General features: G+C 61.3%; 39 protein-coding genes, 1 tRNA gene and 2 pseudogenes (1 of these 42 running past the window's edge). 14 read left to right on the top strand and 28 right to left on the bottom strand.

Annotation, left to right across the window (positions count from 1 at the left end; genetic code table 11):
* The 3 genes from hisG to hisS all read right to left on the bottom strand — a co-directional run.
* Nucleotides 1-414: the 5' end (the start) of an ATP phosphoribosyltransferase gene (gene hisG / locus EO156_RS03760; protein WP_005932045.1), read on the bottom strand. It extends 501 nt beyond the left edge of the window; only the first 414 of its 915 coding nucleotides appear in the window; the start codon lies at nucleotides 412-414; its stop codon lies beyond the left edge, outside the window.
* Nucleotides 415-423: 9 nt separating this feature from the next.
* Nucleotides 424-750, bottom strand: a complete 327-nt coding sequence (locus EO156_RS03755) for a YerC/YecD family TrpR-related protein (protein ID WP_016850562.1) — start codon at nucleotides 748-750, stop codon at nucleotides 424-426.
* A 215-nt stretch (nucleotides 751-965) separates the two neighbouring features.
* Nucleotides 966-2,402 (bottom strand): histidine--tRNA ligase, encoded by a 1,437-nt coding sequence (hisS, locus tag EO156_RS03750; RefSeq protein WP_029828920.1) that lies wholly within the window; start codon nucleotides 2,400-2,402, stop codon nucleotides 966-968.
* 203 nt (nucleotides 2,403-2,605) lie between these two features.
* Here hisS and EO156_RS03745 point away from each other — a divergent pair, with 203 nt between their 5' ends.
* Nucleotides 2,606-3,271, top strand: a complete 666-nt coding sequence (locus EO156_RS03745; protein ID WP_029828918.1) for a helix-turn-helix domain-containing protein — start codon at nucleotides 2,606-2,608, stop codon at nucleotides 3,269-3,271.
* Between the two features lie 315 nt (nucleotides 3,272-3,586).
* Here EO156_RS03745 and EO156_RS03740 read toward each other — a convergent pair whose 3' ends face one another.
* A complete protein-coding gene (locus EO156_RS03740; protein ID WP_016850566.1) occupies nucleotides 3,587-4,330 on the bottom strand; it encodes a murein L,D-transpeptidase catalytic domain family protein in 744 nt (247 codons plus the stop codon).
* Nucleotides 4,331-4,430: 100 nt separating this feature from the next.
* The gene (gene thrC, locus EO156_RS03735; RefSeq protein ID WP_029828915.1) at nucleotides 4,431-5,741 is read right to left on the bottom strand and encodes a threonine synthase; all 1,311 of its coding nucleotides are present in this window, start codon (nucleotides 5,739-5,741) and stop codon (nucleotides 4,431-4,433) included.
* A gap of 155 nt (nucleotides 5,742-5,896) precedes the next feature.
* On the opposite strand from thrC, the gene EO156_RS03730 reads away from it, so the two are divergent.
* Nucleotides 5,897-6,211 carry an EthD family reductase gene (locus tag EO156_RS03730; protein WP_015463099.1) on the top strand — a complete coding sequence of 105 codons (315 nt, stop codon included), beginning with the start codon at nucleotides 5,897-5,899 and terminating at the stop codon, nucleotides 6,209-6,211.
* A gap of 74 nt (nucleotides 6,212-6,285) precedes the next feature.
* On the opposite strand, the gene EO156_RS03725 is transcribed toward EO156_RS03730, so the two are convergent.
* The 11 genes and pseudogenes from EO156_RS03725 to EO156_RS03670 all read right to left on the bottom strand — a co-directional run.
* Entirely contained in the window at nucleotides 6,286-7,254 is a 969-nt protein-coding gene (locus EO156_RS03725) for a homoserine kinase (RefSeq protein WP_078585702.1), read from the bottom strand.
* Nucleotides 7,255-7,295: 41 nt separating this feature from the next.
* Complete coding sequence (gene thrA, locus EO156_RS03720; protein WP_016850234.1) at nucleotides 7,296-9,803, bottom strand: bifunctional aspartate kinase/homoserine dehydrogenase I; 2,508 nt, start codon at nucleotides 9,801-9,803, stop codon at nucleotides 7,296-7,298.
* A gap of 589 nt (nucleotides 9,804-10,392) precedes the next feature.
* Nucleotides 10,393-10,893, bottom strand: coding sequence for a TspO/MBR family protein (locus EO156_RS03710; protein WP_016850236.1), 501 nt, complete (start codon nucleotides 10,891-10,893; stop codon nucleotides 10,393-10,395).
* Between the two features lie 179 nt (nucleotides 10,894-11,072).
* A pseudogene (locus tag EO156_RS24590) lies at nucleotides 11,073-11,543 on the bottom strand (S-layer family protein); the annotation flags it as partial.
* Nucleotides 11,544-12,136: 593 nt separating this feature from the next.
* On the bottom strand, nucleotides 12,137-12,451 hold the full coding sequence (locus EO156_RS03700; RefSeq protein WP_124632068.1) for a hypothetical protein: 315 nt from the start codon (nucleotides 12,449-12,451) through the stop codon (nucleotides 12,137-12,139).
* Entirely contained in the window at nucleotides 12,444-12,764 is a 321-nt protein-coding gene (locus EO156_RS03695) for a hypothetical protein (RefSeq protein ID WP_124944751.1), read from the bottom strand. The genes EO156_RS03700 and EO156_RS03695 overlap by 8 nt, the downstream gene beginning before the upstream one ends.
* A 55-nt stretch (nucleotides 12,765-12,819) precedes the next feature.
* Nucleotides 12,820-14,706, bottom strand: coding sequence for a DUF6862 domain-containing protein (locus EO156_RS03690; RefSeq protein WP_050990041.1), 1,887 nt, complete (start codon nucleotides 14,704-14,706; stop codon nucleotides 12,820-12,822).
* Complete coding sequence (locus EO156_RS24115; RefSeq protein WP_029828906.1) at nucleotides 14,663-14,959, bottom strand: hypothetical protein; 297 nt, start codon at nucleotides 14,957-14,959, stop codon at nucleotides 14,663-14,665. Before EO156_RS24115 ends, EO156_RS03690 begins: the two co-directional genes overlap by 44 nt.
* 251 nt (nucleotides 14,960-15,210) lie before the next feature.
* Nucleotides 15,211-15,612 carry a hypothetical protein gene (locus tag EO156_RS03680; RefSeq protein WP_124632066.1) on the bottom strand — a complete coding sequence of 134 codons (402 nt, stop codon included), beginning with the start codon at nucleotides 15,610-15,612 and terminating at the stop codon, nucleotides 15,211-15,213.
* A 2-nt stretch (nucleotides 15,613-15,614) separates the two neighbouring features.
* Nucleotides 15,615-16,499: a ParB/RepB/Spo0J family partition protein gene (locus EO156_RS03675; RefSeq protein ID WP_124632065.1), complete on the bottom strand. Its 885-nt coding sequence runs from the start codon at nucleotides 16,497-16,499 to the stop codon at nucleotides 15,615-15,617.
* Nucleotides 16,397-20,191 (bottom strand): annotated as a pseudogene (locus EO156_RS03670) (hemagglutinin repeat-containing protein); the annotation flags it as partial. The gene EO156_RS03675 and the pseudogene EO156_RS03670, both read right to left, overlap by 103 nt.
* A gap of 270 nt (nucleotides 20,192-20,461) precedes the next feature.
* Between EO156_RS03670 and EO156_RS03660 the strand changes: the two are divergent.
* Nucleotides 20,462-20,812 carry a SymE family type I addiction module toxin gene (locus EO156_RS03660; protein ID WP_078585699.1) on the top strand — a complete coding sequence of 117 codons (351 nt, stop codon included), beginning with the start codon at nucleotides 20,462-20,464 and terminating at the stop codon, nucleotides 20,810-20,812.
* Between the two features lie 746 nt (nucleotides 20,813-21,558).
* On the opposite strand, the gene EO156_RS03650 is transcribed toward EO156_RS03660, so the two are convergent.
* The 4 genes from EO156_RS03650 to EO156_RS03635 all read right to left on the bottom strand — a co-directional run bounded on the left by EO156_RS03650 (nucleotide 21,559) and on the right by EO156_RS03635 (nucleotide 38,278).
* Nucleotides 21,559-21,765: a hypothetical protein gene (locus EO156_RS03650; protein WP_016851507.1), complete on the bottom strand. Its 207-nt coding sequence runs from the start codon at nucleotides 21,763-21,765 to the stop codon at nucleotides 21,559-21,561.
* Between the two features lie 292 nt (nucleotides 21,766-22,057).
* On the bottom strand, nucleotides 22,058-22,312 hold the full coding sequence (locus EO156_RS03645) for a hypothetical protein (protein ID WP_014090036.1): 255 nt from the start codon (nucleotides 22,310-22,312) through the stop codon (nucleotides 22,058-22,060).
* Nucleotides 22,309-36,507, bottom strand: coding sequence for a hemagglutinin repeat-containing protein (locus EO156_RS03640; RefSeq protein ID WP_230577940.1), 14,199 nt, complete (start codon nucleotides 36,505-36,507; stop codon nucleotides 22,309-22,311). The genes EO156_RS03645 and EO156_RS03640 overlap by 4 nt, the downstream gene beginning before the upstream one ends.
* 70 nt (nucleotides 36,508-36,577) lie before the next feature.
* A complete protein-coding gene (locus tag EO156_RS03635; protein ID WP_026006833.1) occupies nucleotides 36,578-38,278 on the bottom strand; it encodes a ShlB/FhaC/HecB family hemolysin secretion/activation protein in 1,701 nt (566 codons plus the stop codon).
* A 732-nt stretch (nucleotides 38,279-39,010) separates the two neighbouring features.
* Here EO156_RS03635 and pgaA point away from each other — a divergent pair.
* The 4 genes from pgaA to pgaD are packed head-to-tail and all read left to right on the top strand — an operon-like array spanning nucleotide 39,011 to nucleotide 44,549.
* Nucleotides 39,011-40,969: a poly-beta-1,6 N-acetyl-D-glucosamine export porin PgaA gene (gene pgaA, locus EO156_RS03630; RefSeq protein WP_016849015.1), complete on the top strand. Its 1,959-nt coding sequence runs from the start codon at nucleotides 39,011-39,013 to the stop codon at nucleotides 40,967-40,969.
* Complete coding sequence (pgaB, locus tag EO156_RS03625; protein WP_026006834.1) at nucleotides 40,951-42,849, top strand: poly-beta-1,6-N-acetyl-D-glucosamine N-deacetylase PgaB; 1,899 nt, start codon at nucleotides 40,951-40,953, stop codon at nucleotides 42,847-42,849. The genes pgaA and pgaB overlap by 19 nt, the downstream gene beginning before the upstream one ends.
* A gap of 3 nt (nucleotides 42,850-42,852) precedes the next feature.
* Nucleotides 42,853-44,106: a poly-beta-1,6-N-acetyl-D-glucosamine synthase gene (gene pgaC / locus EO156_RS03620; RefSeq protein WP_016849017.1), complete on the top strand. Its 1,254-nt coding sequence runs from the start codon at nucleotides 42,853-42,855 to the stop codon at nucleotides 44,104-44,106.
* Nucleotides 44,103-44,549 carry a poly-beta-1,6-N-acetyl-D-glucosamine biosynthesis protein PgaD gene (gene pgaD, locus EO156_RS03615; protein WP_005916814.1) on the top strand — a complete coding sequence of 149 codons (447 nt, stop codon included), beginning with the start codon at nucleotides 44,103-44,105 and terminating at the stop codon, nucleotides 44,547-44,549. The genes pgaC and pgaD overlap by 4 nt, the downstream gene beginning before the upstream one ends.
* 528 nt (nucleotides 44,550-45,077) lie before the next feature.
* Here pgaD and EO156_RS03610 read toward each other — a convergent pair.
* A tRNA-Arg gene (locus tag EO156_RS03610) sits at nucleotides 45,078-45,154 on the bottom strand.
* Nucleotides 45,155-45,183: 29 nt separating this feature from the next.
* Here EO156_RS03610 and EO156_RS03605 point away from each other — a divergent pair.
* Nucleotides 45,184-46,593, top strand: coding sequence for a site-specific integrase (locus tag EO156_RS03605; protein ID WP_016849018.1), 1,410 nt, complete (start codon nucleotides 45,184-45,186; stop codon nucleotides 46,591-46,593).
* A 411-nt stretch (nucleotides 46,594-47,004) separates the two neighbouring features.
* On the opposite strand, the gene EO156_RS03600 is transcribed toward EO156_RS03605, so the two are convergent.
* The 5 genes from EO156_RS03600 to EO156_RS03580 form a co-directional block, all read right to left on the bottom strand.
* The gene (locus EO156_RS03600) at nucleotides 47,005-47,592 is read right to left on the bottom strand and encodes a hypothetical protein (RefSeq protein WP_230577942.1); all 588 of its coding nucleotides are present in this window, start codon (nucleotides 47,590-47,592) and stop codon (nucleotides 47,005-47,007) included.
* A 137-nt stretch (nucleotides 47,593-47,729) separates the two neighbouring features.
* Nucleotides 47,730-48,398, bottom strand: a complete 669-nt coding sequence (locus tag EO156_RS03595) for a hypothetical protein (RefSeq protein ID WP_016849019.1) — start codon at nucleotides 48,396-48,398, stop codon at nucleotides 47,730-47,732.
* Nucleotides 48,395-48,847, bottom strand: coding sequence for a hypothetical protein (locus EO156_RS03590; RefSeq protein ID WP_016849020.1), 453 nt, complete (start codon nucleotides 48,845-48,847; stop codon nucleotides 48,395-48,397). Before EO156_RS03590 ends, EO156_RS03595 begins: the two co-directional genes overlap by 4 nt.
* 114 nt (nucleotides 48,848-48,961) lie before the next feature.
* On the bottom strand, nucleotides 48,962-49,831 hold the full coding sequence (locus EO156_RS03585) for an ImmA/IrrE family metallo-endopeptidase (RefSeq protein ID WP_016849021.1): 870 nt from the start codon (nucleotides 49,829-49,831) through the stop codon (nucleotides 48,962-48,964).
* Nucleotides 49,832-49,833: 2 nt separating this feature from the next.
* Nucleotides 49,834-50,226, bottom strand: a complete 393-nt coding sequence (locus EO156_RS03580) for a helix-turn-helix transcriptional regulator (RefSeq protein WP_005917827.1) — start codon at nucleotides 50,224-50,226, stop codon at nucleotides 49,834-49,836.
* Between the two features lie 271 nt (nucleotides 50,227-50,497).
* On the opposite strand from EO156_RS03580, the gene EO156_RS03575 reads away from it, so the two are divergent.
* The 5 genes from EO156_RS03575 to EO156_RS03555 are packed head-to-tail and all read left to right on the top strand — an operon-like array spanning nucleotide 50,498 to nucleotide 54,953.
* Nucleotides 50,498-50,722, top strand: coding sequence for a DUF2188 domain-containing protein (locus tag EO156_RS03575; RefSeq protein WP_016849023.1), 225 nt, complete (start codon nucleotides 50,498-50,500; stop codon nucleotides 50,720-50,722).
* Between the two features lie 6 nt (nucleotides 50,723-50,728).
* Nucleotides 50,729-51,715 carry a CBASS cGAMP-activated phospholipase gene (locus tag EO156_RS03570; protein WP_016849024.1) on the top strand — a complete coding sequence of 329 codons (987 nt, stop codon included), beginning with the start codon at nucleotides 50,729-50,731 and terminating at the stop codon, nucleotides 51,713-51,715.
* Between the two features lie 9 nt (nucleotides 51,716-51,724).
* Nucleotides 51,725-52,861: a cyclic GMP-AMP synthase DncV-like nucleotidyltransferase gene (locus EO156_RS03565; RefSeq protein WP_016849025.1), complete on the top strand. Its 1,137-nt coding sequence runs from the start codon at nucleotides 51,725-51,727 to the stop codon at nucleotides 52,859-52,861.
* A complete protein-coding gene (locus tag EO156_RS03560; RefSeq protein WP_016849026.1) occupies nucleotides 52,858-54,489 on the top strand; it encodes a ThiF family adenylyltransferase in 1,632 nt (543 codons plus the stop codon). The genes EO156_RS03565 and EO156_RS03560 overlap by 4 nt, the downstream gene beginning before the upstream one ends.
* Nucleotides 54,477-54,953, top strand: coding sequence for a Mov34/MPN/PAD-1 family protein (locus EO156_RS03555; protein ID WP_025997858.1), 477 nt, complete (start codon nucleotides 54,477-54,479; stop codon nucleotides 54,951-54,953). Before EO156_RS03560 ends, EO156_RS03555 begins: the two co-directional genes overlap by 13 nt.
* A 359-nt stretch (nucleotides 54,954-55,312) precedes the next feature.
* Here EO156_RS03555 and EO156_RS03550 read toward each other — a convergent pair.
* A protein-coding gene (locus EO156_RS03550; RefSeq protein WP_087943921.1) for an IS3-like element ISXac3 family transposase occupies nucleotides 55,313-56,457 on the bottom strand; the annotation gives its coding sequence in 2 pieces (ribosomal slippage) (nucleotides 55,313-56,220 and nucleotides 56,220-56,457; 1,146 coding nt in all).
* 48 nt (nucleotides 56,458-56,505) lie between these two features.
* On the opposite strand from EO156_RS03550, the gene xopG reads away from it, so the two are divergent.
* Nucleotides 56,506-56,973 carry a XopG/HopH/AvrPtoH family type III secretion system effector gene (gene xopG / locus EO156_RS24290; protein ID WP_313906037.1) on the top strand — a complete coding sequence of 156 codons (468 nt, stop codon included), beginning with the start codon at nucleotides 56,506-56,508 and terminating at the stop codon, nucleotides 56,971-56,973.
* A gap of 33 nt (nucleotides 56,974-57,006) precedes the next feature.
* Here xopG and EO156_RS03540 read toward each other — a convergent pair whose 3' ends face one another.
* A complete protein-coding gene (locus tag EO156_RS03540; protein WP_026007320.1) occupies nucleotides 57,007-57,321 on the bottom strand; it encodes an NYN domain-containing protein in 315 nt (104 codons plus the stop codon).
* Between the last annotated feature and the right edge of the window lie 350 nt (nucleotides 57,322-57,671).

The raw sequence follows: 57,671 nt of genomic DNA, 5'->3' as shown, positions 1-57,671 counted from the left end.
CGGGTAGCTGGTGGCGATACGCTTGCCCGCCAGTTGCGCCACGCCGTGCCAGTCCCATTCTTCCGGCACGGCGAGCATCAGGCGGCACTGGCCGAAGCCGACCCCACGCACCGCGTGATAGGCGGCCGGCAAGCCATGACGGCGGCGCTCGGCGGCCTGCTCTTCCAGCTCGTTCTGGCCGACAATGCCCAAGTCGCAGACGCCATCGGCGATCAGGCCGGGGATATCGTCGTCGCGCACCAGCAGCAGGTCCACCGGCAACGACTCGCCGTAGCAGAACAGCTTGTCGCGGCTCTGCCGCCAGCTCAGCCCGCAGGCGGCCAGCAGGCTGCGCGCCGGCTCGGCCAGGCGGCCGCTCTTCTGAATGGCGATACGCAACCGGTCACGTGCCGGCGCTGCCGTGGAAGCACTCATCTTGTTCTCTCAGTGGGAGTCGTCGGGGCGCGACGACTGCTCGCGCAGGGCCGCGGCATAGCCGCCGGCACCGTGGTCCAGGGTGCGCGCAACGCGCCCGATGGTGGTCACGCTGACCTGGGTCAGCTCGTGGATTTCGCGATACGGCACGCCCTTGATCAACAAGGGCACCACCCGCCAGCGGTCGGCCATGGCTTCCAGCTCGGCGGGCGTGCAGAGGTCACGCAGAAACGCTTCGACCGCCTCGGGCGCGCGCAGGCATGCCAGTGCGTTGGCCAGCATCGTCAGCGAGGCGGCAACGTCGGTATTTTCGCGGGGGGCAGGTCGTTGTTTCATTGCGTTAATGTAATAGCGTGTTAGTACATTAACGCAAACACCGGCTTTGGGGCAAGTCGACCGCATCGAAGCGTTCATGGAGGAACTGCTCGCGCACCTGCCCATTACGAAAACGCCCACTGACATCCGGATATCAGTGGGCGCGTTCTGCGCGACGGCGCGTAGTTGGCCGGCGAAATAGTCACCAGACCCGTGAAATCTTCAAATTGACAGGATCAGTCGCCCTGGACGCGGCCAGCCACCAGCATCGCCCTGGCCTGCTCCAGTTCCACCTGCAAGGTGCTGGCCAGCTCATCGCGGGCCACATCGAACTGCTGCTCGCGCACCAGGTCTTTCACTGCCACCACGCCGCGTGCCAGTTCGTCGTCGCCGGCCAGCACCACGAAGCGGATGCCGGCACGAGCCGCATACTGGAACTGCTTGCCGATTTTCTTCGGCTCCATCTGCACTTCGGTGTTGATGCCGCCGATGCGCAGCCGGCGCGCGATATCCAGCGCGTCGTCCAGGCGGGTCTCGTCCATCAGCGCCACCATCGCCTGCACGCTGCTTTCGGCGATACCCTGGATCAGGCCGGCCTCGCGCAGCTGCCAGAACAGGCGGGTCAGGCCGATCGAGATGCCCACGCCGGGCAATTTGGACTTGGTGTAGTGGCTGGCCAGGCTGTCGTAACGGCCGCCCGAGCAGATCGAGCCGATCTGCAGGTGGTCGGTCAGCGTGGTTTCGTAGACGGTGCCGGTGTAGTAGTCCAGCCCGCGCGCGATCGAGAAGTTCAGGCAGTAAGCGCTCTCCGGCACGCCCAGCGCCTTGACCAGCTCCAGCACTTCGCGCAACTCGGCGATGCCTTCGCCCAGCGTCGCGCTGGCCCCGACCGAGCCTTCCAGCGCCTGCAACTGCGCCAGCGCATCGGCATGCCCGTTGGAGCGCACCGCCACGAAGGCGAGAATCCTGGCGACCTGCTCGGCAGGAATGCCAAAGCCCTCGCCCACCAGTGTGTCGCGCACGTAATCGGCGCCACGCTTGTCGATCTTGTCGACCTCGCGCAGCACCGCCAGCTGCAACTCGCCTTCGGCCACGCCCAGGCTTTCGAAGAAGCCGCGCAGCAGCTTGCGATTGTTCAACTGCACCTTGAAGTCGCCGATGCCCAGCTCGGCAAACACCGCATGGATCACCGCCAGCACTTCGGCGTCGTAGCGGATGCTCAGCGCATCCTTGCCGATGACGTCGATGTCGCACTGGTAGAACTCGCGGAATCGCCCACGCTGTGCGCGCTCGCCGCGATACACGCGCTGCATCTGGTAGCGCCGGAACGGGAAGCTCAAGTCATGCTCGTGCTCGGCGACGTAGCGTGCCAGCGGCACGGTCAGGTCGAAGCGCAGCGCAAGCTCCGGCAAGCCGCCGTTCTCGGCGCCCTCATCGGCCGCAGCGGCGGCATTGGCCAGCGCGCCGGTGGACTGCACGAAATACACCTGGCGCTCGGTTTCGCCGCCGGATTTGGTCAGCAGTACATCGGACAGCTCGAACACCGGCGTTTGGACCGGCAGGAACCCGAACCGCTCGTAGTTGCGGCGGATGACGTCCAGCATGCGCTGGAACGCGATCTGCTCGCGCGGCAGCAATTCCATGATGCCGGGCGGCGTACGGGGCTTGATCACGAGCGAAACTCCTGCAGGACAATGTGGCGAACGCACAATTCTAACGGCTGGGCGGCCGCGCTGACCGCATGGCGTATCATTCAATGCGTCCCAGCAGTGCGTGGCCCATGTACCGGCAGCTTTCCGACCCCAGCGCGACCTGCCCGGCGCCCAGCGCGGCATCCGCCAGCGGCACGCCCACCTCAGATTGCGCCCTTTGCGCCGTGCGCGGCCGGGCCATTTGTGCGGCGCTCTCGGCGCAGGAAATGGACGCACTGGACCAGGTCACCCATGCAGCGGCCTATGCGCCCGGCAGCACCCTGGTACGTGCGGGCGAGACCCAGCACAACGTCTATACCGTGACCTCCGGCGCGTTGCGCATGGTGCGCACGCTGGCCGACGGACGTCGCCAGATCACCGGCTTCGTGCTGCCCGGCGACTACGTCGGGCTCACCGAAACCGCGCGGCACCGCCACGATATCGAAGCCATCGTCGACAGCCGGGTGTGCCGCACGCCGATGGCGCACATGCGCCAGCTGCGCGAGCGCTACCCGCAGCTGGAACGCAAGCTGCTGCAACGCGCCAGCATGGAACTGGCCGCCGCGCAGGACACCGGCCTGCTGCTGGCGCGCCTGCAACCCAGCGAACGGCTGGCGCATTTCCTGCTCCGGCTTGCAGCCCGCTCCACCCAGCCCGGCGCCAGCGGCGATACCGTGGCGCTGCCGATGAGCCGCAGCGACATCGCCGACCACTTGGGGCTGACCGTGGAAACGGTGAGCCGCACCTTCACCAAGCTGCGGCAGCAGCAGTTGATCGCGCTACCGCAACTGCAGGTGGTGCAGATCCTGGATTACGCCGCCCTGCGCCGTCTCGCCGGCGATACGGTGTGAGGCTGTTGGGATCGCGTGAGCGCCAGTGTGCGCTTACCCGTGCGACTGGTTGACCGATTGACACGGCGGCGCCCAGTGTCCAGGCGGTCGATCCGGAACAGCCCGCCAATATCACGCATGATTGCGCACTCGTCGGCGTCGGTGCCGCTCGGCAGCGCTCGCCTGAGGCGACGCAGTTGCTTGCAGGCAGCCGCTCCAAAATGATGCAAGCCATCCGCATGCTGACAGCCGCGCAGCGACTTACCGACCGATTCGAAAGCGGCGCCGTGCTTCACGCCGAGCGCACACTGGCGTCGGGCACCCGCCTGCGATCACTCAGCGCCCGGCCACTGCACGCGCTGCCGCACCGCCACAGCCACCGCTCAGCAGCCGCGATTGGCGCAGCCAGGCGCGATCCGGGTAGTAGGCGAACACGAACGCACCGTCGCGCAATGTATCGATCAACTGCTTGGCCACCGCTGGCCGCACCGCCGGGCAGCCCAGGCTGCGGCCGAGCCGGCCCTGCGTGCGGATGATGGCTTCGCTGACATAGGGCGCGCCGTGGATCACGATGGCGCGGTCGCGCGCGTGGTCGTTGAACCCCGGCTCCAGACCCTTGAGCCGCAACGAGTAACCGTTGTGCCCGGTGTACGACTCCTGCGCGGTGAATGCGCCCAGGCTGGACTGGAAGCTGCCGTCGTTATTGGAGAACTTCGCCGCCAGGTTCTCGCCGGTATTGCGCCCGTGCGCGACCCATTCGCGAAACAACAGGCGTTGCTTGTCCAGATCGAACACCCAGAGCCGGCGCTCGGTCGAGGGCCGGCTGTAGTCGATGACGCTGAGCACCCGTTCGGCACCCACCTGCTGGTGCTGGCGGGCGCATTGCAGCGCCTCTGTGGCCAGGGCCAGCACCTGACGGTCCAGCGACGGCGCCTGGCGCGCCAGCGCCTCGACCAGACCCACACGCGGGGCGCCCAGTGGCGGGACCGGCGATCCAGCCAATGCATCGGCCGCACTGGCAGCACTGGCCGCTGCCCACCCGCACAAGACGGCGGCAACGGCGATCATTCGATCAGACATGCAACAACCCACAGCGAACGCGGCGCCACAGCGGGGCCGCACCCCCTAGAAATAGCCGCATATGGGCCACTTTCCAACCCCGGTGGCTGAACGCGTTGGGTCAGGTGGCATCGGCAAGCAAGCGCTTCCGAAGGGCGGCGTAGTCCGGCGCCAGTGCTTCGGCATGCGCTGGGCGCTGCAGCAGTGCGGCCAGTGCCGGCGGAACCTCTACGGAACGGCCAATCAGCGGCTCCACCACGCCCTCGAACTTTGCCGGATGCGCGGTGGCCGCTACCGCCCAGTCGCCAGTGCCGCCCTCCGCGCCTTCGGCACGCAGTTGTTCGAGCACATGCACCGCGGTGGCGGTATGCGGGCAATGCACCTCGCCGTAGCGCGCGAAGCGCTGCTGCACGGTGTTGCGAATCGCCGCATCGTCCACCGACAAGGCCCGGAATTCCTCACGCAAGGCGGCATCGTCGCCGTTGTAGAGCCACCGCAGCCGCTCGAAATTGCTCGGCGCGCCCACGTCCATCGCATTGGCCAGGGTGGACACGCTGGGCTGCGGTGCGTAGGCATCGCCCGCGAAATAGTCCGGCAACACGTGATTGGCGTTGGACGCCAGCGCGATGCGGCCCAACGGCACCCCGAGCGCGCGCGCGATGATCGCCGCCAGCGCGTTGCCCAGGTTACCGGTGGGTATCACCAGATTGAGCACGCTGCCCGACGCTGCATGATGCTGCAGGGCGGCATGCGCGTAGTAACTCATCTGCGGCAGCAGCCGGCCCAGACTGATGCTGTTGGCCGAACTCAGCGGCACCTGCGTCTGCAACGCGGCATCGTTCAAGGCCTGCTTGACCATCGCCTGGCAGTCGTCGAACGAGCCGGCCACGCGCAAGGCCTGGATGTTGTCGCCGAAACACCCCAACTGATGCGCCTGCCGCGGCGACACGCGGCCGTCCGGATACAGCACCACCACGCGCAGGCCGGGCTGGCGATAGAACGCGGCGGCCACGGCGGCGCCGGTGTCGCCGGAGGTGGCGACCAGGATGGTGAGCGGGCGGTCTTCAGCGCGGCGCAAGCGGGTCAGGCAGGCCGCCAGGAAGCGCGCACCGAAATCCTTGAACGCCGCCGTGGGGCCATGAAACAGCTCCAGCGCGTAATCGCCCGGCGTACCCAGCGCCACCAACGGCGCCGGGAAATCGAAGGCTTCGGCACAGATGGCAGGCAGTTCGGCCGCCAGTGCGTCGCCCTCGAAAAATGGCTGCAACAGCGCAGTGGCGGTGTCGGCCAGGCCGGCGCCCGCAACCAGCGTACGGGCAGGTGGAAGGGTCTGCGGCACGTAGAGGCCGCCATCGGGCGCCAGCCCGGCGGCAATGGCTTGGCTCAGGCTTGCGGCGGGGGCACCGCCACGGGTGGAGATAAACATCAGCATGACTCCAGATAAAGCGAAGGCTGGGCGGTGCCCGTGACAAGCGGTGCCGCGCGTGACGTCGCCGGGCGTCGCGTTGCGCCGGCGTTCGGCCGCAGGGTTGCGTCCGGTCGATGGCGCGGGGCTATGCTGCGCGCACCCTTCCGTGGAGTCGGCAGATGATCAAGGTCAGTGTGATGTACCCGTACCGCGACGGCGCCCGCTTCGATCACGCCTACTACCGCGACCGGCACATGCCGCTGGTGAGCGCGCGCATGGGCGCGGCCTGTTTGAAATACACCGTGGACAAAGGCATCAGCGGCGGCGACGCCGGCAGCCCGCCGGCGTTCATCGGCATGTGCCACATCTTTTGCGAGTCGGTGGAGACCTTCAACGCCAGCTTCGGGCCGCATGCACAGGAAATCCTCGCCGACATCGCCAACTACACCGACCTGACCCCGGTCATGCAGATCAGCGAAGTCGTCGTCGACTAAATGACGTGTGGCAAGCTGCAGGCCAGACCTGCTACCGGCTGCCTGCGGCGCGTTGTCATTGCGTGCGTCCCGATTCATTCGAGCAACCGCGCCGCAGGACTTGCGATCGGCGAGACCCAGGCCTGGCTATCGAACCCTACGGCCGCAAACCCGGCCTGCACTGCCGGTGCCGCAGCTTCGGCCGCGGCGCGCGATTCGAACCAGGCAAACACGCTCGGCCCGGCGCCGGAAATGCTGGCGCCGAAGGCGTTGTGGTCCAGCGCTGCCTGTTTGGCTTCGGCGAAGCCGGCGATCAATGGGGCGCGACGCGGTTCGATCAGCACATCACGCAAGCCTGCGCGTACCAGGTCTGCATCGCAGCCATGGCAACCGGCCAACACCAACGCCAGATTGGTGCTCTGCGCGACGAATTCGCGCAATTGATAGTTTCCTGCCAAGGCTTCGCGCGCGCGCCGCGTTTCCAGCACTGCATCCGGATGCACCAGCAGGCTATGCCACGCTGGAGGCACCGCGATCGGTACCAGGCGCTCCAGCGTGCACAGCACCAAGCCACCGACAAACAGCGGCCCCAGGTTGTCGCCGTGGCGGCTGCCGCTGGCCACCGCTTCGCCATCGAGCGCGTATTGGTAGAGCTGGTGGTGATCCAACGGCGAGGCCAGCAGCGCGTTTGCCGCCACCAACGCCGCGACGCATGACGCGGCAGACCCGCCCATGCCCGAGCTCAACGCGATGCCTTTGTCGATCTCGATTTCGAATCCATAAGGCAGTTGCAAGGCGGACCGCAGCGAAATGAGTGCAGCGCCTGCAGTGTTGCGCTCGGCATCCAGTGGCAGCGCCACCGTCGTGCCGCGAATCGCAGCGATGCGCACCACTGGCGCGTCGATACGGCGCACGGTCACTGTGTCGCCGATTCCATCGATCGGATAGCCGAGCAGGTCGAATCCCACCGCGACATTCGCAACCGATGCCGGCGCGAAGGCGCGCGCTTCGTGCAAGCCGTGCTTGCCCAGGGAAGCGTGATCGCTGCCCTGCGCCTGCACCACGGCCGCCTGGCTCACGCCGGCCTGGCTGACAACAGCATGCGTCACAGCCGCGCGCCCTCGCCTGCCGCCACGCGCAGCAGATCGGCGAACACGCCTGCCGCGGTCACTTCCGGACCGGCACCCGGGCCCTGCACCACCAACGGGTTCTCGCAGTAGCGCCGCGTGGTGAACTGCACCACGTTATCGGTCAGACGCAGATTGGCGAACGCGTGATCGGCCGGCAGCTCGACCAGGCCCACGCTGGGCGCGCGGTCCGGCGGCAGCTGCGCGACATAGCGCAGCACATTGCCACGCGCATGCGCTTGGGCCAGACGTTGCGCGAAGGACGCATCCACTTCCGGTAAGCGCGCCATGAAATCGTCCACGCTGGCCTGGCGCAGCGCTTCCGGCACCAGGCTTTCAACCTGCACATCTTCCAGGCTGATGGAGCGCCCTGCTTCGCGCGCCAGGATCACCAACTTGCGCGCCACGTCCACGCCGGACAGATCGTCGCGCGGATCCGGTTCGGTATAGCCCATGCCGCGCGCCTGCGTCACCAGTTCGGCGAAGGGCACGCTGCCGTCGTACTTGTTGAACAACCATGCCAACGTGCCGGAGAAGATGCCTTCGATGGACGTGACTGCATCGCCGGTGTCGACCAGGTCGCGCAGTGTGGTGATCACCGGCAAACCGGCGCCCACGGTGGCTTCATAACGGAAGCGCGCACCACTGGCGTCGGCCGCTGCGCGAATCGCCTCATAGCGCGCCAGCGGGCCGGAGCCTGCCTGCTTGTTCGGCGTCACCACGTGGATGCCGGCTGCCAGCCAGCCCGCATAACGGTCTGCGACTTCGGCGCTGCCGCTGCAATCGATGATCACCGTATGCGGCAGATGCGCAGACAGCAGATGCGTGGTGAAGCGTTCCAGATCGGTGGGCGTTGCGGACGATGCAAACGCATCGCGCCAGTCGCCGACCAAGCCGCGTTCGTCCAGCAGCATGCGACCGCGTGAGACCACCGCGCGCAGGCGCAGATCAAGATTGGCCTTGCCTAACAACTGCGGTTGCGCGTTGCGCAGTTGGTCCAGCAATGCCGCGCCCACATTGCCCGGGCCGATCACGCCCACAGAAAACGTCTGCGGCGACAACCAGAAACCGGCATGCGCCGCGCGCAACGCCTTGGTGGCGTGCGCCGCATCGATCGCCACCGAGATATTGCGTTCGGAGGAGCCCTGCGCAATTGCCAGGATATTGACCTGGGCTCGCCCCAACGATTCGAACAAGCGCGCCGCCACACCCGGCTGACCGGCCATACCATCGCCTACTGCTGCGAGCACGCTGATGCCGGTGGTCAGCTGCACGCGCTGCACCTGCCCGACCGTGAGTTCATGCGCGAACGCTTGCAACAATGCGTTGCGTGCACGCTCGGACTCGTGCTGCTTGACCACGCAGCAGATCGAATGTTCCGACGAACCCTGCGAGATCATCACCACCGACACCTGCGCGGTGCGCAGCGCGGCGAACACGCGCTCGGCCGTGCCCGGCACACCGATCAGACCGGTGCCTTCCAGATTCAGCACCGCCAGATCCGGGCTCAACGTCAGACCCTTGATCGGCCCGCTCACCGCGCTACTGGCAGTAATGCGCGTGCCGGGATGCTCGGGCTGGAAGGTGTTGCGGATGATGATCGGCAGGCCGCGCTCGATCGCCGGCGACATCGTTTGCGGGTGCACCACCTTCGCACCGAAATATGCCAGCTCGCAGGCCTCGTCGTAGCTCAGTGTTTCCAGTTGCACCGCTTCGGGCACCACGCGCGGGTCGGCCGACAGCACGCCATCCACATCGGTCCAGATATGCAGTTCGTCTGCATCGAACAATGCAGCGAAGATGGCACCCGAATAATCGCTGCCGTTGCGGCCCAGCGTCGTGACGCGGTCGGCACGGTCGCGCGCCACGAATCCGGTCACCACCACGCGCGTCTGCGGATGCGCTTGCCGCCAGGTTGCGAGGCGCTGCGCACTCGCCTCCCAGTCCACATCCACACCGAGTTCGCCGCGATTGACCACCAGCACATCGCGCGCGTCCAGCACTGCGCAGTCTTCGCCGATCGCGCGAAAGTGATCGCCCAGCAACTGCGCCGAATACACCTCGCCCAGTCCTTGCACGCGGTCGAGCACTTCGCGCGGCAATTCCCCGATGACCGCCAGCGCGCCGAGGATCTGCGACAGATGCGCGAAGCGTTCGTCCAGCCACTCCACCGTTGGCCCGGAATGCTCGCCGAGCAAGGCGACCGCCGCACCGCGATGGCGTGCGCGCGTTTCGTGCCACCGCTCGCGCCATTCGGGGCGATTCTTCGCCGCCAGTTCGGCCAGTTCGATCAAGGCATCGGTGACGCCCTTCATCGCCGAGACCACGGTGACCTGCACCGTCTCGTCGCGTGCAAGCAGCAGCTGCGCCACATGCCGATAACGCTCGGCATCTGCCACCGAGGTGCCGCCGAATTTGTGCACGACAGTGCGCGCAGAGGACGCAAGAACAGCAGCGGGTTCGAACGAAACAGCATGCGATGACATCGACAGACCTCGTTGGGGAGGCCCCGTCCGCATCGGATGAGAGAGGGAAGCCCCCGCATCCTGATCCGGGTGCGGGGCCGTTGTTTTCGGAAGTTACGCGAAGACGACGGACCGCACCGGGCGAATGGTGGCGGTAGTAATGATGGTGGTAATGCCGGTCACGCATGCACCGACCCGCAGCAGCGGCTGGCAGAGAAGCGAAGCGATGGCGGAGGCGTTACCCATGCATGCAAAAGACATCACCGGGACGAGGCCTGTCAAGCGTTGCGTGAATGGGCAGGTGCACGCGCCCGGCACATGGAACAGAAAACCTTGCCGCTCAGGGATTTAAGCACTGAGCGCGCAAGCAATTGATTGCTATGGAAACTTTTGGATCGGCCTTGCAGAGCCGTGCTGCGCAGGTTTCTGACCTTCATTGGTCGAGTCATGTGCTTGGCTGAAGCCATATAGCTAGCTGGATCGGTTGCGCCCGAGGCATCACATCGCCGCAGGCATCAGGTTGCTTCGAGCAACAGGCCACTTCGCATCAAGCAACAGACCGTCGCTATCGGAAACCCGAATCGGTGCGAGCCAAGGTCAGCAGCGAAGATCAGCCAAGCATCTGAGGGTTGAGTTGCCAGACCGAAAAATTGAGCGCCCCCGCAAAGCTCACCCATGCCAGATACGGCACCAACAACCACGCCGCCAGAGCTTGCCTCTTCGCAAACACACCGATGGTCGCCGCCAGCACCAGCCACAGCGCCACGATGTCCGTAAACGCCCACGCCCCCAGATGCCATGCAAAGAACAACCAACTCCACAGCCCATTGAGCGCCAGCTGCACCAAGAAAAGAGTCAGCGCCACACGCGCGCCAGCCCATCCCCCACGGCGCCACACCGACCACACCGACACCGCCATCATCCCGTACAGCACCGTCCACACCGGCCCGAACAACCAACCCGGCGGCGCCCATGCCGGCCGCTGCAGCTGCGCATAAAAGCTGGCCGCCTGGATTGATGCCATTGCGCCCAGCGCGGCGACTGCGTAGCACAGCACCAGCCAGCCGAGAAGACCGAACCATTGCGATGTGTTTAAACGATGTTGCGTCATGACGGTCGAGGTGAGTTGTCAACGTTCGCCAGCCTGCCAGAGCATGTGTGCAAGCCATGACGACGCAACTGAGCAAGTCAAAGCTCTACTAAGGCCGTACGGATTGGTAACGTCATGTCCAAATCTCCGGGCGAGTTGGACTCCAAAACTGAGGTGCTACTTAAAATCGGGGTACGTCGGGCCACCAGTGCGACATCGCGGCCCTGGATCTGGCCCTGGTTGAGCAGGTTGCCGGCGGTGATGCTGACGTCGGCGCCTGCGATGACGCCCTGGTTGCTCATGGTGTTGGTGGCATTGAGCTCGACGTTGCCGCCGGCAATCAAGGCGCCGTTGCCACGCAACTGCAGCGAGTTGGAGGCCAGGTACACCACCGGCACCAGCACGGTCTGGCCCTGGTACTCCTGCTCCACCATCCACACGATGTCCTGCGTGAGCGCAGCGGCCTGTTCGGCGGTCAGGCCAACGCCCATGCTCAGTTGCAGCTGGCCAGCAGCGGCCACGCCCGATTCCAGCAAGGCGCGGTACTGCGCCACGCCATCGGCGTAGTTGCCCAGGTAGCGGCGGCCGGTGAGCTGAGTGATCTGGTCCAGCACCAGGCGCTGCTCATAGAAGCCATCGCCCAGGCGGGTCTGGGTCCACTCCGGGTCCACGCCCAGCTTGTCCAGCAGGAAGTCGCTACTGATGAAGTTGTCGTAGTTGACGAAGCGCGGATCGGTCTCGATCAGGTAGCGACGGCCCGGGCCGTTGCTGCGCCAGGCGTTGATGCCGCCCAGACCGGTTGCCGCGCGGCCCATTTGCGGTGAAATCGGTTCCAAGTGGTCAATGCACGCGCCGCAAACGGAGGCTGCAATTTACAGACTCCGGCCTCAGCGATCAGATTGATGGCTAGAGCCGTACCGATCATAACCACACCCACCGAGCATAATTTTGAGCTGGCTATTACTAAATTTTCAAAGAGAAAATTCCGGAGGAACTTTACTTGCTGGGTCCAGCACTATGAGTGCCATATCTAACCAATATCGAATCCACCACCGTCCCACTATCAAGGGCGAAATGGCTCGCTCCAATCGCTGAAGTCAAATTGACCCGGTTTGCGGCGCAATACATGTGCGCAATAACGATCTATCGCATACTCCGGATTACGCAGCACGCGTAAATTTTCAACATCCCCTTCATGGACAGTGCGACCGACATCTTGACGATGCCGACGGATGCCGCAAGCGACGCATCCTGCGTACTCACATCAACCTGCGCACCCGCGTTGCCGGTGGTGTTTCTCGCCACGCTGATGCTGACCGCCCCCACTACTAGCCCGACTAATGGCGGCCTGACCACCTACATTTGCCGCGGCTTGCCGCGTGCGGCCGCTCAATCCACCTTGTGCGCTAACGTCATTGAGCGAGGCGCCGCTGACGATGCGGCCATCGCTGCCGACGGCGCCGTGGCTGATGTTGGCGCCGTTGATGCTGGCTCCTTGGCCGCCGGTCATGCTGGCAACCAGGGCGGAGTCCCGCTTAACTACCTCCGCCCCTTTTTTCATTTTTTTCGGCTTACTCATTTCTCCTCATGAAGTGGTCTGACATTTTCAATAAATAGTCTTGGAGCTTATCCTCGTCAGATGAAAGATCCTGGACCATTGCGAAACGCCCTTTTTTACTTACAGCGTAAGCCCATTTCAAACCAAGCATTCTATCGGGAGGTATATTTATATCCCCCCTTAAAAAAAACATCCAGCAAAATTCTGCTTCCAGATGCCTCTCACTAAATATCGGAAATTCATTTTCCACTACATCCCCCAAAATCACCCAAACTTCCTTTTCAGCAATTTTTAATGCTTCCACAACAGATATATCTTGCGCTTCATGTTTCATAGCGGGGGTCTCCCGAGCTGAACGGTCACATCAGGATTTAGCTGAACTATCTTACCTAATTGGGCGTCGATAAAAAAATCTTTCCGTCTTTATTTACAACATTAATAACATGACTAACCTTTCCCGGCTGTTCAATAATAAGCGGTCGCGCAGCACCGCTACCTTCCTTAAGCATTTCCTCTATAACTGCCGCAGGCTTACTCGGAGAATTAAATCCGAAGGGCGATGATGGAAGCAGCGCATTCATATCAGCATATTTTGTTGCATCAGCAACCGCATCCAAATTTTTCCCAGAAAGTCGTTCCTGCGCCGCATTCACACAAGATACGCAGTTAGTGTTAACGCCTGGCCCAGCGCCCTCGACATAATGTGGATTCACTCCAATCAAATTTGGAAATTCATCTGCAAGCGGCCTTGTTTCCGTATAAATGGTGCCGGAAGCGCTGCCGAGCCTAGCATTTGACGCCACTGAAGGAGCATCCTTCGGTCGCAAAGAATTTATATAATCAATTACATCATCAGCCTTAAACGCATCACCCACGCCTGTTGCTGCCTTTGCAGCGCCCCCCCTCCCTGCATAGAGCTCTGGAACAACGAGCGAGAGTACGTCAACGCTGACCTTGCCACCAATTGCACCTGCCTTAGCTATGTCATAGATATCCCAAGAGCCGTGCGTATTCGTGTAGGCCGCAAATGCAAGATCCTCTGCATAGCCGCTGATACCGGTTTTTATTGCATTTAACGCACCCTTTGCGTCGTTGAAGTTCTTCTCGGCAGTAGCTGCGTAACCATTCCCCCACAGGTAGGCGAGTTGATCAATCGTTTTTCCGATCTGGCCGGCAGGACTCGTATCTTTGGCCAACTGTGCCACACCGGCAACCATCTCCCAGACCCGGCCGGTGGCACCGACCGCACCTGCTCCCATGCCAAGCGCCGCGCGCAGCGCAGAATCAGCGGTTGCAACTGATAGCGGGATGCTACCGTTCCATGCTGCCGAGGCCAGCGCTTGGTTGCTGCAATCACCTGCCATCGCACACGCAAGCTTGTGGCCAAGGTCCGCAGTCGTCACATGGGTGACGAAATCCTTGGTCAGCGTTCCGTCCTTGTCGGAGTTGAACAGGCCAACCAACTCAGGCACGTGACCTGCGAGCCACGCGGTGTATTCCCCCGCGTGATCGAGCTGATCCTGCATGGCTACAGCAGCGAGCTGTTTTTGCTCCGCACATCCGTCGCTGGCTGGATCGCTACACGCACCGCGCAACGCGAGATTGCGTTCTTCCGACAGCGCCTTCAGTTGCTCGGCGCGCTCACACTGGGTGCCAGACTTGGAACAAGCGATCAGTGCCGTGGCATATTCCATCCGCTCTTGGTGGCCGAGGTAATTGTTGGACACCTCATTCAAGGCTGCGGCACCGCCTGCAGCACCACCGGCCGCAGCGCCTAGCGCGCTCGCTGACAACCCTGTCAACGTGGCAGCCACCGCTTTATCGATTCCGGCTTTCTCCAACGCTTCTGCCAGGTACGGTGCTGCCACCGTGCCTGCGGCTGCGCCTAGCGCTCCGTCCGTGCCACCTGTCAGACCGCCTACAACCGCATGCGACAACACGCGCAACGTGCCGCCATTGCCCCAATCCTTCATCAACTGATTAGCTTCGGCCCGCTTGCTGTCGTCACCGGTTGCTTCGGCTTCCGCATAGAGCTCTGCCGCCTTGTCAACTTTTCCCTGTGCGTAATCGCCAACAAACTTCGTTGCCTGCTGCCCTGCAGTGGCGGTGACCTGCGCTTGCGCTGCAACTTGATCACGCAGTGCCTGACCATCCCATTGCTTGGTCAAGCCACCTGCGTCATCGCCGCTGATCACATCGCGCTTCAGGCCCGCCAATGCATCTGCAGCGGTCTTACCAGACTTGGCGAGTTGCCCAGCCTCGTCGGTGATGAGCAAGCTGCCACCACTGATTCCGCTGGTGGTGGTCGATGTCGCATCGCCACTTTTGCTCCCAATGCCAGCCGCTGTACCGGTGCTTCCGGTCTGGAAGTTCTGCCACGACCAGTTTGCGCCGTTGTTGACTGTCGGTCAGTTGCAGCTGGCCAGCAGCGGCCACGCCCGATTCCAGCAAGGCGCGGTACTGCGCCACGCCATCGGCGTAGTTGCCCAGATAGCGGCGGCCGGTGAGCTCGGTGATCTGGTCCAGCACTAGGCGCTTCGATCTGCGTCAGCGAGGTCTGCCTGCCGCCGACGATGTTGGTAACGGAGATGCTGGCCTGGTCGACGCGCGTGCGGGTTGCGCTCGCCGTGACACCGGTACCGGTGGCGGTGGCGGTGGCGGTGGTCTGCACCGTCGCCTGATCGAGCGTGCTGCGCACCAGGCCGTTGTCGTTGGACATCACCGGTGCGACCGACTGGGTGTTGGCGCCGATTTGCGTGCCGGTGCTGCCGCTGGGATTTTCAGCAACCTGCCAAAGTATATTGCCCAGGACCACTGGAAATAAAAATTCCTTTTGAGCAAAATTCGTTTAGTGAAGAGACAATCTTGGCCTCATCCACAATTTCCCCACAAGATTCATAAAACTGAAGTAGCCGCCAACTATCAACTGTTTTTGGCTTATCAATAAATTTATGAATGTCTACAACCCAGTTTGGCTCGCGATTCACCCTCTTAAAACGCAATCCTGATCCATGCCTTGCAAATTTCCATTGATCGAAATCAATCATTATCTCTCCGTTTCTAGGGAAGTCGGAAAGCCATTTCCAGTCTTTCACCGCAGGATATTTTTCAGAAAATCCACTCATTAGACGACATTGAAGATTAACAAATATAAGGAAAAAATTTATATTATCCAAACTCATGTCTATCGTCCCCCCCTCGCTTCCGCAGCTTCTCGCATCAGCTGATCCGCCTGCTCTTTAGTCACGTCATGTACGTTAACCGGCACATTTTTAATACCAGCTCTTGGAGCAGCAAGCGCCCGGTGATGCCCATCAATTATAATCAACTTTCCTTCAACATTAGCCACATCAATGGGGTGATTAACATCATAGCCATTAGCTTTCATATCCTTTGTAAATCGCTTCACTTGTGATCCTGAAATTTCATCTCGACCCTGCCTCCCAATCAAAATTTTTGGATCTACGCTCCTTGTAACAATTGCCGGACCATCCTGGATAACTGCAGCGCTTACCTCTTGTGAGCCGGGGAAAGATATGTGTTCCTCAGCGTCTTTCAATGCCCCCGAAAATCCATCGCTACTTTTGATAATACCGATCGCACCAGCTTTGGTGCCCACCACACCAAGCGACGACAGCAGCGTATCCACGAGCATCGAGCTAGTCGCATGGCTCGCAGGCTGCACCGCTTGCTGATCGCGATCGGTCTCAGCACCAAATGCGTTGGCACCGATCAACGGCGTCAACGGATTGACCAGATACTGCTCTTTCTTTTCCTGCAAGTACCCCGCCATCGGCGTTGCCGCCCACAGTGTACTGCCCAACGTCTTCACCGGGCCACCTGCCGCAGCCATCAAGATCAGCGCGGCAGTCTCTGCATTGTCTTCACCTAGCCAATTTTTAAACTGCTCTACCTTCTTCCCGCCTGCGATGGCGAGATTGGAGACAACCGTTGCCCCCTTCAGCCTTAGATTTTCATCTTGCGATTGCTGCGAGCCCGCGATTCCCTGTGAACCGTCAGCTGCCTCACTGCTGGAAAAAGCTGCGCCATCTGCATGAGTACTTCCCACAGCCCCAACGGTGACGGTACCAATCGGGGGTTTTCAATAGCACCAACGCTGACCTCACCCGTTGGAATATGGTTAATAACATCTTTGCGCTGCTGTTCGTCCAGCTCATTGAAACCCTTGCCATAGCGCTGGAAGGCAACGCTTTCAGGTTGCGCGAGCTCTCGCAGCGTTGACGCTGCATCCGGCGATTTGAGCAACAGCACCAGCTTGTCCGGATCGCAGCCGAGCTTCACGCAGTTATCGAGAAGTGCATTGACACCGGCAACGTCGTTGGGATCAGTGATCCCGACATTCTTCAATGCCTCGGCAGCCATCGCCTGCCGTTGCGCACGCCCATCGCGATAGTCGTAGTAGCCATAGGTCTGGACCGCATTGCCCGATGCGGCGCCAGCCTGCACATCGCCACCAAGGAGACCGCCCGCAGCGCCGAGCAGCGCTCCGAGGCCACCCATCAATGTGGCCTCGGCACCACTCCCCGGCTGTATGCCACCCTTTTGCAAGGCGTCGGCGAACTTCGGCAACAACGCTTCGTTCATCAACACGCCACCGGCTGCGCTCAGAACATTGCCGCCAGAGACAGCAGCAGCCAGTGCGCCCGCAGTCACTTGGGTGATCTGCTTTGCAGCTCCTGCGTCGTTCCATTTCGCGAGTTGGTCATTGGCTGCGAGCAGGCGTGCCTTCGCCGTTGCCGTCGCGTCCGGATCACCCTTGGCCGCTTCCAGATCGGCCATGGCCTGCTCTGCGTCTGCAGCCGCTTGCTCCCTCTTGTAGGAAATGAGTTCCCTGGCCGACCTAAACGCGACCTCGCCGGCGACTTGCGCCAGTTCCTGCTGTTCCGCAACCTTCTTCTCATCGAAGATCTGCTTCAGTCCGCTCTGCTGCAGTTCCGTAGCGCTGCGATCCAGACCAGCCAGGCCAGTTGAGTCCCCATTGCGCACTTCGACACTGCCCGCAGCAATGTCGCTCTTGGTTGTACTGCTGCTACCTCCTGTCTGATTACCCGACAGACTCAAGGCCGCACCAGCCGCCACAGATTGCCAATCGCCTGTGCCGATCCCAAATCCGCCAGCCTTGTACTCGGCCTCGTTCTGCAAGTCCTCCACCGTCAGGCTGCCGGTGGACAGGCGGTTCAGACTGGGATCGGCCGTGCTGGCGATGGCGCCGCCGATCAGGTGCGTGTTGCCAGCAACGGTGACGTCGAAGCCGCCATTCCCGGCCTGGATGCCGCTCTGCTCCTTGACGCTGGTGTAGCTGCTGTTGACCTTCTGCTGGCTGTAGCTGGCGCTGCTGCCGCTGACGCCATAAACCAGCTTGACGCCCGCCTGCTGCTGCTTGCTCTTGTAGTCGTCGGTGTCCTGTTCGCTCTGGATCAGCAAGTCGCCGCCGATCTTGGCCAGCACGGTGTCGCCGATCGCCTGCGCGCCCTTGATCGTGGTGTCGTTGCCGCTCGCCAGGGTCAGCGTGTCCTTGGCCGTCACGACGCTTTCGGTGTGCAACTCGCTGTTGCCCTTGGCACTGCCCTTGCCAGCGTAGGCACTCACGTAGAAGCCGGTGGTGCTGCCGACGCTGACACCGATCTCGCCGCCGCCGTTCTTGTTCTCCGACTTGCTGGTATTGGTTTCCTTGTTGCTGAGCAGGTTGAGATTGTTGGCCGCCGCCAACGTCACATTCTGGCCGTTGATCTGGCTTCCGATCACATTGAGGTCGCCGTCGGTGGCGGCGATGGTCACGTTGCCGCCGCTGAGGATGCGGCTGCCGCCAGTCGTTTCGTCGTGCGTGGTCGTCTTGCTCGACGCGCTGCTGGCACCTAGGGCGATCTTCAAGCTGACGGCATCCTGGCCGCCGCTGGTCGGCGGTGCCTGGTAAGCACTTACCGCATCGCTGATGGCGTATGCCGTCTTGGCCGCATAGAGCGCCTTGAGGCGGTCGTCCTCTACTTCCGACCCGCGCTTGGTCGCCATATACGCCGCTTGGGCTGCCTCGACCGCTGCACCGGTCAGCCCCAGCGTCAGACCCGCACTCTGCTGCTTGGACGTCTGCACCGTATCCACAGTGTTTTCCGCCGCAGCAATCGTGACTTCCTTGCCCACGATGGTGGTGCTGGTGGCGCTCAGCACATCGCTGCCGGTGATGGACACCTTGTTGCCGGCGGTCATCGTCACTGCGCCGTCGGTGCTGCCGACCAGGCTGCCGCTGTTGGTGACCTCGGTGACGTCCAGGCCGTCGGTTTTCTTGGTCACGCCCAAGGCGACGCTAAATCCGCCACCGCCATACAGGCCGGACTTCTTGACGGTCTTTTCGTGTTCCTCGCTGTGCGTGTTCTGCACCGTGTCCAGCGTGAGGTTGTTGCCGGCGGCCAGCACCACATCGCCGGTGCTGGCGACCTGCGCGCCCTGCGACAGCAAATCGTTACCCGCCGCAATCTGCACCGTGTCGCCGCTGAGCGTGGTGGTGACCGCCACGTTGTCGTGCCACTCATCATGCGTGGTTGTGGTCTTGCTGGAGAACGTGCCCTTCTTCTTCTTGGTCATGTCCTGCACGGCGTCGTGCTGCTCGCTAGCGGCGAGCAGGTTGACGTCGTTGCCGGCGGCCAGGCTGATACCGCCTTCCTTGGTGGCGGCCGATGCGGCGGTGAGGGTGATGTCGTTGCCGGCCTGCATCGCCAGGTTGCCGCCGGCACTGAACTCGGTGCCGTGGACGGTTTCGTCGCGGGTCGCGGTGGTCTGCTTGAAGCGCTTGCGCGTTTCCAGCGTGTCGCTGGTGTCGACCGTGGTCAGCGTGCTGGCATTGATGTCGTTGCCAGCGCTGATCCCTAAGCCCTTGCCTGCATCGAGTTTTGCGGCGACCAGGTTGACGTCGTTGCCGGCGCTGAGGATCAGGTTGCCACCGGCGGTGAGCGCCTGCTGGTCGATGGTCTGCGTGGTCGTGGTGGTGCTGACGCGGGTCTTGCCGTTGCGGCTCTTGTAGCTGTCGGTCTCGCTGTCGTTGAGGACGGATTCGACGTTGAGGTTGTTGCCCGCTGCCGCGATCAGATCGCCACCGGCCTTCACTTCGGCCTGGCGGATGGTCAGGTCGTTGCCGGCGGTCAATTGCAGGCTGTCGCCGGTGCTGATGCTGGTGCGGGTGGCGACCTCGCCATCCAGGCCGGTGGTCGGGGTCAGCGAGAGATCGTTACCCGCCTGCAGGGCTGCGCTGCCGCCAGCGGCGATGGTCACGCCATGCAGTTGCAGGTCGTTGCCGGCAGAGACGATCAGGTCCTTGCCGGTGGTGACCGACACCGCATCGCCGCCACGCAGCAGGCCGCTGTCGTCGCGCAAGGCGCTGGGCGTGAGGCTGAGGGTGTTGCCCGCGACCAGCGCTGCGCTACCACCGGCCTGCACGCGCGTGCCGGTCAATGTCATGTCGTTGCCGGCCATCAGTTGCAGCGTGTTACTAGCGCTGATGCCGGACAGGATGCCGACGCCGTTGATGGCCTTGGATGCTTCGCTGACCAGGGTGTTGCCGGCCACCAACGCGACATCGCGGCCCTGGATCTGGCCTTGATTGAGCAGGTCGTTGCGCGCTTCCAATGCCACGCTGCCCGTGCCGCCAATGCGGCCCTGGTTGAGCAGGTTGCCGGCGGTGATGCTGACATCGGCGCCGGCAATGACGCCCTGATTGCTCATGGCGTTGGTGGCGTTGAGCTCGACGTTACGAAGCCATTGACATGGCTCCTGTGCGGTAGCAATCTCTTGCTCCAAGGAGCGTAGAAACTCCTCTCATAGCGGTACCCACCTCCGTCAAACCGGTGGGTTTTTTGTGCCTGCACTTCGCAGGTGCAACCGATGCGATGCCTGCGTCGGGAGGGCGGCTAATACAATACCCTTCGGGGAAATACGCCCGCCGGCTATGAGCGGTTTCTAACCTCCCGACACCCCGTCGCTGATCGGCGACGGTGCCTGCTCGCAACGGAGGACTCTGCTATGCGTCAACCGCCATCTCGCACCACCACGCGCAAGCGCGCAAGGCGCCAGCCACCCCGCGATGCGGTCTGGCGCATCAAAGAGTCGCCGCTTACCCCGATGCTCACCCCCGAAGAGATTGAAGCCGCCAACGCCGCCGACCTGGTAAAACAACGGCGCGTCGTACGTCGCCCGCGCCCGCCGCAACAACTGACAGTCGGTTATGGCTACTACCCCGCAAGCGATCAACGTGTTCCTACACTGCGTTTGCGCGGTCGCTGGTTGGAACAACTTGGCTTTGTTATTGGCAGCAAAATCAGCATTCGCATGCGCGATGGCGAGCTAGTCGTGAGTCTTGCTAATCGTTCCTGAAAAATCTCTTTCAGGCGCTAATCGGCAATGGTGACCGGCCAAAGGCGTCCAAGGATGTCTAAGCCATGTAGCGCATCCGCGCATGCAAGCGCGATCCACCGCAGAGCGACGACCGGTAAGCTGGGTGGCTTGGGTCCAGCACTAGGCGCCGTTCATAGACGCCATAGCCCAGGTGGCTCTGAGTTCACCCCGAGTGAACGCCCAGTTTGTCCAGCAGGAAGTTGCTGCTGATGAAGTTGTCGTAATTAACAAATAGCAAATCGGTTACACAGTTCATTTGGCAACCCTCAGAGGCGTCCACACTCGGATTCTTATTATATTTCACATCAATATAGATAATTTTGAAAAATCCCTCACTACAACCCTCGTCAAAGCTCAAAGTAAACAGACTTTATATAAAAACCATCCGGGTAAAATAACGAAGCCTCAACATCTTGGAGCAAGGTACCAAGATCATCTTTTTTTTAAAATTCAATCCATTATCGCTAGCTTTTTTTAAAAAATCTTCGAGATTTTCATCGAAAACTTTTATTTCACCAATTGATAGATTTGCCCCACTCATGAACTCAACACCCTCCACAATGTCGTATTCTTAATAAAATACGTGAACCCTATGCTTGTAAAAATTATCAGCAGTGTTTCTTGCAAAGGAGTTTTTACTAAATTCATCAAAATCACCCAATATCTCCCTGACCTTAGATCGACCCATCCCCTTTAGGATCGGCCCAACTCCAAAACTTAATCGCTCAAAATTCATGCTTATTTAACCTTAGCGAGGTCTGCCTGCCGCCAACGATGTTGGTGACGGGAATGGTGGCTGGGTCGACACGTGTGCGCGTTTCGTTCGCACCCACGGTGACACCGGTACCGGCGGCGGTGGTCTGCACAGTTGCCTGATCGACCATACTGCGTACCAGCCCGCTGTCATTGGACATGACCTGTGCGACCGACATCTTGACGATGCCGCCGGATGCAGCAAGCGACGCCTCCTGCGTGCTAGCGCCGACCTAAGTGCCTGCGCTGCCGCTGGTGCCGGTAGCGACACGATGCTGCCTGCGCCACCGCTGGCACGACCGGTCGCCGCATAGCTGCCGACAGCTTCTGCGGCTTGGCGGGCACGGCCGCTCAGGCCGTCCTGTGCGCCGATGCCGCCGAGCGCGCTGCCGCTGTTGCTATGCCTTACTGCAGGTCAGGCTGGCGGTCAGGGCCGCCGCTTAATTGTCTCCGTCTTTGACGATCTGATTTCTACTCATTCAAACCAAGTGAGCTTGGAAGATTTTTCACAAAATCGGCAACCTCACCCTCATAATTTAAAGATTCCGAAACCAAATCAGAACATAGTAGAACCCTTTCAATATCAGGAAGTTCCTGCAGCTCAAAGGCCAACTGCTCCATCATCTGAACAGCCGCATCTTGATCGACAACTTTAGCATCAGAAAACTCTAGAAAATTACAAAAATTAGCTATAACTTTGGCAAAAGTTTTATTAACTTCACTCACGGCTTAACCACCTCTACAGTTATGTTTTTAATGCCAAGCTCTTCGAACATTTTCTTTGCACGATTAGCCTGCGCCTGTGTGGGCACTTCCCAGCGACCAGTTAAACCCTGTTCTGACAAAGCTTGAGATTGACGTAACGCCTGATCTTTCGCCTTTGGCGTGGTAACTACTGATATTTTACGATCCACCAACACATCTGCGTCAACACCGTCGAACTTGACAGGCCGTTCCGTTCCATCTGGCATAGTCCTCGTGATTGAAGGCGCTTGCGATGCTTGGGTTTCCACATTTGATCGCGCACCTGGGGCAGAGTCATTATAATCGCGCGCCTTGGAACTCATCGAAGCTTTTTCATCAACCCAAACAATCTTACCTTCGGCGTCATCAATTTTCTTTCCAATGCCCTGCGAACTCTCAAGAAGGCTGTTGGCTGCCTTCCCTGTACTGATAACACCAATAACGGACGCCATCGAGTCGACGCCCATCCCTGCCATCATATTGGTGGCAGGCCGTACCGATTGAAGCTGCTGCTCGTTCTGGGCTCCTAGGCCATAGGTCCCAAGAAAATTACCAAACGGATCGACCAGATACTGCTGCTTCTTGTTCAGCAGGAACTCGCCTGGCGCAGAGTTTTCGAACAGCGTACTCGCAACCGTCTTGACCGGTCCGCCAGCAGCAGCCATCGCGACGTAAGCAAGCGCCAATGCCGTGTCTTGACCCAGCCAGTTGCTTGCCTTCTCAACGCCGCGACCACCACTCTCGATGACTCCGCTGACAAGCTGGCCAGCGTGCAGGAGCCCACCGGACGATTTACCGACTACCTCTACTGTTGGTAGCTTCTCGACACTTCCAACAGCAGCAAGAGGCTGTCCATCAGGGCCAATGCTCTGCACACCTTCAACATAGACCTTGCCCACCATTCCAAGAAGAATCTTCTGATCCTCCAAGCCAAGCGCACCAAAACTCGTGCCGTATTCCCTCTGGGCCGATGCTTCAACCAGCGCCATGCCCGCCATGTTGTTGGCGACGCCAGGCGTTGTCAGCGCAGCCGCAAGACTGGCCGGATCTGCACCATTCTTGATGGCCTCGTTGATCAGCGTACGCATGCCTTGCAGCAAGGCTTCATCACCGCCCGCCATCTCACGCAGAGCATCGGAGGCCAACAACTGTCGCTTACCGTCCCGGTAGTCGTAGTAGCCATATTGCTGGGACGTGTTGGCAGCGATGGCGCCCGACGTGGCATCTCCCACCAGACCACCAGCGATCAGACCCAAGCCGATGCTGGCCAGGTTCATCGCCCCTTCGTGGGCAATACCATCGCCATCCACACCCTTGTTGATAATTGCTGATAGCTTGGTCAGGAATCCTTCGTTGGAAGCCACACCAGCAGCAGCCCCTAGAGCGCTGCCCCCGCCCAGGCTCGCCTGGAATACGCCTGCCAGCACCTGCGTCGCCATCTTGGCGTTGCCGCCATCGGACCACTGCTTGAGGCTGGATTGAGCCGTGTCACGCCGCACCACTGCTGCCGCACGTTCTTCATCGGTTGTGGCTGCCTGATAGTCCTCGGCGGCAGCCTTCAGCTCTTCTGTTGCCGCGTCGCGCCGTGCAGCAATTACTTCCTTGGCAGTACGGAATCCGACCTCGCCTGCAACCTGGCTCAGCTCGACCTTTTCCTGCAACTTGTTCGTATCAATTGCCTTGACGCTATTACCATCGAGTACTGAGGCGTTGCGTTCCAGACCTTCCAGGGCGCTGAGATCCTTATTACGTATTTCAATAGCACCCGCAGCAATGTCACTGCGAGTCGTACTTGTTGCATTGCTATTGGCACTACCCAGAGCACTGAGCCCTGCACTTGCGGCGGATTGCGCTAATCCTGCACCACTGGTCCCCGCGCCCACCCCGATGTTCGATGCCTTTGCTTTGGCTTCGTTCTGAAGATCATCTACAGTCAGGCTTTCCGTTAACAGGCGATTGAGCGCCGCATCCGCCGTGCTTGCAATCGCACCGCCAACGAGGTGCGTATTGCCACCAACGGTGATATCAAATCCGCCATTGCCGGCCTGGATGCCGCTTTGTTCATTGACACTGGTGTAGCCGCTATTGACCTTCTGCTGACTGTAGCTGGCGCTACTGCCGCTAAAGCCCCATACCAGCGTCATACCTGCCTGCTGCTGCTTGCTCTTGTAGTCGCTGGTGTCTTGCTCACTTTGGATCAGCAGGTTACCGCCAACGTCGGCCAGTACTTTGTCGCCGATTGCTTGTGCCCCCTTGATCGTAGTGTCGTTACCACTGATCAGCGTCAACCTGTCATTGGCAGTCACCACGCTCTCAGCGTGTACGTCACTATTGCCCTTGGCGCTGCCTTTGCCGGCATAGGCAGTGAGATACACACCTGTCGTAGTACCAACGCTGACACCGATCTCGCCACCGGCGTTTTTGTTCTCCGACTTATTGGTGTTGGTCTCCAAGTTGCTCAGCAAGTTCAGATCGTTCGCTGCCGAGAGCGCGACATTTTCACCATTGATCTTGCTACCGATGACATTCAGGTCGCCGCCAGTCGCTGCGATGGTGACGTTGCCGTCGCTCAGGATGCGGCTACCGCCCGTGGTTTCCTCATGCGTGGTCGTCTTGCTCGACGCACTGCTGGCACCAATACCGATGCGTAAACTCACGCCCCCCATACTGCTGCCAGCGGCCGCAGCTGCCTGGTATTCGGCCACGCCGTCGCTGACGGCGTAACCCGCCTTGGCGGCATAGAGTGCTTTTAGACGGTCATCCTCTACCTCTGAACCACGTTTGGTCGCGCTGTAGGCGGCTTCCGCTGCTGCAACTACGCCCCCGGTTAGACCCAACGTAATACCCGCACTCTGCTGCTTGGACGTCTGCACCGTATCCACAGTGTTTTCCGCCGCAGCAATCGTCACTTCCTTGCCTACGATGGTGGTGCTGGTGGCGCTCAGCACGTCGCTGCCGGTAATGGCCACCTTGTTGCCGGCGGTCATCGTCACCGCGCCGTCGGTGCTGCCGACCAGGCTGCCGGTGTTGGTGACCTCGGTGACGTCCAGGCCGTCGGTTTTCTTGGTCACGCCCAAGGCGACGCTAAATCCACCACCGCCGTAGAGACCCGACTTCTTGACGGTTTTTTCGTGTTCCTCGCTGCGCGTGTTCTGCACCGTGTCCAGCGTGAGGTTGTTGCCTGCGGCCAACACCACATCACCGGTGCTGGCGACCTGCGCACCCTGCGACAGCAAATCGTTACCTGCCGCGATCTGCACCGTGTCGCCACTGAGCGTGGTGGTGACCGCGACGTTGTCGTGCCACTCGTCGTGCGTGGTCGTGGTCTTGCTGCTGAACGTGCCCTTCTTCTTCTTGGTCATGTCCTGCACGGCGTCGTGCTGCTCGCTGGCGGCGAGCAGGTTGACGTCGTTGCCGGCGGCCAGGGTGATGCCGCCGTCCTTGGTGGCGGCCGATGCGGCGGTGAGGGTGATGTCGTTGCCGGCCTGCATCGCCAGGTTGCCGCCGGCATTGAACTCGGTGCCGTGGACGGTTTCGTCGCGGGTCGCGGTGGTTTGCTTGAAGCGCTTGCGCGTTTCCAGCGTGTCGCTGGTGTCGACCGTGGTCAGCGTGCTGGCATTGATGTCGTTGCCGGCGCTGATCCCTAAGTCCTTGCCTGCATCGAGTTTTGCGGCGACCAGGTTGACGTCGTTGCCGGCGCTGAGGATCAGGTTGCCACCAGCGGTGAGCGCCTGCTGGTCGATGGTCTGCGTGGTCGTGGTGGTGGTGACGCGCGTCTTGCCTTCGCGTGTCTTGTAGCTATCGGTCTCGCTGTCGTTGAGCACGGACTCGACGTTGAGGTTGTTGCCTGCCGCAGCGATCAGGTCGCCGCCGGCCTTCACGTCGGCCTGGCGGATGGTCAGGTCGTTGCCTGCAGTGAGTTGCAGGCTGTCGCCGGTGTTGATGCTGGTACGGGTGGCGACCTTGCCATCCAGGCCGGTGGTCGGGGTCAGCGAGAGATCGTTACCCGCCTGCAGGGCTGCGCTGCCGCCAGCGTTGATGGTGACACCGTGCAACTGCAGGTCGTTACCTGCAGAGACGATCAGGTCCTTGCCCGTGGTCACCGATACGACATCGCCGCCACGCAGCAGGCCGTTGTCGCCACGCAAGGCGCTGGGCGTCAGGCTGAGGTTATTGCCGGCGATCAACGCTGCGCTGCCGCCCGCCTGCACGCGGGTGCCGGTCAGGGTCATATCGTTGCCGGCCATCAATTGCAGCGTGTTACTAGCGCTGATGCCGGACAGGATGCCGACGCCGTTGATGGCCTTGGATGCTTCGCTGACCAGGTTGTTGCCGGCTACCAACGCGACATCGCGGCCCTGGATCTGGCCTTGATTGAGCAGGTCGTTACGCGCTTCCAGCGTCACGCTGCCCGTGCCGCTGATGCGGCCCTGGTTGAGCAGGTTGCCGGCGGTGACGCTGACGTCGGCGCCGGCGATGACGCCCTGATTGCTCAGGGTGTTGGTGGCGTTGAGCTCGACGTTGCCACCGGCGATCAAGGCGCCATTGCCACGCAACTGCAGCGAGTTCGATGCCAGGTACACCACCGGCACCAGCACGGTCTGGCCCTGGTACTCCTGCTCCACCATCCACACGATGTCCTGCGTGAGTGCAGCGGCCTGCGCGGCGGTGAGACCCACGCCCATGCTCAGTTGCAGCTGGCCAGCAGCGGCCACGCCCGATTCCAGCAAGGCGCGGTACTGCGCCACGCCGTCGGCGTAGTTGCCCAGATAGCGGCGGCCGGTGAGCTGAGTGATCTGGTCCAGCACCAGGCGCTGCTCGTAGAAGCCATCGCCCAGCCGGGTCTGGGTCCACTCCGGGTCCACACCCAGCTTGTCCAGCAGGAAATCGCTGCTGATGAAGTTGTCGTAATTGACGAAGCGCGGATCGGTCTCGATCAGGTAGCGACGGCCCGGGCCGTTGCTGCGCCAGGCGTTGATGCCGCCCAGACCGGTTGCCGCGCGGCCCATCGCGGTGCGGTCGGTGGCCGTGCCATTGGACAGGCGATACAGGCCGCCGATGGGCAGATCGATCTGCGTCAGCGAGGTCTGCCTGCCGCCGACGATGTTGGTGACGGGGATGGTGGCGGGATCGACACGCGTGCGGGTTTGGTTCGCACCTGCGGTGACACCGGTCCCGGCGGCGGTGGTCTGCACATGCGTCTGATCGACGCTGCTGCGCACCAGCCCACTGTCGTTGGACATCACCGGTGCGACCGACATCTTGACGATGCCGCCCGAGGTGGCGAGCGTGGCGTCCTGCGTGTTGGCCCCGACTTGCGTGCTTGCGCTGCCGCTGGTCCCTGTCGCAACGCGGATGCTGCCCGCGCCGCCGTTGGCGCGGCCAACCACGGCCTGACCGCCCACACCAACGGCGCTTTGCGTAGTGCGACCGTTCAAGCCGCCTTGCGCGCCCACACCATTCAGTGAGGCACCACTGATGCTGCGACCATCGCTGCCGACCGCGCCGTTGCTGATGTTGGCGCCGTTGAGGCTGACGCCTTGGTTGCCGGTCATGCTGGCGGCCAGGGCGATATAGCTGCTGCTGACCGTTGAGGAGCTCAGCCGCTGGTCTTCTTCTTCGTAATAGCAAACGACCTTCTGCCCGACCGGCTGCATGCAGTCGTTGGTGATCGCGGTGACGATGTGTTCCACGTCGCTTTGTCGAACCGTCTGATTCAACGCCAGCGCCTGGTTGAGTAGCTGCTCGCCGCCTACGATCATCCCGTCCGAGAGCCCGCCAAGACCGCGCTGGTTGGCAGCGAACACGCCTGCTGCAGCGATGGTGGAGGCATTGTTCGTCACGCTTCCCGACAGCAGGATGTTTCCGCCCGCCGCGATGCGTCCCTCGGCGCTTGCGGAAGACAGCTGCTCCTGCTGGATCACCTGATAGTTGCGATAAATACCCGGCGCGAGCCCCTTGTAAGGATAGGGGGCCCGGGCTCCCTGGATGTTCCGGATCGCCTTGCCTTCGATCAGCTCACCACCCGCATACACACCATCTTTGCCGGGATCGGTAGAAACGCTGGTTGTGTTAACGACACGACGCCGGTTATTCAGCTGGTTGGTCGCTATCAAGATGCTCCCGTCGGCCTCGATACTGCCCGACAGGTTATTGACCACCCCGGTGCGCGATACCAAGGTGCCACCACCATCCTGCGCCCCACCAATCGCGATATTGCCCAGGCTGAAGATGCGCGCATCGCGATTGAGCAACTGATCGCGCACGATCAGGTTCATGTTGCCGGTGGAACCCAGCAGGGCCGAACCATAGGCCGCATTGTCGGTGGCGCCACCCAGATCGGCGCCATTGACCAGCGTGCCGGTATTCACCGAGACATTGCCACCGACGATGCTGCCGGTGTTGTAAACGCTGCTGGCAACGAGCGACAACGCCCCGTTGCCGGAAACGCTGCCGGCGTTGTCGATGACGTTGCCACCGTTGAGACGGGTATCGTTGGAGACGATGTTGGCGCCGCCGCGATTGGTGATGCTGCTGGCGGTGATATCCAGGGTACGCGCAGCCTTGAGCGTGGACTCGTTGACCAGGTTGCCGCCCACGCGCAGGTTGAAGTTCCCGTTGCTGACCAGGTCGGCGCCGGCGCGGTGCGTGTAGTCGCTGCGCAGCGTCAGATCAAGCAGGTTCTGCGCGAGGATGCTGCCGCCACCGTCGAAGCCGACCGTGTCGATAAGCACATCGCCAGCGCCGCCGATCACGCTGCCTGCGCCAATCTGGCCACCGGCATTGCTCAGGTTCTGCAGGTTCAAACGAACCGATTGCTCGGCCTTGATCTTGCCGCTCTGGTTGTCGAGCGTGGCACCTGCGCGCTGCAGCAGGAAGCTGGCGCCGGCATAAACGCTGCCGCCCTGGTTGTTCAAGGCATTGGTATTGGCGATCAGGTCGCCGCCTGCCACCAGCTGGCCACTATTGTTCGCGATGCTGGCCGCATCGATCACCACACTGCCGCGCCCGCCCAGATTGCCGCTGGTGTTGGTCAATGCGCCGCCAGTGGTGATGCGGGTCAGGCCACTGCCGTTGTTGACGATGCTGCCTTGGGCGTTGTCGATCCGTCCGGCAGAGGCGGTCAAGGTATTGCCAGCATCGAGCTGGCCGCCGCCATTGAGCAACGCGCCGGTGACCGCAACATTCAGATCACGGCCGGCGCTGAGCTTGCCGGCTTGATGATTGTCCAACTGGCCCCGTGCGGTGATGCCGAGGTCGCGACCGGCCTGCAGATTGCCGCCGATGCTGCTGATGTTTTCTGCAATGATCACCGCATCGGAGCTGGCACCGATCGTGCCGTTGCCATTGTCCAGACTGCGGTTCACTTCCACGCGCAAACCGCCGCCTGCGCCCGCATTGGCAACCGCCTGCACGGTACCGCCGGCATTACTGAGGCTGTCGGCACGCAAGGCCAACGCACCACCGCTTGCCTGCAGCAGACCGTTACGGTTATCGACTGCGCCGCTGGTTTGCACGTTCAATGTCCCTGCCGACACCGACCCGGCCAGATTATTGAGGCTGGCTGCGCTCAGGCCTGCGTCGCCTGCCGCCGCGATGGCGCCGCTCTGGTTGTTCAAGGCGCCGCTGGCGCCCAGGGTCAGCTGACCCTGCGTCAGGATGCGTCCACTGCTGTTGCCGAATGCAGCGCGGCTGGTCACCGACAGCGTGCCGGCGCCAGCATGCTCGATGCGGCCCTGGGCATTTTCGATGCTGGCAGCAGTGATGGTCAGATCCTGACCGTTGCTGGCGAGCGTGCCGGCGGTGTTGTCGAGGGCGCCCCCGATAACCACGCGGGTCGCGCCAGTGCCGCTCTGCACCAGCCCACCGCCGACATTGCTCAGGCTTCCGCCATCGATGCTCAGCTGGTTAGCCTGCAGTTGCCCACCCACATTGTTGAGGCGGCCATTGTCGATAGCGCCGATGGCCTGCACGGTAAGCGTGCCGCCCGCAAGCAGATTGCCGCCACGATGATCGAGGCTACCGCCGCTGGTCAGTGCCACATTGCCGGTGGCACGCGTGGTGGCGCCGGCCAACTGCAGCTGACTGCCCTGCGCGGTGAGGTTGCCGCCTGCCAACAGTGTGCCGGAGGCAGCGAGCTGACGATCGGCAACCAGACTGAGCATGCTTCCGCTGCCCAGGCTGCCGTCTGCGTTAATGCCAGCACCCACCGTACCGGTGATGCCGATCTCGCCTGCACGAAGGCTGAGATTGCCCGCTGCAGTGGTTTGCCCGGCGTTTTCGATGCGCGCGCCCTGCACATCGACCGTTGTCCCGCTGACAGTGCCCTGCTGGCGTACAACCGCATCGCTGACGAGTGTGAGTTGTTGACCCGCGACCTGGCCGGCTACGGTCAAATCACCTTTGGATCGCAGGTCGAGTGTGCTGGCTGCGCTCAAATTGCCGCTTTGCGTCAGCGCGCCATCGGCCTGTGCCGTGAGCGCCCCTGCCGATGCCAAGCGGCCATCGAGCTGCAGGTTGCCACGACTGATCAATGCCACATCGCCACGCTCGCTGCCCAACTGACCACTGCTGCTCAGCTGTGCTGCTTCCACGCGCAACGCATTGCCGCCGATCAGATCGCCCCGGTTATCCACCGCACCGCTGGCGCTGACACCAAGCCGCTGGAGCCCATAGGCCTGACCGGTCTGGCGTAGCGATCCGACACCAAGCGAGAGTTGATGACCGGCGCGCACGGCACCGGCATTGTCGAGCAGGCCAGCAATGGACAGCGTGGCATTGCCTTGCGCAAGCAGCACGCCCGTCGCGGTGTTACTCGCGCTGGTTGCGGTCGCAGTCAATCCATCGCCGGCCACGACCTGCGCGGCATTGGTCAACGCGCCGGTTGCGCTCAGCACCACGTTGCGGTCTGCCTGCACCACGCCTGCAACCGCCAGATCGCCGGTGCTGCGTAGATCGATGTCGGTGACGGCACCGAGTGCACCACGGCTGTCGATCGCTGCGCCGTCCAGGCTGATCGCAGCGCCGCTTTGCAGCACTGCCGCTTGCCCGGTCGCGATCTGCATGCCACGCAGGGTTGCATTCGCTGCGGACACCGCCTGGCCGTTCAACGTAAGTACGCGCTGCGCCTGCAGATCAAGCCCCGATGCCGATTGCAGCGAGCCTGCGGCAGTGAGATCGCGCCCGGCCTGCAGCGCGATGGACTGCGCCTTGAGCGAACCGGCCTGTTGCAGATCGCCGCCAGCGTCGGCGTGTAGCGTGCTGGCTGCTGCGACCACGCCCTGCAAGGTCATATCGCCCCGGCTGGTCAACGTCACCGTCGACGCTTCGCTGCCGAGTTGGCCGCTGCTACGCAACGTGCCCGCTCCGGCCAGCAATGCATCCTTGGCGATGAGGCTGCCGCGGTTATCCAGCGTGCCGGTGACTGTGGCGGTCAGCGCCTTGCCAGCGACAGCAGTGCCGCTCTGGTCCATGCTGGCTGCAGTGATCCGCAGATCGCCGCTGCTCTGCAGGCTGCCGGCGTTCTGCAATGCACCTGTCGCCAGCGTGACGCCGCCCGCTGCCGCAAGTGCGCCGGCTGCTGCGTTGTTGATCGAACCTGCCTGTAGCGAGAGGTCGCGGCCCGCGAAGACCTGGCTGGCGTTACCCAGTGCACCGCTGGCGCTCAACACGACATCGCCGTTGGCCTGCGCAACACCCGCCAGGGCAAGATCGCCTGTGCTGCGGACTGCGAGATCCGTCCCGGCATCCAGCGTTCCACGGCTGTCGACTGCGGCGCCGTCCAGGGTGATGGCACCACCGCTTTTCAGCACGGCATCGCGACCGGTTGCGATGCGATTGCCATGCAGGCTGGCATCTGTCCCGGCCTGCGCCTGCCCGTTCAAGCTCAGCGTGCGCTGTGCTTGCACATCCAGCGTGGAAGCCGATTGCAGGGTGCCACCGGCAACGAGATCACGGCCAGCCTGTAGCGCGACGGTCTGTGCGCTGAGCGTCCCTGCCTGTGAAAGGTCGCCCCCTGCCGTGGCTTGCAACGTGGTCGCGGCAGACACCACGCCTTGCAACGCGATGTCGTTCTGGCTGGTCAGCGTCACCGCGCCGGTCACCGAGCCCAGCTGGCCATTACTGACAATGCTGCCGGCGGTGATGCTCAACGCTTTGCCAGAAACCAACTGGCCTGCGTTTTCGAACGCACCGTTGGAAGCGATCGACAGCGCATCGCCGCTATAGACACGACCGCGCTGCAACAGCGACCCGGAGGTCAGCGAAAGTCCGCGCTCTCCATGCAGGCTACCGAGATTGTCCAGCCCCCCGGCAACGTCGACGCGCAAATCGCGCTTGGCACCCAGGGTTGCGTCAGACGCATTGGTGGCACTGGCAGCCTGCACGCCCAGATCGCGCGCGGCGATCACCTGGGCACCGTTGTTCAAATTACCTGTTGCGGTCAGCGCAATGTCGCGGCCGGCCTGCGCTACGCCGCCCAGCGTCAAATCGCCCGCACTACGTAGAGTCAAATCATTCGCTGCATCGAGCGCACCACAGCTCTCGATGCTGTCGCCTGCCAAGGTAATCGACGCACCGCTCTGCAGCACCGCCGCAGCGATGGCCGCGATGGTTGCGCCATTGAGCGTGGCATCGGCCGCACTGGATGCCTGACCGTTCACTGCAAGCGTGCGTTGTGACTGCAGATCCAGCGTGGATGCGGACTGCAGGCTGCCATTGGCAGTGAGGTCTTGCCCGGCCTGCAACGCAATCGACTGCGCCTTGAGCGAACCAGCTTGCTGCAGGTCGCCGCCAGCCGATGCCTGCAATGCGGTCGCGGCTGCAACCACACCGTCTAGCTGCATCGCGCCCTGGCTGCTCAATGCAACACTGGCCAGCTCGCTGCCCAATTGGCCGCTGCTGCGCAACCTGCCTGCATCGATCTGCAGCGCGTCCTTGGCGATCAGGTTGCCGCGGTTATCCAGCGTGCCGGCAACTGTGCCGCGTAAGGTCTTGCCGGCAGATGCGCTGCCACTCTGATCGAGACTTGCCGCCGTCATCTGCAGGTCGCCGGCTGCCTGCACGCGGCCGGCGTTGCTCAACTGTGCTGCCGCGGTGAGTGCCACATCCCCATCGCCGGCCAATACGCCGGCAGCGGTGTTCTCCAGGCTTTGTGCCTGCGCGGTCAGGGTGCGCCCGGCGAAGACCTGTGCTGCATTGGTCAGCGCCCCGGTAGCCGTCAGCTCAACATCGCCGCTGCCCTGCGCAACGCCCGCCAGCGTCAGGTCGCCCAGGCTACGTACACGCAGATCGCTGCCTGCATCGAGCTTGCCGCGGCTATGAATCGTGCCGCTATCCAATGCAATCGCACCGGCGCCCTGCAGGACCGCATCCTGGCTTGTCGTCAGCGTGGCAGCGCGCATGCTGATGTCGCCATCAGCCTGGGCTTGCGCAGCGAAAGTCAATGCACGTTGCGCCTGTAGGTCCAACGTCGAGGCAGAGTGCAGCGTGCCGCTCGCGCCGAGGTCGCCGCCTGCTCGCAGCGCTACGGATTGCGCCTCCAGCGAGCCGGACTGCTCCAGATCGCGCGCGGCACTGGCCTGCAAGGTGGTTGCGGCAGCCACCACACCTTGCAATGCGATATTGCTTTGGCTGCCCAAGACGACGCCTGCAGCTTCACTGCCGAGCTGGCCGCTGTTGCGCAAGTCGCCGGCATCGATCTGCAGCCCATTGCGTGCCACCACATTGCCGGCATTGTCGAACGTGCCGGCAACCGTTGCGGACAGCGTGTTGCCTGAGCCGACGCTTCCGTTCTGGATCAAGGAATCGGCACTGATCTGCAATGCGTTGGCAGCGTACACGCTGCCGGCATTCTCAAGCGTGCCGCCGATACGCAACTGCGCATCGGCACCAGACGAGAATGCCGCGCCTTGCGCGTTGCGCAGACTGGCCGCATCCACCTGCAGTGGACCAGCAGCGACCACCCTTGCGCTGTTATCCAGCGCGCCGGCCGCCGTCAAGGTCGTACTGCCTGCGCTCTGCACGGTGCCGTCCAATGCCAGCGCCCCAACGCTGGCGATGCGCAGGTCACCGCCAGTATCGATCAGGCCGTGATGGGCGACACTGCCGCCACGCAGTTGCAACCCGCCATCGCTGTGCAGTTGGCCGCGCTGACGCAGCGCGCCATCGGCCTGCAGATCGAGCGCGCCTGCCGAACGTACGACGGCATCGTTTGCAAGCTCACCTGCCGCGGCAACCGTCAGCGCGCCGCGCGTGCTCTGCAGCGCGCCGGAGAGGCTGGCATCGCCGCCGCTACGTAAGTTGACGCTGGCCGCGTTCACGGTGCCCGACACCTGGGCGCCGCTTGCGGCATCCAATGCTAATGCGCCGCCTGCAACGGTATTGCCGCTCAGGCCCAGATTGCCGCGACTGCGCAACGTGGCATCGCCACGCTGGCTGCCGATATCGCCGCTGCTTTGCAGCTGCGCCGCGTCCGCGCTCAATGCATTGCCTGCGACAATGGTGCCGCTATTGAGCAATTGGCCTTCAACAGAAAGCTGCGCATCGCGTGCGGCAGACAGACTGCCTGCAGCGGTGACACTGGCAGCTTGTAACCGCAGATCGCGGCCGGCATACGCGCTACCGGCGTTGTTGACTGCACCGGCGCTATGCAGATCCAGATCGTTGCCTGCAGACACCGCAGCGCGCTGTGCGATGTCGATCGACGCTGCGTTCAACGCAAGCGCATCGGCTGCGATCAGCTGCCCCTGCAGTTCCAGGCGCCCACCCGCACGTACATCAGTCCCCTGTCCGGCTTGCGCCAATCCAGCCACACGCACATCGCCATTGCCGTTGATCTGCAGCGCAGTTGCCGCATCCAGCGTGCCTAGCGCGTCGATGGCAGTGGCATTCAGCGCGATCGCCGCGCCGCTCTGCAAGGTACCGGACAATGCAATCTGCGCTGCGCGCAAATTCGCGCCCGCGCCGCCATAGGCCACACCACTGCTGCTCAGTAATCCATCAGCGCCCAGGTCCAGCGCACCGTTGGTGTGCAAGCTGCCATCGGCATTCAGTTGCGAACCGAACAGACGGATCGCCCCCGCGCTACTGCGGCCAACATGGTTCACCACACCACCGGCTTGCGCATCCAGCGCACCGGCGGCGACCAGGTCGCCTGCAAGCGTCATGTTGGCCGCACGCAGGGACACCTCGCCTTGCTGCGAGCCGAGCACGCCACGCTGATCCAGCGCCCCGGTGGCACGCACATTCACGCCATCGCGTGCCACGTTGGTTCCACTCAGGCTCAATTGCCCAGCGCTGTCGATCTGCAGGTCGCCACTTTGCGCGGCTAACGTGCCGCGGCTCACCACGCCGACGCCGGCTTCGGTGGCGATCAGGCGAATGCGTTCGGCATACATGCCGCCCAATTGCGCCACATCGATACCGATCGCAGGAGCGGCGCCGTCGGCACCTGGCAGGACGTCCAGCAGCATGCCGTCGTAATTCACCCGTCCGGCACCAGCGGCGGCGACCAGCTCCCTGGTCCAGATCGAGCCGTCTACGCTGAGCTGACGCGACAGCAGATCCAGTCGATCCACGTTGAACGCGTCCAGACCGTTGCGGCCGATGCTCAGCGCACCGCCGGTGATGCTGAAACCGTTCAAGGCACCATCGCTGCCCAGGTTCGGTGTGCCGGTGGTCAGGGTGACGCGCGAGGTATTGAGAAAGCCGCAGCCATCGCAGGAAATGCCGTTGGGGTTGGCGATCACCAACTGCGCTTTCGCACCGGCGATTTCGGTATAGCCCTGCAGGCGACTGCTGCCCGAGGTGACTTCGTTGAGGATCAACGACGCAGCGCCGCTGCGCTGCAGGTTGTCGTTGCCGGCAACGTAACCGCCCAGCTCGGTCTTGGAGATCTGCGCGCTGTTGTTGAGGATCAGCCCATTCGGGCCGACATTGAAATTGCTGTAACGGTTGTGCGAAATACCGCGCGCATTGGGCGCGACGATGTCCACCACCGGCACGCCATTGGCAGCGACCTGCTGACCGGGCGTTTGCCCTGCAGGGTTGGCGGTTGGCGCAACCTGCGCCCATGCCGGAAACGATGTCCAGGTGGTCGTGCAGCACAGCAACAGTGCAAGCGCACGCTTGCCCTGCTCGGCCAGGTAACCACGCACGCGCATCGCTTCGTTGTCCATCGTTTCTCTCTCGCCGCCGGTTGGCGTCATCCATCAACAAACGCGCAGCCGGCTGGCGACGCGATCCGTGTCAAAACTGGTAAATCACACGCGCGCCGTAGGCCGGCTGCGCACTTCCAAATCCGTCGGGACGGTGAATCGCCCAACCAGCAAATGCATCGACGCTGGCGCCGAACCAACCGCCACGCAGACCCACCGCGCCACCGACCAGACTGCGGCCGCGCAGCCCGTTGGCGCTGGTGCCATCGATGCGGCCGGCGTCCAGGCCCAGGTAGGGCGTCAACCCGATCTGCTGCACAGAGAAGCTGAGGGTATTGCGCCAGTACGCGCCCTTTTCCGCCCCGAGCGTCGCCTCGCCGTCGAAACCGCGCACGCTGTAACGGCCACCAATGGTGACGAACTCCGAACCCAGCAACAGTTCGCCAGCGGTCTGTGCACGCAGGCTGCTTTCCCACGCCATCGGCACCGGGCCCAGCTTGAACGGCAGCGCCGTGCTGATGTCCAGCGTAGTCACCCCATAGCGAAATGTGGGGAAGCCGATCTGCGGGTCGTAGCCGGTCCACTGGCTGTTGAACCACGGCGTGCCGCGCCGATGCGCCAGACGCATGTCCAGCTGCATCGCGCCCAGATAGCGCCGATGCGTGAGGTAGAACTCCGCGCTGCTGGTATCTCGGCGCTGGATGCCGATCTCCACGCCATCCAGATAGCTGCGCGCACGCCGCCGGCCAATCACCACACCGGCCGAGGTCTTGCTGGCGCCGTCGCGATGCAGCACGCGCTGAATATCCAGCTGCGCGTTACCGGACTCGCCACTGGACCGGAAGGTCTGCAAGAACCCGTCCACGCGCTGGTGATAGCGGTACGACGATGCCGACAGCGCAAACGTCCACCATCCCCATGGCAGGCTGTAACTCAGGCTGTTGCCGCGTGTGCCGCGTTCTTCGTCGCGCGTGGCCAAGTCATGGCTGTAGCCAATGCTGAGCAGATCGTTGAGACCCAGTGGGTTATCCAGCGAAACGTCCAATCCACCTTGCACGCGACCGGTCGCCTCCACCCCTGAATCGTCGGCATTGGCCACACCGCGCCAGCGCCGCCCATGCTGCAAGGTGATCACCAGATCCGATTCGCCCGGTGCCTCGCCCGGCGCGATATCGATCTTGGCGTCCTGCGATGGCAGCCGCTTGAACTGCTCTACCGCTTGCTCGATGGCACGCAAATCCAGCAAATCGCCCGTGCGAAGCGGCAATGCGGTTTTCCAGTGCGCGCCTTCGGTGTCGGAGACCACGCGCACCGCACGCAAACGGCCGGGCATCAGTGCGAAACGTAGCTCGCCGCGCGACAGATCCTGTTCCGGCACGCCGATGCGGGTGGTGACCAATCCGCGTGCAACCAACTGATCCAATGCGCGGCGCCGGATGATGTCGATACCGGCGCGCCCGATGCAGCGGCCTTGGTAACGGCGCAGCGACGTCCACAACCACGCAAAGCGCGCCGCATCATCGCCCGCGCCGGACAGGCGCACGCGCGTGATCGAAAAACACAGGTCGTCCTTGGGCAGCACGGTGCTGCGCGCGTCCACACGGTCGGCTTCCTCGCGCGGGCCGGCGAAGGGCGCCTGGCGCTCCTGTTCCTGGCGACGCTGAATCTCCTCGGCCTGGCGCAATTGCTCCTGCCGATCCAGCGTTGTCGGTGCCGACTGTTGTGCAGCCGCCAGCCCGGCGATTGCCCATAGGCAAACCGCCAGCGCCAAGGGCGCCGATCGCATCCACATCTGTCCTGCCCCCTGTGCGGCGGTCGCGCTACTGCGCGCCGTCACCCGCATCAACGTACCTGGCCACCAAAGCGGCGGCGCAATCCATCAGCACGCTGAAATGCGGTGTAACTGTGACGGAATGTTAAAAAACGGTCAACGCGCCATGTAGGGGCCACCCTGTAAGAAAAACCCGACCTTTCTAATTTTGTGATGAAAATCACTTAAAACGCGGATTAGCGACGACTCGCCCACGTCATCAAATCAATGATCAGGGACCCTACGTATTTGCAATGTCTGCCATCGTGCAAATAAGCCGGAGCATCTGTTAGATGCTTCTTCAGGCATATGTGCGGGATGAGATCGTGCCCAGGATATTAATTCTGAATGAAGATAAGGAATAAAAACCCGCTGCGGACAAATTTAGCCACCTGCTATGAACCCCCGCGCGCATTCAAACGGCAAGACCAGTTCCAGGCCAAACAAACTGAAGCAATGAACATCTCATCCACATTGTGATGACATGCTCTTTACTGCGGCATACCCAGTATCGCCGGACTTCATAGCCGGGATCGCTCGTGAATCTCCCCCTCCCCCTGTTCACGCAATCACGTGCAGCGCGGTCGTCCTGACCGTACAGGCGCACTCACTCCTCTGCTCAGCCTCGCTTTGTTCACCGCATGTGTGCCACAGGCGCACAGCGGCGAAGTGCGGTCTGCGGACGTGTCTGGTGCCTCCACTGCCCTCACCCCCATGCAGCAGGCCGAGCAATTTCGCGGCCGGCAACGCTACGCGGACGCCTTGGCCATCTACGAGCGGGTCTTGCATGCCGACCCACGCGATAGAGGCGCCTACACGATGCGCGCGCTCACGCTCAGCGACCTCGGCAGCGCGCAACTCGCGGCCGAGGCGATGTGGCGGCATCCGGACTGGTTTTCGCAGCAGGAACGCGAGCGCCTGGATAACGACCGCGTCGCACGCATGATCGGCTGGGCCAGCGCCGAGCCGGTGGATGCTGCGCATCGCTATGCCGAGACCGATCAGGCGCTGGCCAATGCAGCTCGCATCCAGCGCGACGCGCCTCCACAGGCTGCCTGGGAAGCGACACGATTGCGCGTGGACAGCCTGGTCGCGCTCAATCAACGCCAGCGGCACCGCGATGTGATCGCCAACTATCAGGCGCTGCGTGCCGAAGGCGTCGATGTGCCGGCATACGTGCTGCCGACGGTGGGCGATTCGCTGATGGGGCTGCGCCGCCCTGCCGAAGCCGAAAGCGTGCTTCGTCAAGCATTGCAGCACTCACCGAACGACTTCAATACGCAATTGCTGCTGGGCTACGCATTGCTGGAGCAGGAACGCTTCGACGAAGCAATGCCGCTATTCGAATCCCTGGCCGCCACGCAAGCCCCATGGCCGCGCCGGGAAGGTGCCACCAGCGGTTACGAAAACTGGGACCGCTTCAGCGCCGATATCGCGCTGGCTACCGCACGTTCTGCGGCCAACGATAATCGCGGTGCGGAGGCATTGCTGCGCGAGCGTGCGGCCATTGGCCCGGATAATGCCGAGCTACAAGCGGCACTGGCATCGATCGAAGCGCGTCGCGGCCAGACCACGCGGGCACTGCAGCGCAATCGGATGGCGTTGACGCTGGATCCGCATCAGAAACAGGCGCGCAGCGGCGTGGTGGAAGCGCAACGCGATCTTGATCGCCTGGATCTTGCGGATGCCGCGTTCGCGTCGCTGCAACAGGAGTATCCGGACGACGCCGGCCTGCAACGGCTTGGCGCATCGCTGGAACGTCAACGAGGCTGGCAGGTGCACCTGAGCCATGCCTGGGGACGCAGCGAGAATGACACGCTGACCAACAGCACCTCGCCGCTCGGCAATCACTTTGGCAGTTCGCTGCTGGAAGCCGAATCGCCGTTACTCGGCGAGCGTTGGCGGGTGGGCCTGCGCGCGCGCGATGACTGGGCGGATTTCCAGGACACCCGCGTGCGTTACCGCAGCTTCTGGCTGGGTGCGCATTACCGCTACGACCGCCTGGATTTCAGCGCGTACGGCGGCCGCGCCCTGGATGATTTCGATCGCGACGGCACTGCCTGGGCGCTGGATGCCGGCTGGCGCTTTTCCGATGCGTGGTATGGCAGCGTCGCCTGGCGCACACGCGACCCGGAGGCCTCGCTGCAGGCGCGCCGCCTGGGCATCACCGGCGACAGCATCGGCGCTGCCGTGCGCTGGACGCCCAGCGACGAAAGCCGGTGGGAACTGCAGGCACGCCAGTTGCGTTATAGCGACGGCAATCGACGCGATCAGCTGGATCTTTCCGGTAGCCAACGCCTGTGGGCCAACCCGCATGTCCTGGTCGATGGGCTGTTCGCCGCCTCGGCCGGGCGCGCCGAAGACGACCGCGCGGTCGACTACTTCAATCCACGCCATAGCTCTGCAGTTGCCGCCGGCGTACGGATCGAACAGATCGGCTGGCGCCGGTACGACGACGCGTTTCGGCAGCGATTGGAAGTGACTGCCGGGCCGACCTACCAGTCCGGCTTCGGCAGCCGCTGGGTACCTGCGCTTGCCTATCGCCATCTGTGGTCGCTGGGCGATGGCAGCGCATTGAGCTACGGCGTGAGTTGGTCGCGCCCGGTCTACGACGGCCAGCGCGAACAACAACTTGGATTGGACCTTGATTTCCGATGGGGAGGTACGCCGTGATCCGCCTGCCGCTGCTGCTGGTCGCATTGTTGCTGATGACGTTTGCCTCGTCGGCGCAGGCGGGCCTGCTCGTGCTCAGCTACCACGATATTCGCGACGACGTCGCCGCCAAGGGCGACCCCGATCGCTATGCGGTGTCCACCAGCAATTTCGCCGCGCATCTGGATTGGCTGCGCTCGCATGCGTACCACCCGGTCAGCGTGCAACAGGTGCTCGATGCACGTGCCGGCAAGCGTGCCCTGCCCTCGCGGCCGGTGCTGCTGACCTTCGACGATGGCTTGCGCAGTGTCTATACACGGGTGTTCCCGTTGCTGCAGGCCTACGGCTATCCGGCGCTGGTCGCGCCGGTGACCAGTTGGGTGGAACTGCCGGCTGGTCAGGTCGTGCCCTATGGCCCGCGCGATTTCACCCGCGACGATTTCGTCACCTGGGCACAGTTGCGCGAGATGCAGGACAGCGGCCTGGTCGAAATCGGGTCGCACAGCGATGACCTGCATAAAGGCATCCCGGGCAATCCGTTCGGCAATGAAACCCCGGCAGCGGTCACGCGGCGCTGGGATGTCGGCAACGGGTACGAAAGCGAAGCGCATTATCGTCAGCGGATCGAGACCGATCTACGCCATAGTCGCGACGCAATGGTGGCGCATCTGGGCAAACCGCCGCGCGCCATGGTGTGGCCTTACGCTGCCTACAACCGCGCCAGCAACGAGATCGCCGCGCGCCTGGGCATGACGCTTAGCTTCGACCTGGAAGGCCGCTCGCACGAGGCCGATATCGGCCAGCAGGGTCGCGACCGTGTAGATGGTCAATCGTTGGCCAGCCTGGGCCGCCTGCTGCTGTTCAACAATCCCGACGTACGCGATCTCGCTGGCGAACTGCGGCGTGATCTGTCGCGTGACGGCGTGCGTGCGATCCAGGTCGATCTGGATTATGTCTACGACCCGGACCCGGCACAGCTGGAGCGCAACCTCGATGTGCTGGTACAGCGCGTCAAGGACATCGGCCCCAGCCATGTGTTCTTGCAAGCGTTTGCCGACCCGGATGGCGATGGCGCTGCAGATGCACTGTATTTCCCCAACCGCCATCTCCCGATGCGCGCGGATCTGTTCGGGCGTGTCGCCTGGCAGCTGCGCACGCGTGCCGGCGTACGTGTCTTCGCCTGGTTGCCGGTGCTCGGCTTCCATCTGCCCGACGCGCAGCAACAAGCCGCATTACAGATTCATGGTAACGACCCCAAGGATGTGCCGCGCCTGGATCCAGGCAACCCGCGCACCCGCCAGCTGGTGGCAGACATCTACGAAGACCTCGCGGCCAATACCTACTTCGAAGGTCTGTTGTTCCATGACGATGCCTACCTGCGCGACGACGAAATACCGGCCTACGGCAATGGCGACCCGGCCAAGCGCACGCAGCAACTGATCGGCTTCACCCAGGAACTGAAAGCCGCCGCCGAACGCTGGCGGCCGAAGCTGGTGACGGTGCGCAATCTGTTCGCACAGCCGGTGCTGGAACCGCACAGCGAGGCCTGGTTCGCGCAGCGTCTGGAGGCCTTTGCCAGCGCGTACGACTACACCGCGCTGATGGCGATGCCGTACATGGAGCAAGCCAACGACGCGAATGCCTGGCTCACGCAGCTGGCCACACGCGTCGGCCAACAGCCGCGCGGTTTCGACAAGACCATCTTCGAACTGCAGACGGTCGACTGGCGCAGCGGCAAACCGCTGCCCGACGGAGTGTTGCTCGCGCACAGCAAGCTGCTGCTGGCAGCCGGCGTGCGTCATCTGGCGTATTACCCTGACGATTTCATCGGTGGTCATCCGTCTCTGCCCGAAGCGCGCGAAGCCATCTCGGCTCGCCAATTCCCCTATCTCGAGCGATGACCGATGACGACCAGCCTCCTACTGGCCGCCCTGTTCAACTTTGCGTTTTATTACCCGATCATCATGGCGTTCTTCTGGATGATCGGCGGCATCTACTACTACCTGCGCCGTGAGCGCGGCACGCACGGGCCATCCAAGCCACCGCCGATGGCCAGCGAGCCGTTCGTCTCGATCCTGATGCCCTGCTACAACGAGGCCAAGCACGTTGCCGAAACCATCGCGGCGATGAGCGCGCAGCAGTACGCAGACTTCGAGATCATTGCCATCAACGACGGCAGCACCGACCGCACTGCCGAAGTACTCGACGACCTCACCCACCACCACCCGCGCCTGCGCGTAGTGCATCTGGAGCAGAACCACGGCAAGGCCAACGCGTTGCGCGTCGGCACGCTGGCTGCGCGCTCGGACTATCTGGTGTGCGTGGACGCCGATGCAATCCTGGACCCGAACGCCACGCGCTGGATGGTCGGCCACCTGATCGCCGGCCCACGCGTGGGCGGCGTTACCGGCAACCCGCGCGTGCGCAACCGCACCACACTGATGGGCCGCATGCAGGTGGGCGAATTTTCCGCCATCGTCGGGCTGATCAAACGCGCGCAACGCGTGTACGGGCGGCTGTTTACCGTGTCTGGTGTGATCTGCGCGTTCCGTCGCTCGGCGCTACATCACGTCGGTTTCTGGTCCGACAACATGGTGACCGAGGACATCGACATCTCCTGGCGTCTGCAGCTGGACGGCTGGGATATCCGCTACGAACCCAATGCGTTGTGCTGGATGCTGATGCCGGAAACCTTTCGCGGCCTGTGGATGCAGCGCCTGCGCTGGGCGCGCGGCGGTGTCGAGGTGTTGCTGAGCCATGGCCGCCGTGCGCTGGCATGGCGCAGCCGGCGTATGTGGGCAGTGCTGCTGGAATACGCGCTGAGCCTGGCCTGGGCGTACACCATGCTGCTCATCATCGTGCTGTGGCTGCTCGGCAAGTTCATTGCGCTGCCGCCGGCCTTGTATGTCGACACCATCCTGCCGCGCTGGCATGGCCTGGTGCTGGCGGTGGTCTGCCTGCTGCAGTTCGCCACCAGCCTGATGATCGAACGCCGCTACGAAAAAGGCCTGGCCCGCCAGTTCTTCTGGGTGATCTGGTACCCGGCCGCGTTCTGGATGATCGGCATGCTCACCGCCGTCATCGCCTTCCCACGTGCCCTGCTCGCGCGCCGCAACAAGCGCGCTCGCTGGAAAAGCCCCGACCGAGGAATCCAATGACCCCGCCCATCATCAACCTGCCGCAACGCCTCGGCCGCTCGCGCCGCCTCGCCTACGGCGCCGCCACCGCCGGCGCATGGATGGTCTACTTCTATCTGTGGGCACCACTGGCAACGCTGATCGCCTGGTTTTTCGGCCTGCGCAGTGCCTACACCGAGCTCTATCTGCAACACAACGCGCTGGACCCGTTCGCTTTGGGCTCCCTACCGGTGATCGCCTTGATGAGCGCGATCACCACGGTTGGCTGGGCCGAATACAACCGCCTGCGCTTCGTCAACGCCGACAAGCGCAAGCGTCCGCGCACCGTCGCCGAACCCGACGTCGACCAGCGCCTGGGCGCCACCGAACAACTCGGCACCCTGCTGCGGCATAGCCGCATCTCCTCGGTGGCGATGGACAAGTTTGCACGACCGGTGGCGGTGCGGGTGGTGCGGCATCGGTAACAGACGCAGTATTCGAGGGCCGGTGGAAGACCACGTGGCAGGCCTGCGCAGGCAGGCCTTCGTTTACGAACACTGGTCAAGCTTGAAGGTTGTGAGGCTGCCACTGCCAAGCCCGCTGCAAACTTTTGAGCAGCCCGTTCAAATCTGACTCATTAGAATTGCGGGGTTCTGGGGAGTTGTGGCTGCCCCCCCGCCCGGCGCTGCCTGAGCGCGGATGAGAATCGAGGCTAGATCGGTCGGCAGATATCCCGTGTCAGTCAGCCATGTGTCGCGCAACCTGATGAGTACAGTCTGCAGACATGCGCATGAGGCACGGCATCCGGCCGCTGCGCAAGTGAGAAGCGGCCCTGAGAACTGCCGACCTCGATCTGGTGACCCCGGCCCGATTCGAACGGGCGACCTTCCCCTTAGGAGGGACAACGTCGCTAGACTAAGACCCAAGCGGGACAAGGCTTTGTGTGGAAGTCTAGCCTGACTGTGGCAAGTCTGTGGTAGCGACAGGCCTAGTCATGCCGATTGTCAAAAAAGTGGTGACCCCGGCTGGGTTCGAACCAGCAACCTCGTCCTTAGGAGGGACGCGCGCTATCCAATTGTGCCACGGGGCCATCTGTCTAAGGATACAGGGAGACGCTAAGTGAGCAAAGCCAAAACAGCCGCCAAGCCTGGGCGCACCAAGACCTTCAGCGGCACGCTCCCACGCGGCATCAAGGCCTTCCAGGCCGTTAGCCCGGTGGCGGGAGTGACGCTCAGGACGGATGGGCAACTCAGGTGGGAGGCGCGCATCCGAAGGTCCCTCAACGGGCAAGCCTTGAAGTTCCCGCTGGTGCGCTACCCCATCGACCCGAAGGCGTCCCCGAATACCGAGCATCACATCGATGCCGCGCGACTCATGGCCGAGGCCTATGTCCGCCGAGAGCATGCCTCCTTGGAGCTTCGGCAGACACCGTATGCCCACACTTCCGAGGCCTGGACCTTCGGGGATCTACTGCGCCGGTTTGTCCAAGAAATCGATGATGGGCTCATCAAGCACGCGTCGGTCAGAACCGACCACTCCAATGCCTATCTCTTCTTGGGAGGCGGCAAAGGTCTTGGGTTGAGCCAGACCGGCATGCCCCACCTCACCCGCAAGCTGGCCAAGGATTTGACTCAGGATGACTTCCTGGGGCGCCATGCCAGCTCGTTCGTGAACTCATACGTCAAGGTCAAGCGAGACGGCACCACGCTCCCTATGGCCCAGGGCAGCAAAAAGCGAGCCCTGACCACGATCCGAAACCTCTTCCGGATTGCCCACGAAAACTGGCAGATTGATCTGCGCTCGCCGATCAAGAGCTTGAAATCGCTCAATTCAGATGACGCGCGCGACCGGACGCTCACCGAGGAGGAATGGAACGCCATCGTTGCGCAGCTTGATGCTGGGCGGACCGACCAGGCAACGGCCGATGTCATTCGCTTTGCTCGCATGACCGCAGCCCGCCGCTCCGAATGCATCAAGCTCGATTGGGCGGACATCAACTTCAAGAAGAAGACCGCCCGACTTCGCGAGACCAAGGCCAAGAATGGCAAATACAATGAGCGCGTGATCCCGTTGACCTCAGAGCCCATGGCCTTGATTGCCGCGCGCTTCGAGGCCAGCGAAACAAAGAAGGGAGCGGTCTTTGTGAGTTCGCGCGGCAAGCGTATTCGGGCCGATACCGTTACTCAGGCCTGGGATCGGGTGCGTGAGCAGGTAGCCGAGAAGCTAGGAGACCCAGAGATCCTGACGGCGCGCATGCACGATCTTCGCCATACGCGCATCACCGAAATGGGACACCACCTCAATCCGGCCGAAGCAGCCAGGATCTCAGGGCATAAGGACCTGAAGACTTTCATGCGCTATTTCAACCCGGATCCGGTGGCACTTGGCAAAAAGCTTGAACAGCTCGAACGCCAAGGCGGTGCTGGGACCGATGTGGATGATGTCGTGAAGCAACTCCTGGGGCTGAGCACCGAGGACATGGCCTCAGCTGTGGCGATCGCCTTCCAAGCGAGGGCGAAGACGCCATAAGTTAAACCGGCTCGCACAGACCTACACCATTCACAGCTGCGCACTTTGACTTGTTGCAGGGCCCTCAACGATTACAAGGGTTACATCACACTTGTGTAACCGAAAAATATTAGATTTCGCCAAGCGAAAGCCCATAGATCAACAGCAAGACAGAATCTCTACATATCAGATCCGACCTTATACTCGTGGAAAACCAATCGCTGGTTTTTTATTACAGACGTGATGAAAGCTGATCACTCGTGTGACACACCCAAAAAAGAAGACAAGCAGACATCGCCAGTTGTTGACAAAAATAAAAATCGCCCTACGTTAAAATAAAAGGAGTAGAAATGGGCGCAATGTCAAAATATCAGAAATGGTCGGTTGCAATCGCTTTTGCGGCACTGGCGTTTTTAGCTTTCGCAAGATTAATTAGCTGAAAAGCTGAACCAATGTTCCTACGACTACCAGCAGGGTGCCACAAGCAGTATTTGATGATGCCGTGAGTAGCGCGTTCGCAATGTCAGCCTGCGTTAGAACTAAGTATTCTTCGTCTGGCGAACTCTGCTGCGACTCCAAGTCTGAGTATTTTTTCTGAGCATTGGCGATGTTCGAACCTAGACAACCAATATCAGAAGGATTTTCGCGCCACATCTGATCCAAGAGATCAATTTTTGCGCGTGTTAACTGAACTGCGCGAACAAATTCTGTCGGCCTTTCTTTCTCTTGATCGATGAGGCCGCGCAAATGCCCCGCCTGATTGCTCGATAGATAGACAGCCGCGAGTATTTGCACAGCACCCGCAAGAAGGAAGAGATACTGTGCAGCAATGAGAAGTCTGGAACGACCGGTGATAGCGCCGCCGACTAAAAGTAGTGCTCCCAATGCAATAACCCCAAACATGCAAGCATGTGGACCCCGATTTTTTAGCCATGGGAATTTTTGTGTAAGCCTCCCCCATAGCCCATGCGGCGAGTCTTCCTTAGGCATGCCGCTAGGTTCAGTATCTGCAATTTTCATTATGACCTCTTGGTATTTTTACCATCAATTGATGAAATATTATTGAAAGAATCCAGCATCGAGCACAGACTACGCTAGCAGCTCAAACCCGCCCACGCCCCACATTTCTAATCAAAACCAATTCGTAAAAGCAGGTTTTAAGCCTGCCCCAGCTTCTCCGCGACCGCTGATGCAGACTCAAAAGAATTAATTTCCTCGCAGTCACGCGTGACCAAGACCACTTTCAACTGACCCTGCGTTGGGGAATTGGTCCAGTAGTCCCCCGACATCGACTGCCCCTGATCCAGAAGACGAAGCTTTCCATAGCCGATTGTGATCTTGTTCTCGCTGTGCGCAGTTCGGACCATTTCAAAGACATACTCAAGATGGCCCGCTCCTGTTTTCTCACTCTTTTCCAAGTGCTCAATGGTTGAGTAAGACTCTTGCGTCTGGGTGTGTGACTCGATCGATGTGTGCAGGTAGCTTTGACGAATAACGAAAAAAATCTGGATGGGCGCCAACGGCGGCCTTCCTTCTCTCACACCGTAGTCTGATGTCAGATGCCCAGCCCAGAGCCCGTGAACAAGTGGACGCTTTGTAAGTTTGGCAATCAAGGGATAAATCCATCTCGTCTCAGCTAGAAAATTCAAGGCGACAGTAATTACCACGATTGAGATCGAAGAGGCCCTGGGCAACGCATCCGGCCACTTCTGGCCACCATAGTAGACCAAACCGGCCGCGATGACGGCAGTTAGACCAAGCACCGCGTATCCAGCGATCTTGAGAAGCTTCCGAATTTCGGGAAAGCTAGCAGTGACAGATCTCATGCGATTTTCTCGGCCAGCACGCACTTGCCGCCGGAGAACAACAGCAACTCACGTCGGTTAGAAATGATCCCAACATGCGCAATGCCTTCCACCAGAGAAGCCAATGATGCCGTCATGAGTCTTGCCCCGTTAAGTGCCGGGATAAAATCGCCCGCCTCTGGCAGCGGGGGTGAAACGAACTGTGCTAAATGTGTCAGACGCTCCTCACTCATATCCACAAAATGAAATCCGTCGTGCCAACAAGACTGGACCCGGGACACCTCTAACAATTGAGTTGCGATCTCACGACTGCCGATAACCGATAGCTTAGGAACAAGCGAATCAGCGGCAAGTTGGAGAAATGGAAGACGATTGAGTTTAGTGTAAAACACCACGCCGAGCCCAGCAAAGTCGGGTGTAAGACCCGAACCGACCAAGCGGAGGACTTCAACGGAAAACGCATCTGTCATCGGTGCACCGAACCTATTATTTTATGGCGAAGGACGCCGTTTTCTGCCGCATGTTGAAGCTCTGAGAATGAGCCCAGAGTTAGGCTAAGGCAACGCCCAAGACATGGCCATTGGTCAACGATGCTTGGAAGGCTTTTCCCAAGTCAACTCGCCCGTGAGTTCGGGCAAACCCCCGTCGTCTTCCCAGCGCTTCCCGAAGCGGTCGTGCTCAACTTCCGGAAGCTCTTCTTGATCGAACCATAACAGGGATGTCGTGGTGTCCCTTAGCGAAAAGTGCCTTGCGATCTCGCAAAGCTCAAGACCCCTTTCCCAGTTCTCAAACCAGATGTCTTGTGCCACCCAGGCCGAGTCGGCGCCGTTCTCCCCCAACTCGCGCAAGCGATGTGCCACAGATCCAGATGGGATGTTAGTCCTTGGCGGGATCCATGCTTTGACCTCGCGCAGGGCTTTCGAGAGCACTGTGTAGCGCACGACGCCACGGTCCATGGTGACGAATGCACAGGGATAGTCACTGAGACTGGCGTAGCGTGAGGCAGCGGCAGGAAAGGAGGTGCCGAATTGCGCGGCCATCTGCTCGATCAGCGCAAGGGAGGGTTCGTCCTTGGGAACTGATGCCAGCCACGCCTTGTAGGGCATCAAGAGTTCAGAGGCGAAGACGTCGCAAAACACCTCGTTGGGGTCGCGCTTGGCGTATCCCCATTGCGGCACTTCTTCGTGTTTGGAGGGAAGTCCAAGCACCACGTGGGCAATTTCGTGGCAGATGGTAAAGCGCTGACGCTCCGCGCTCTCCAACTCATTGACCGTAATGATGCTCTTACCGTTCTTGCCTGGAACCGTATATCCAGACTCCCCCTCGTCCAAGGGCTCTCTTCGAAGCTTGGCGTTGGCAGCGATGAGGTAAGGCGATAGATCCTCTCGAATGCTGGAAATGTCCAGGTTCGCAACAAATCTTCGCGCCAGCTGGCGCACGCCCGCCTCATCCATGATCAGCCTTCCTCGTCGTCTTCCTCGAAGATACGCCTGGTCCGAGCAATCAGCACTGCCGGATCGGGTCGCGTCGCTCCTCTATGCCTGACTCCAGCGGCTGCTGTAAAGATCTCAAGCTCAACCGATTCGTCTTTAAGGACGAACTCGACCAACAGCGGGTCAGCGTCCTCATGTGTTGCGAGCCAATTCACGATCTCGGCATCGCGCGCGCTGGGCTTGAGGACTTTAACTAGCTTGCCCAACAGATCTTGGGACGGGCTGGTCTTATCCCCTGACTCCAAGCGGTGGACATAGGCATGGTCCACCGAGGCCAGTTGACCAACTTCACGCAGAGAGAGAGTCCTGCGCTCGCGCAAGGTCTTTAGGGCAACGCCCAAGCCTGTTTGAGGCATAAAAAATCCACTAGGTGACCAAAAGCGGGCCTTCGGACCACCCGCACCAAAATCGCACCAACGTCCGGCGCTTTGTGACTGTTGCACCCGTCACAAAGTTCTGCTAGCGTGTTGTCCAGCCAGACAACAGATCGCATCTTTATCTGCAAACTACTGGTTTGGCCGCCTTGCTCTTGTTGTCTGAGCAAGCAACCCATTGTGCATAGGGCTTTCGCAATTGACAACCCATCCGCCGGGTCGGCGGGTTCATTCAGGCAAAAGGAACCAAACAATGGCAGGCAAGAACCAGCATGTAGTGCCCCACCCGGACGGCTGGGCGGTCAAAGGCGCAGGTAACGGTCGGGCGACTTCTGTCCATGACACCCAGCAGCAGGCAATCGAGGCAGGGCGGGAGATCGCTCGCAACCAGCAGTCTGAGTTAGTGATCCACCGCCCCAACGGTCAGATCCGTGACAAGGATAGTCACGGCCACGACTCGTTCCCGCCCCGGGGGTAAGACGCCATGGACCATACCCCGCCCCTCCACGTGCTGGCCCTTTCGGGCGGCGGCTACCGTGGCCTGTATACCGCCACGGTCCTGGCCGAACTGGAACAGGTGCTCGGGCGCCCGATTGCCCAACATTTTGATCTGATCTGCGGCACGTCGGCGGGCGGGATGTTGGCCTTAGGGCTGGCCAACGAGATCCCCGCGAGCGAGCTGAAAGACCTTTTTGAAAAGCACGGCGCGCGCATCTTCGGCTCTCGCAGCTTGGCAAGGCGGCTGCTTGGCTTCTGGCTTATCGCCAAGCACAACCCTGACGGGCTGCGGGAAGTTCTGGCAGAACGCTTCGGCGAGACCACGCTTGGCGACCTCAAGCACCCCGTGCTGATCCCTGCTGTGAACTACTCCACCGGCAAAGGACAGTTCTTTAAAACGCCGCATCACCCCAGCTTCGAACTGGACCATCGCCTTAAAGTGATGGATGTGGCATTAGCAACTGCAGCAGCGCCGGTCTACTTCCCGCTCGCACGCAATGAGCGAGGCGTGTTTGCTGATGGTGGCTTGGTTGGCAACGCACCAGGGCTGTTTGGTCTTCATGAGGCACGCCACTTCCTCGCTACCAATCCAGGCGTTCAAGTTCGGGTGCTTTCGATTGGCACCATGACCGTAGGCTCCACCGTCCGGGGAAACGCTAATCTGGATCGCGGCTTCGGCAAATGGCGTGGCGGGCTGTTCGATCTGGTGATCTCAGCCCAAGAGTCGTCAGTCCATCACTTGCTGGGGCACGCCTTGGGCGCGGACTACTACAAGATCGATGACCAAGCCACTCCGGACCAGAGCAAGGATGTCAAAGCTTTGGATCGAGTCTCAATTGCTGCGACAAACACGCTGAAAGATCGAGGCAACCACGCAGCGCAGCGCGCCATTGGGGATCTGGCATTCCGGCCATTCCGCGATCACCAAGCCCCCCCGCCCCGCTTCTTCCACGGCTCCAACAAAAACGCTTAGGAGGCGACCATGCTGAACTTGAGCCCGCTGTTCTTCACTACCGTTGACAATCGGACCTGTCTGCATGGTGCGCTGGACTTGGAGGATGCGCAACGCACCTACATCGCCCAAGCACGCCTAGATGTCCGCAACTGTCTGCGCGCAGGCATCCCGGCGATTCTGAAAGCACATGGCTATCCAGGCCAAGTGCCAACGCCCCGCTTTTTCACCCAAGGGTCCTGGGCCTACAAGACCCTCAACGCGCCCGCCAAACCGCCGCAGCAAGCAGATGTCGATGACGGCTGCTATCTGCCGATGGGCTTTGTCTCGCAGAGCAACCGGCCAAGCGTTGCGGCCGGAGTCTTCTTCCAAGCTGCAGAAGCGGCGCTCCAACCCTTGGTCGACCAGAACAAGTGGCAGTTGGTCACTGATAAGGACACCTGCATCCGGATCGTGATCGCCAAGGATGCCCATATCGACATCCCCCTTTACGCCATTCCTGACGAGGAGTTCGTCACTCTGGCTAAGGCGTTTGAGAGCCGTGGAATAGCCATGGACTCGATCACCTTTGCTGAGGAGGAGGATGTCTGGACGAAGCTACCTCGTTACAAAGTGCTCCTGGCTCATCGCCAAGAGAACTGGAAGGTCTCTGATCCTCGCCCGGTCAAGGAATGGTTCTTGAGTGAAGTCGAGGCGAAGGGAGAGCAGTTCCGCCGGACAGTTCGCTATCTCAAGGCTTACCGGGATTGGCACTGGGAAAGCGGTGGCCCGTCTTCGATCCTTTTGATGGCAGCGGCAGCCCCGTTGTTTGAAAAGCACGATAGCCGTGATGATTTGGCCTTGCTCGCTGTGGTGGAGAAGCTTTCAGACGCCTTGCGAGAGGGGGTTAGCAATCCTGCAGATACCAGTGAATCTTTGACCGAGCGTCTTGGTGCCGTAGGTGTTGAGGATGCTGCGAAGGCTTATGAGAGTTTCGCGATCATGCTGCGTGGCGCGATTCATGCATCCAAGGCCTCGCAGGCATGCGCTTGGATGCGTCATGAATTTGGATCCCGCTTTCCAGACGATCCGGAGAGGGTCAAGGTTGTCTCCGTCGCGAGCAGCATCGCATCGTCCTCCGCTATCGCTGGCCCAAGCGAACTCATCGGACGCTCCAAGGCCGGATGAGCGTGAGCAGGGTCAGCGAGGTCATCGATGCATTCAAGCTGAGGGGCTTTGCCTTCGCCGGCAAAGCTAGCGGTCGCTTCCTCCTTCATGGCCATCTGACCTCACCAAGCAGTCAAGATATCCCCTGCGAGATTCAGCTCGATCCAGAGCTTTTTGCTTTTCCCAAGATTCGTTTGCTTGAACTTCCCAAGGAGCTATCCGGCCGCCCGGTCCCGCACCTCAATGGACAAGGCGAGCTGTGCTATATCGCAACTGGCACCGTCGTTTTAGACATCTTCGACCCAATTGGCCAGTCGCTGGCATGCCTTGATCGAGCCCAGCACGTGCTGACTCAGATCATGAGGGGCGAGATGGTTGACGACCTGGCCGAAGAATTTTTTGCCTATTGGGGAGGGAACGGCTGGTGCTTTAGTGACATCCAAGGCGATCGCCTGGGAAAGATGCACTGCACCATCATTGAAGCGAGAGACGGCAGCGACATCTGGACTGTCTCAGATGATCCAGAGCGCACGACCAGGAAGCTCAATGCCAGAGGCTTCAAAAATCGCGGGGCTGAGGTCAGCTGCTTTCGGATCAACACGGAGGTGCAACCCCGCCCGTTGGAGGGAAACTGGCCACCCAAGTTCGTGCGCGATGTGCTGGATTGGCAAAGCACTCTCGATTTTAGATGTCGGCGCAAGATTCACCAGAGCATCTACGCGGCAGAAGCGAACAAAGCAAATCACTTGCTTGTGATCATCGAGTCGCCCTTGATGACCTACGCTTTCGGGGTGCTATTTGATCGCGCCACGCGCGCACCTTGTAAGAAGCTGGCTGAGCGCCGAGATCCCACTTATCAACTCAGGATCAAGCCGCTCTCCATGCTGAGGATTGATGATCGCTATTTGGCTGAGCGCAATACACCCAAGCGCCGGACGCTAGCAGGGAAGAAGATAGCGCTAGTCGGTTGCGGAACCATTGGTGGCTACCTTGCCGACATGCTGGTCAAAGCTGGCGCTGCCACCAGTGGTGGTGAGCTAACGCTTATCGACTCTGATGTGTTTTTACCCCAAAACATTGGGCGACATCGCTTGGGATTTCCGAGCTTGCTCGAAAACAAGGCAATCGCTCTGGCTGCTGAGCTTCAGCGCCTGGCACCTGGCGCGCTCGTAGCTGCCGTTCCTCGTGACGCTAGGAGCGAGCACCTCGAACATCTGGATCTTTTGATTGATACTACGGGCGAAGAAGCGCTCGGCCATTGGCTGAGTGCACGTTACCACAATTCAACTGACATCCTAACCGTTTGGATCGAAGGGCCAGGAGCAGCTGTCCGAGCCTTGCTGACCAAGCAGGGCACGAGCCCGTGCTATCGCTGCGTTTGGCATCACACTCGCGACGGCGCTTTCCCGTCCGTCCAAGGCAAATTGCCGACCACGCTTGCCGGCCAAGGATGCGAAGGCCTTTATGTGCCCTTCCCCGCCACTGTCTCTGTCCAGGCGGCAAGCCTCGGAACCGAACTTGCGGTCGATTGGGCTAACGGCGTCTTTACTCCTTCATTTCGCACCCGCATCACCGATCAAGCGTTTGAGTTAGCAACGGCGGATTGCGATCTCCCAGCCCATGAGAGGTGCTCTGTATGCCATTCATGAGCGCATGGGGAACATCTGATCGACAAACCTTGGTCCATTTTTCCGAGCGCACGATTGCCGTCTTTCAAGAGCACATCCAGCGCGATGCGACTGACGCAGAAGCCGGAGGGTTGCTTCTAGGCACGGTCCATGGCAACCACATGCTCATCGAGCAAGCTACTACTCCGACGAAGTGGGATAAGCGCTTTCGCACGTTGTTTGAGCGCATGCCGTTCGGCCATCAAGCCATCGCCTTGGCCAGATGGAATGCAAGCAAAGGCACTGTGCGCTACCTGGGCGAGTGGCATACGCACCCAGAGGACAATCCCCAGCCTTCGGGGCTCGATCGCTCAGAGTGGAATCGATTGGCTGGGTTGCGCCAGGATGGGCGTCCTATGCTAGCCGTGATCGTAGGACGCCGCGATCTCTATGTTGAACTGGCGCTGCAGAAGGGTGTAGGTTCAGAGCTTCTAGGAATTGAGTAACAGATGTATTCACTGTCTAAGCTCTGCCGGCTTATCAGACGACAGAGCTTGGCTTTACTACTTGCTCGCCCCCAAGTTAAGGAGATGGCTTCGGCGGGAAGAAAGCTCTTACACACTACCAAGGCCTACAAGGCCATTCTCGATGAAGGGCACATAGCTGCTTTCGGGCTTTAAATTTCCCCTTCGCCGCCGAAGGCCACCTGGTGCGCCATAAGCGATTGACCACGACTCGCGTCATTTAAGTAACAAGACCATGCGGGAGACATAGAAGCATCTTGACCGTTGGCTATCAGCACATGACCTGTCGTCCTAGCGTCCTAGAGTGCTTCCGTATGATACGCCCAGGGTTCCGTAGACACTCAAGACCCTCGTTGCGCGTAGCGCCGTTCAAACTCTACAGGGGACAGGTCGCCAGTTGAACCATGACGGCGTTGTGGGTTGTAGAACATCTCGATGTAGTCGAACACCTCGGCGCGTGCGGCGTCCTTGGTGGGGTAGATCCGCCGCCTGATCCGCTCGCGTTTGAGCAGACCAAAGAAGCTCTCCACCGGTGCGTTGTCATGGCAGTTGCCACGCCGACTCATGCTGCACACCAAGCCATGGGACGCCAGGAAACTGCGCCAGTCATCGCTGGTGTAGACAGACCCCTGGTCCGAATGAACCAGGCAACCAGCGCTGGGTTTGCGCCGCCACACCGCCGACAGCAAGGCCTGCACGACCAACTCGGTATCGGCTCGATCGCGCATCGCCCAGCCGACGACCTGCCTGGAAAACAGATCGATCACCACAGCCAGGTACATCCAGCCTTCATGCGTACGGATGAAGGTGAAGTCGCTCGCCCAGGCCGTGTCCGGCTCGGTCACGTCGAACTGTCGATCCAGCAGGTTGGCTGCCGCCTTGCACGGCGTTCCGCCATGGAAGCGCGGCTTGCGGCCATAGCCCACCTGGGCACGCAGTCCCTCGGTGCGCATCAATCGATGCACCCGATGGCGACTGCAACGCTCACCCAGATCGCGTAGATCCTTGGCAATCTTGCGATGCCCATAGACACTGCCGCTGGCCAACCAGTGGTGCTTGATCAGCCCCAGCAGGCGTTCGTCTTCCTTGGCGCGTTCACTGTCGGGCGACTTTAGCCACGCGTAGTATCCAGCCCGGTTCACCCGCAAAACCCGGCACATCGCGCACACCCTGAATTCTTCGCGGTGGACTTGCATGAAGAGGTACTTTGCCTTTACCCCTTGGCAAAGTACGCGGCGGCCTTTTTTAGGATGTCGCGCTCCTCCGTCACCCGGCGCAACTCGATCTTCAGCCGCCGGACTTCGGCGCTCTGGTCCGCCTCAGCGCGCTGTACTACGCCGGGCTTGCCGAACTTGCGCAGCCAAGCGTACAGGCTGTGCGTGGTGACACCCAGTCGCTCGGCGACCTCTGCCACCTTGAACCCACGATCGGTCACTTGCCGGACCGCCTCGATCTTGAACTCATCCGTATACCGCTTACTGCTCATGGACACCTCCGAATCAGCCATTTTCCATGGCCTTGAGATGTCTAGGAAATCCTGGGCGTATCAATAGGCGCTGAAGCGCAGCCCAACACCAGAGCTGTCCTCAGCGCAAGCGAGGTCGAAAAATATGATCCAGAGACTTTCGCCGATAACCTAGCGCTCGCCAAGGAACGAGCAAGAAAAGGAAAGGGATGCAACGCCATCATAGAATGGAGCCCGCATAGTAATATCGAACTGAACTCAAACGGCTCCCCTCTTCGTCTTGGCTCCAATCCTGAGGAGTCGTTTGTAGTTCTTGCACACGAGCTTATCCATGCTCAGCATCTATTGGCAGGCACGTCGAAAGCCTACAAGGGTGGAGATCGCTACGACGAAACATCCGAAGCCGGTAAAGAGGAACTCAGGGCCGTCGGCGTCGGGAAATACGAATATCGAAAGACCAGGCAACCGAGCGAAAACTCGATCAGGCAGGGGCATGGGCTACCGATCCGCAAAAAATATAAGCCTCACGGCAGGTGAGGCTGCATATCGGTCAAGCTTACCGCGACACCTTCACCAATGCCCCGGCTTGTCGATGGGCTTGCCAGGCTTACGAACGCGTTCGGGAAGCTGCGCTGCGGCCAACTCATCATCCAAAATGTATTGACGTGTCCAGTCAGCGCGGCTCGACAGCGAGACGCTGACTCGCCTGTCCGATTCACCCTCGACCGGCGGCCTGCGTGGCGTGACAACGCCTAGCACGATAGTGGGGAAGTCATCGCGGATGGCCGCCAGGACCGGCTCGATGTCGCTATCGTTGGAGCACACCACCAGCTGCTGATAGCGCGCCGATGCCGCATCGCGATACATGGCCAGTGCCAGGTTCACATCGGTCTGTTTCTCTTCGAGCTTCCAGACCCGCACCCGGCGCGTCCGATCATACGGCTGGCCGCTGACAAACTCCGGCACCAGGGTTCCCCCTTTGTCCCAGCTGTGCTTGCCTAATGTGGTGGTGAATCGTTGCGGGTGGGTGTGTTCCAATGCGCGCAGATACGTTGTTTGCGCGATTTCCGAGGCCTGCTTGTTGGTCGCGAACCGACCCAGCGCGAGGGTCGGCAGGGATTGGTGTAAAAAACAGTCAAAAGTGAGCTAACTCGCTGTCAGCACAGAAATTTTTCACAACCTTCTGCCGATCCTCCATGCGGGTCCGTGATCGCCTTCATGTCTGCGCCTCACCC

Source organism: Xanthomonas sp. DAR33341 (assembly GCF_003992815.1).
GTDB classification, from domain to species: Bacteria; Pseudomonadota; Gammaproteobacteria; order Xanthomonadales; family Xanthomonadaceae; genus Xanthomonas; species Xanthomonas cissicola.
Note: the sequence above shows the minus strand (reverse complement) of the source record. Positions and strands in the feature narration are given on the sequence as shown.

Bases quoted from the DNA above. Each gene is read 5' to 3' on its own strand.
- EO156_RS03755 (WP_016850562.1), bottom strand. From the start codon at position 750: ATGAAACAACGACCTGCCCCCCGCGAAAATACCGACGTTGCCGCCTCG.
- EO156_RS03740 (WP_016850566.1), bottom strand. From the start codon at position 4,330: ATGTCTGATCGAATGATCGCCGTTGCCGCCGTCTTGTGCGGGTGGGCA.
- thrC (WP_029828915.1), bottom strand. From the start codon at position 5,741: ATGCTGATGTTTATCTCCACCCGTGGCGGTGCCCCCGCCGCAAGCCTG.
- EO156_RS03730 (WP_015463099.1), top strand. From the start codon at position 5,897: ATGATCAAGGTCAGTGTGATGTACCCGTACCGCGACGGCGCCCGCTTC.
- thrA (WP_016850234.1), bottom strand. From the start codon at position 9,803: ATGTCATCGCATGCTGTTTCGTTCGAACCCGCTGCTGTTCTTGCGTCC.
- EO156_RS03710 (WP_016850236.1), bottom strand. From the start codon at position 10,893: ATGACGCAACATCGTTTAAACACATCGCAATGGTTCGGTCTTCTCGGC.
- EO156_RS03700 (WP_124632068.1), bottom strand. From the start codon at position 12,451: ATGAGTAAGCCGAAAAAAATGAAAAAAGGGGCGGAGGTAGTTAAGCGG.
- EO156_RS03695 (WP_124944751.1), bottom strand. From the start codon at position 12,764: ATGAAACATGAAGCGCAAGATATATCTGTTGTGGAAGCATTAAAAATT.
- EO156_RS03680 (WP_124632066.1), bottom strand. From the start codon at position 15,612: ATGAGTTTGGATAATATAAATTTTTTCCTTATATTTGTTAATCTTCAA.
- EO156_RS03660 (WP_078585699.1), top strand. From the start codon at position 20,462: ATGCGTCAACCGCCATCTCGCACCACCACGCGCAAGCGCGCAAGGCGC.
- EO156_RS03650 (WP_016851507.1), bottom strand. From the start codon at position 21,765: ATGTCGGTCGCACAGGTCATGTCCAATGACAGCGGGCTGGTACGCAGT.
- EO156_RS03640 (WP_230577940.1), bottom strand. From the start codon at position 36,507: ATGGACAACGAAGCGATGCGCGTGCGTGGTTACCTGGCCGAGCAGGGC.
- EO156_RS03635 (WP_026006833.1), bottom strand. From the start codon at position 38,278: ATGTGGATGCGATCGGCGCCCTTGGCGCTGGCGGTTTGCCTATGGGCA.
- pgaA (WP_016849015.1), top strand. From the start codon at position 39,011: ATGCAGCAGGCCGAGCAATTTCGCGGCCGGCAACGCTACGCGGACGCC.
- pgaB (WP_026006834.1), top strand. From the start codon at position 40,951: ATGGGGAGGTACGCCGTGATCCGCCTGCCGCTGCTGCTGGTCGCATTG.
- pgaC (WP_016849017.1), top strand. From the start codon at position 42,853: ATGACGACCAGCCTCCTACTGGCCGCCCTGTTCAACTTTGCGTTTTAT.
- pgaD (WP_005916814.1), top strand. From the start codon at position 44,103: ATGACCCCGCCCATCATCAACCTGCCGCAACGCCTCGGCCGCTCGCGC.
- EO156_RS03600 (WP_230577942.1), bottom strand. From the start codon at position 47,592: ATGAAAATTGCAGATACTGAACCTAGCGGCATGCCTAAGGAAGACTCG.
- EO156_RS03595 (WP_016849019.1), bottom strand. From the start codon at position 48,398: ATGAGATCTGTCACTGCTAGCTTTCCCGAAATTCGGAAGCTTCTCAAG.
- EO156_RS03590 (WP_016849020.1), bottom strand. From the start codon at position 48,847: ATGACAGATGCGTTTTCCGTTGAAGTCCTCCGCTTGGTCGGTTCGGGT.
- EO156_RS03585 (WP_016849021.1), bottom strand. From the start codon at position 49,831: ATGGATGAGGCGGGCGTGCGCCAGCTGGCGCGAAGATTTGTTGCGAAC.
- EO156_RS03580 (WP_005917827.1), bottom strand. From the start codon at position 50,226: ATGCCTCAAACAGGCTTGGGCGTTGCCCTAAAGACCTTGCGCGAGCGC.
- EO156_RS03575 (WP_016849023.1), top strand. From the start codon at position 50,498: ATGGCAGGCAAGAACCAGCATGTAGTGCCCCACCCGGACGGCTGGGCG.
- EO156_RS03570 (WP_016849024.1), top strand. From the start codon at position 50,729: ATGGACCATACCCCGCCCCTCCACGTGCTGGCCCTTTCGGGCGGCGGC.
- EO156_RS03565 (WP_016849025.1), top strand. From the start codon at position 51,725: ATGCTGAACTTGAGCCCGCTGTTCTTCACTACCGTTGACAATCGGACC.
- EO156_RS03560 (WP_016849026.1), top strand. From the start codon at position 52,858: ATGAGCGTGAGCAGGGTCAGCGAGGTCATCGATGCATTCAAGCTGAGG.
- EO156_RS03555 (WP_025997858.1), top strand. From the start codon at position 54,477: ATGCCATTCATGAGCGCATGGGGAACATCTGATCGACAAACCTTGGTC.